Origin of the sequence: Citrobacter sp. Cpo103 (assembly GCF_030332605.1) — a bacterium.
Lineage (GTDB): Bacteria > Pseudomonadota > Gammaproteobacteria > Enterobacterales > Enterobacteriaceae > Citrobacter > Citrobacter portucalensis.
This window is the reverse complement of record NZ_JAOWHO010000029.1, coordinates 343,232-400,902: the sequence shown is the minus strand read 5'-3', so window position 1 is coordinate 400,902 and position 57,671 is coordinate 343,232. Positions and strand designations below refer to the sequence as shown.

The window sequence follows — 57,671 nt, the reverse complement described above, 5'->3', positions numbered from 1 at the left end:
TCAGAAAGTCTCCAGATAAATATATTGACTCAACCGGATCATTAGTTCGCGCCGGTATTAAATGGTACGAAAAACGAGTTGGCAAACATCATCTTCTGGCGCAATAACAGCCATTACCAGATTAATAAAGCATTAAACAACCACTTATTTTAATAACAAATTATTCTCTGGCGGAGGCCATTATGGTTTGGTTAGAAATTATCGTCGTGTTGGGTGCAATATTTTTTGGTATCCGCCTCGGCGGAATAGGTATCGGTTTATGCGGTGGTCTGGGGCTGGCTATTTTAACGTTGGGATTTGATCTGCAAATTGGCTCGCCACCCGTTGACGTTATCCTTATTATTATGACAGTTGTCGTGGCAGCATCGGCGCTACAGGCCGCAGGAGGTATGGATTATCTGGTTCGTGTTGCCGGTAATTTCATGCGGCGTAACCCTAAATATATCAATATTATTGCACCGATTATCACCTGGTCGATGACCATAATGGCCGGAACAGGGTTCATTGTATTTTCTACCCTGCCAGTGATTGCCGAAGTCGCCAAAGAGTCCGGTATCCGCCCTTCTCGTACGCTCGCCGGATCCGTAGTCGCCTCCCAGGTGGCGATATCCGGTTCGCCGATCAGTGCCGCAATGGCGGCGATGCTGACCATTATGGAGGGCAACGGTATCACCTTTATTCAGGTCATGGCGGTATGTCTACCAGCTTCGTTTGTCGCCGCGATGGTTGCCGCTTTTATCGCCTCACGTCAGGGATGCGAGCTTCAGGATGATGAAGTCTATCTGGAACGCCTGCAAAAAGGATTAGTGCGTAAATATGAAGGGCAAAACAGCACCACGCCGGGTGCCAAACTCTCGGTCGCCCTGTTTATGCTGGCAACGGTCGTCATCGTTATTCTTGCCGCCTGCCCGCAGCTACGCCCTGGATTCGATGCAGGCAACCCAATGAATACCCGGGATATCATCATTATCTGTATGTTGGCTGCCGCTTGCCTGATGGTGGTGTTATGCAAAACATCAACCGATGCTATTGTCCTGACATCCACGTTTAGATCAGGGATGAGTTCACTGGCGGTCATTCTCGGGATTGTTACACTGGGAACGACCTTCATTGATGCCCACTTAGCGGAGATTAAGGATATCGCAGGCGATATTCTACGGGCTTATCCCATGCTGTTGGCACTGGTGCTGTTTGGTACCTGTGCGCTTCTCTACTCGCAAGGCGCCACCACGCCGCTGATCATCCCTCTGGCCGTTGCGCTCGGCGTGCCTACATGGGCAATTCTGGCCTCCTATGTGGCGGTAACCGGGGTGTTTGTTCTACCAACATACCCGACTTCGCTGGCGGCAATGGAGTTCGACACCACAGGGACAACGCGCGTGGGCAAGTATGTCTTAAACCATCCGTTTATGCTGCCAGGACTGGGTGGGATCATTGCTGGCGTTGCCTTTGGTTTTATCATCGCGCCAATGATTACCTGACCCGTTTTATTAAGGCTGGATGGATTATTGTGGCGATGCTGCAACGGTATAGGTAAAAGCATAAAAAAGGGGCAGAGAATTCTCTGCCCCTGGTATTGACGTTAAATCAGGCCGCCTTTGCCACAACCTCAGCTTCCGGGCGCTTCAGCACCGCGTAGGAGAGACCGGCTACCAGCGTACCGGCAATAATTGCCAGCAGGTATCCCAACACCGGCGTGATTGCGCCTGGGATTAACAGGACAAACAGCCCGCCGTGTGGCGCCATCAGCTTCGCACCCACCGCCATCGAGATAGCCCCGGTAATCGCACCACCAACGATACAGCAAGGCAGAACGCGCATTGGGTCACGGGCAGCGAACGGGATTGCCCCTTCGGTGATAAAGCACAGGCCCAGTACCAGCGCAGCTTTTCCGCCTTCCTGCTGCGCTTTGTCGAACTTACGACGCGCAACCAGCGTTGCCAGACCCAGAGCCAGCGGAGGTACCATACCCGCAGCCATGATGGCCGCCATCGGCGCATAAGTTTGTGTACTCAGCAGACCCACACCGAAAGCATACGCCGCCTTGTTAACCGGACCACCCATGTCGGTACACATCATGCCGCCAAGAATCGCGCCAAGCAGCACCGCATTGGCCGTACCCATGGTTTGCAGCCAGTGAGTCAAACCTTCCAGAATACCCGCCACCGGTTTGCCGATCAGGTAAATCATGGCCAGACCAACCACCAGGCTTGAGAACAGCGGAATGATCAGGATCGGTTTCAGCGCTTCCATACTCTGTGGGAGTTTCAGCTTCGTGCTGATAAGCTTCGCCACATAACCGGCAAGGAAACCAGCAATAATCCCGCCAATAAAGCCGGAACCGGTGCTTACCGCCAGCATACCGCCGATAAGACCCGGCGTCAGACCCGGACGATCAGCGATGGAAAACGCGATATAACCTGCCAGTACCGGCACCATCAGCGCGAAGGCTGAACCACCGCCAATCTGCATCAGCGCCGCCGCCAGCGTCCCCTGCTCTTTAAACGCTTCGATACCAAAAGCGAACGAGAGTGCAATACACAGACCGCCAGCAACCACCATCGGCAGCATGTAAGAGACGCCCGTCAGCAGGTGACGATACGCCCCCGCGCTCTCTTTCTTACTTTCGGTTGCTGAAGTCTGCGCTTTACCGGTTGGCTGGTACGGTGTTGCTTCTTCCAGCGCTTTGTCCAGCTCCTGCTTGGTTTTCTTCAACGCAAGACCGGTAGAGGTGCGGTACATCGGTTTGCCGGCAAACTTCGCCAGATCAACTTCAATGTCAGCTGCCACAATCACCAGATCAGCCTGAGCCACTTCTTCCGGCGTAATGGCATTACCTGCACCAACAGAACCTCGGGTTTCAACCTTCACCCACCAGCCACGTTTTTTCGCTTCTGTTTCAATCGCTTCAGCGGCCATAAACGTATGAGCAACACCGGTCGGACACGCCGTCACCGCCACCACGCGTTTTGGACCACTGCTGGCCACAGGTGCTGTTGCAACCGGGGCGCTGTAGGGTTTTGCATGGCCTTTAGCTTCGCTGAGGAAGAGTTCAGGATGCGCAACCGCACGACCAATGTCGCCCAGCCAGACTTTTTTGCCGTTCAGCGAACTGTCGGCAGGAAGCGTATCGCCCAGAACAATTGCCAGTTCGGCATCATTCGGATTATCAATAATTTCCAGATGTGCTTTCTGTGCCGCCGCTCCAAGCAGGGTTTTCGCCATGTAAGCGCGAGCCTGGCCGAGATTAGCGTCAATAATCAGCAGCGTTTTCATTATGCCTCTCCTGCTGTCAGTTAAACGGTTTTAAGTCGACACGCGCCATCATTGCGGCCAACTGAGGACGATCGGTAATGCCTACATTACTTTGGCTTACCGCCAGGGCGGCAACAGCCGTCGCCAGACGCAGGGTATGTTCGCTGGACTCACGCATCAGCAGACCGTAAATCAGACCGCCAACCATTGAATCACCCGCGCCGACGGTGCTGACCACCTCAACTGACGGCGGTTTAGCAATCCACTCACCTGAGGCGTTAACCCACAGCGCACCTTCCGCGCCGAGTGAAATCACCACATGAGCGATCCCCTGTTCACGCAGCGCATGCGCCGCTTCAATCACATCTTTCATTTCCGGCAGCTTACGACCGGCCCAGATTTCCAGCTCACGACGGTTTGGCTTCACCAGCCATGGTGCCGCTTTCAGACCTGCTACCAACGCTTCACGACTACTATCAAAGATAATGCAAGGACACTGACTACGCAGGCGCGTCATCCAGTCGGTGAAGGCTTCCGGGCTCACGCCGGTTGGCAAACTGCCGCTGACGCACACCATGTCGAACTGGCCCAGCCAGCTCAGCGAATCATTTACAAAGCGTTCCCAGTCAGCCGGGGTGACTTCAAAACCAGAGAAATTGAAGTCAGATACTTCACCGTCTTTTTCGGTCAGCTTGACGTTAATACGGGTACGGCCCTGCACGACCTGAAAACGGTTGGCAATGCCCAGCTCGCTGAACAACTGCTGAAAACCATCCTGGTTGTCTTTACCCAGGAAGCCGCCCACAGTGACATCGATACCTAAATCCTTCAAAACCTTAGCGACGTTGATCCCTTTCCCTGCCGCATGCAGACCGGTGGTTTTAACCAGGTTCACTTCACCGCGTTCAATTTCTGGGCAGAAACCCACCAGGTCGTAGGCCGGGTTAAGGGTGATAGTAGCAACACGTCTGCTCATTACGCGCCCTCCCCAAGACCTGCCGCGATGGCTTCGCCAATCGCCTTCAGCGCCTGTTCAGCATCTTCACCCTGTGCAGTAAAGCGCAGGTGATGTCCTTTCTTCACGCCTAACGCCACAACTTTCATCAGACTGCGTCCATTCGCCGGCTTGCCGGTTCCATCAAGATTTGTCACGGTAATTTCACTGTTAAATTGTTTAATCGTATTCACCAGCATGGTGCCCGGGCGGGCATGTAAACCATGCTCATTGCGCACAATAAATTCGGCGCTCAGTACATCATCAGTTAAGGCGTCATCGCTGGTCAGCAGCGCCAGCACCGTTGCCGCATCAGCTTTCAACAAACGGTCAGCTTTATTATTCAGCAGCAGATCGCCAAGGCGCTTCAGCACAGCAACCGGTTGATCGTCATTCATGGCGACGGTCACCAACAGGGCGGCAACTTCACCTTGTACATCGAACGCTGTTGCTGCACGGCTGACCGCAACGGCGCTACGCACGTTACCTTCAGCACAGTCATTCAGCCAGATCCCCTGACCGAGATTCATCGGTTGCTCATTGATTGCTCTGGCCACAAAGGTGGCGTCAACCGCACCGACTTCTTTCAGCCGTGCCGCGTTGAGTGCCTGCAGCGTCACCAGCGAGTTGGCCACGACATCCAGCGACAGCGTTTCGTTATCAAGCTTCAGCTGTTCACTTTGCTTTTCACCCATCAGCAGCGCACGCAGTTCTTCCGCCGTGGTCGCAGATTTCAGCTGTTCAGCGACGGAGTCATCGCTCAGCACGTGTGTCAGCTGACGCAGTAAACCGAGGTGTTCATCAGAACTTGCGGCGATGCCGATTGCCACATAAGCAACCTGCCCTTCTCCCCAGGTCACGCCTTGCGGAAACTGAAATACCTGCACACCGGTTTTCAGTACCTGATCGCGCGTGTCCGTCGTACCGTGAGGAATCGCAATACCGTTGCCGAGGAACGTGGACGTCTGTTGTTCGCGCGCCAGCATGCCATCGACGTAGCCTTCCGCGACGTTACCCGCCTGCACTAAGGCAGCGGCAACCTGGCGAATAGCCTCTTCTTTATTCCCGGCCTGTTCGCCCGGGTGAATATCCTGAACAGATAACTGGAACATGATTCTCCTCTCCCGCTGAATTGAAACGATTCAGCCAACATGAGAAAAAAGGCGTCACCCGACTCCATCAGTTAAGGCAAGATGACGCTGAAACGTTTCAAGAAGTCTTGCTCTTTTTTCTTCAGCACACAAGTAAAGTTGACAAATTACTTGCTGAATTTAGAGATAACGCACATTTTCTCTGCGAAGAAGAAAAAAATGCTGACGCAAAAACGCCGTCAGCTTGTCAGATTCAGCAACGTCAGCAACGTCAGCAAGCAGCATTCTTTGACTGAAATGCTATTTTGATTTTTGATGCCGATTTTGATTTGGCTCCCTGTTTATTTTCTGACAAGCGGCGTAAACTCCGCGTCTCTTCACATCATTGATATCAAAACATGCATAACACCCCCGTAGCCGCCACACCCAAGGCGTTTGATTTAACGTCTTCGGCGTTCCTGCTTGTCGCATTTCTGACGGGTATCGCCGGTGCGTTGCAGACGCCAACGCTCAGCCTTTTTCTGACGGATGAAGTCCACGCCCGTCCCGGCATGGTCGGGTTCTTTTTTACCGGTAGCGCTGTGATCGGTATTCTGGTAAGTCAGTTTCTGGCCGGACGTTCAGATAGAAAAGGCGATCGCAAGAACCTGATTGTGTTTTGCTGCGTGCTGGGGATGCTGGCCTGCGTGCTGTTTGCCTGGAATCGTAATTATTTTATCTTGCTGTTTGTCGGGGTATTCCTCAGCAGCTTTGGATCGACCGCCAACCCGCAAATGTTTGCTCTCGCCCGTGAACACGCCGACCGCACAGGTCGGGAAGCCGTCATGTTCAGCTCAATATTACGTGCACAGGTTTCGCTAGCCTGGGTAATTGGCCCGCCGCTGGCCTACGCGCTGGCCATGGGATTCAGCTTTACAGTGATGTATCTCAGCGCGGCGGTGGCGTTTGTTGTCTGCGGCGTAATGGTCTGGCTGTTTTTACCCTCAATGAGTAAAAACGTGCCTCTCGCGACAGGCGCAGTTGAGGCCCCGCGCCGCAATCGACGCGACACGTTGCTGCTGTTTGTTATCTGCACATTAATGTGGGGAACCAATAGTCTCTATATCATTAATATGCCGCTGTTTATCATCAACGAACTGCATCTGCCGGAAAAACTGGCTGGCATCATGATGGGCACCGCAGCCGGTCTGGAAATCCCGACCATGTTGATTGCTGGCTATTTTGCAAAGCGTCTGGGTAAACGTCTGTTGATGAGAATTGCCGTCGTTGCCGGATTCTTCTTTTATGCCGGTATGCTGCTGGCTCACTCTCCGGCGATATTGCTTGGCTTACAGCTGCTGAACGCGATTTACATCGGTATTCTCGGCGGGATTGGTATGCTCTATTTCCAGGACCTGATGCCGGGACAGGCGGGTTCAGCCACCACCCTCTATACGAATACCATTCGCGTGGGCTGGATTATTGCCGGATCGCTGACGGGAATTGCCGCTGAAATTTGGAACTATCACGCGGTGTTCTGGTTTGCGCTGGTGATGATCGTCGCCACCGTCGCGTGCCTGGCGCGCATCAAGGACGTTTAAGGCGCGGTTAGCGCTTCAAGCTCGATGAGATAAACCATGGCCTGGTGCGTCGTCCGCCCGCACATTTCCGCACTGGGCTGTAAACCGGCGCACACCTTTGGTCGTAGCGGCGACGCAAAAATTTTGCAACGCAGGGATTCATCCAACTGAACGCAGGGCGTATTAGCGGGCTTGCCATCAGGCATACCGGGGATGGGACTGGAGATTGAAGGCGCGGTGCAGCATGCACCACAATCCGGACGGCATTCCATACAGTACTCTCTTTATCGTAAACCATCGGATTGTGCGGGAAGGGCACAGTACCACCTTTTTTGCACCAGCAAAAGCATGAATTCCGCTTGCCTGAATGCCCCGGCGCGAGTAGTTTTACGCGATATTTTAGACACTCCTCACTACAGGATTTTTTCGATGCCAAGAGCGAACGAAATTAAAAAAGGTATGGTACTGAACTACAACGGCAAACTGCTGATTGTAAAAGATATCGATATTCAATCACCGTCCGCACGTGGTGCTGCCACGCTGTACAAAATGCGTTTTTCTGATGTGCGTACCGGTCTGAAAGTTGAAGAGCGCTTCAAAGGCGACGATATCGTGGATACCGTCACTCTGAGCCGTCGTGGCGTTGATTTCTCCTACGTCGATGGCAACGAATACATCTTTATGGATAAAGAAGACTATACCCCGTATACCTTCACCAAAGACCAGATTGAAGAAGAGCTGCTGTTCATGCCGGAAGGCGGTATGCCGGACATGCAGGTACTGACCTGGGACGGCCAACTGCTGGCGCTTGAACTGCCGCAGACTGTAGACCTGGAAATCGTTGAAACCTCACCGGGTATTAAAGGCGCTTCAGCGAGCGCGCGCAACAAGCCAGCAACCCTGAGCACCGGTCTGGTGATCCAGGTTCCTGAGTACCTAAGTGCGGGTGAAAAAATCCGTATTCATATCGAAGAACGTCGCTATATGGGCCGTGCAGATTAATTTTCTGCTGCGCAGTGACGGCAAGGGACAGCGCAGGCTGTCCCTTTTTTCATTTTCAGCGCTGGCTGCTGAGATAAAAATCATCCATCAACAATGACTCCAGATACTGTTCATCCTCTTGCATAAAACGCACTATCAGATTAACCGCCTGAGGATAAAACCCCTCGTTATCCCGCACCAGACAAGCGTCGCGAAATAACGGTGCCCAGCACAGAATATGATGATGCAAAAAGTAGTATTGCGCCGATAGCCTCTCCTCTTTAGCAACCATCCTCGCCATTAATGCCAACTGCACGGCAATATGATCGGAGGGCTCATTCTCTCTCGCTGCCAGACCTTGCTCAATCAGCAACACATTCATTTGCCGACGTTCTTCTGCCGCTGTCGTGTGTGGATAGTGCCCTGCATAGGGAGAAACACTAGCCGGCGGGGCCAGCAGAAACAGCGAGGCAAAATCTGCTGCCAGCTCCAGCTGTCGGGAGTCGCGCCGCAAAACCCGGCCCAGGCTACGCTCAAAACGTTTAACCTCGGCAGACACTCCAGGAACCGCCGCCAGTGAGGCAATCCAAGCCTGGCTATCGCCGTTTTCCAGACTGGCGAGCTGTTTTTCATCCAGCTCACGAAATAACAGTTGCGAAAACCACTGGTACACAGCCGCCCGCTGCTGATGAATTTGCTTATGCTGCACTGGTCCCCTCCTCTTTCACAATCTGCGGACCACCGAAAGCCGTCACTTGCGGGGCTTTCTGCTGATAACGCTCGACCTCCACCAGCACGGTATGCGCTGAAGGCCCCTGGGCCAATTGTGAAGTACCTATATCCGCGCTCAGCACGTTCGGGTCGCCATAGGTGCATAATGTCCCGGCTTTCCCCCCTTCCTGCGGGGAATACCACGCGCCTTCATGAATACGAATCACGCCAGGGGAAAAATCCGGACTGACAACCACGCCAGCCAGTACCTGACCACGAGCGTTATAAACGCGGGCGATATCACCGGCTTTTAAGCCACGAGCGGTGGCATCCTGTTCACTGATATAAAGCGGCTCTCTTCCGGCAACCGCATAGGTGTTGCGAAACGCCTCGCTAGAGCACAGTTGGGAATGCAGACGTTTATCCGGATGGCAGGATTGCAGATGCAGCGGGTATTTATCTTTTTTGCCACTATGGGTACGCTCAAAGGGTTCCATCCACACCGGATGCCCTGGACAATCCTCATAGGCAAAGCCCGCGATGGTTTTGCTGTAGATTTCAATCAGACCTGACGGCGTTCCCAGCGGATTCAGGTCTGGCTGGTCGCGAAACTCACCGTGCCGTACCCACGGCTGACCCGGCGGATATTCAATATATCCGTCACCCTGCCAGAACGTTGTGAAATCCGGTAATGAGACACCGAGCGACGCTCCCATCTTCACGCCTTCATCATAAAGCACCTGTATCCACTGCATTTCATCACGGTTTTCACGGTACACCGCTTCCTTGTCAAAGCGCTTACACAGCCCGGCAAACACATCAAAATCATGTCGCGCTTCATATTGCGGTTTGACGATCTGATGCAACGCCATCAACCCTTTATTCGAATGCGTACCGAACTGCTCAATATCGTTACGTTCAAAGCGGGTGGTAACGGGCAGGACGATATCGGCGAATCGGCACGACGCGGTCCATTGATGATCCAACACCACCACGGTTTCCAGCTTCTTCCACGCGTCGATCATGCGATTCCTGTCCTGCTGCGCATGAAATGGATTTGCCGCACTGTAGATCGCCATTTTGATGTCAGGCCATGTTAACGTCTCGCCGTTAAAGGCAATTTTTTTGCCCGGCTCAAGCAGGCAGTCAACGATACGTGAAGTGGGGATATGCTCCGATGCGCCGCGAAAATCCGCGTTGTACTTTGCCTGCGGGGGATTCGTGATCCCTCCCAGTCCAGAGAGCACAGGCCCGGCGGATGTTACCGTACCTCCACCGTTGTAGTGCCAGCCAAATCCTACCCCGCCGCCGGGCAAACCAATTTGACCGACCATGCTGGCCAGCACCACCAGCATCCACGGATACTGCTCACCATGGTGCATGCGTTGTACGCACCAACCGCCCATAAACTGTGTCCTGCCTTTCACCAACAGGCGGGCGAAGTCTCGAATCTGCTCTGCCGTCAGGCCGCAGATTTCTGCCGCCCATTCGGCATTTTTCGGCTGTTTATCGGCTTCGCCCAGCAGATACGGCAAAAACTGCTCAAAGCCGACGGTGTAATCGGTAATAAACGCCGTGTCGTACAATTTTTCTTCGTACAAGGTATGCGCCAGCGCCAACATTAACGCCACATCGGTTTGTGGCCGCAACGCCAACTGCTCGCAGCCAAGAAAGTTTTGCGACTTGCTACGCACCGGATCGACACTGATAACGCGCATCTTACCCTGCGCTACCGCCTCTTTAATCTGCTGCCAGTAGCCAAACGCATCGTGATCGGGAACCAAAAACTCGATCTGCAGGTTCTTGATCGGATCGCAGCCCCACAGCACGATGGTATTGCTGTTTTCAATCACCAGCGGAAGCGACGTCTGCTGCTCATAAACTTCCAGCGAACCAATCACATGCGGTAAAATGACTTGTGCCGCTGCCGCAGAATAGTCGCCGACGGTTGTCACATAGCTACCATGCAGGCCAAGTCCCCGGTCCATCGCCCCGCCCGCTTTATGGTATTTGCCCACCATCTGCCAATCGGCAAGCCCGGTAAATACGCCTGATGAGCCATAGGTTTTTTGCACCCGCTCCAGCTCTTCGTAAAACAAATCCAGCGCCTGATCCCAACTAACCCGCACAAAACGGTTATCTCCGCGCTGGCTGCGATCCGACTTCTCACGCTTACGCAACCAGTCCAGACGCACCATTGGGTAGCGCACCCGCGACGGGTTGTAAACCACTTCACGCACCGCGTTCAGCATATCGCAGGGGTATTTGTCATGTTTGAACGGACGGGTTTCGGTCCACTCACCGTTGACCACTTTGGCTTCAAAAGCGCCATAGTGCGAACCAGATTGGATCCACTGTTCGGGATTTTCCCCCGCCGCCCACACTTTTGATATCAGCGGATTAGGCGCCAGTGCGCTGGCAGCCCCCACCGCCAGCATTCCGTTGAGAAAACGGCGGCGGGACGGATTAAAGTCATGAATATCCATACATTATCCTTACTTTTTGTTGGTTTCAGACACATCGCTGGCGTGGGTCTGGAGGTATTTCAACAACGTACGTTCCTCCACCGGATTAAGCCGGTAATAGGTCGACATGGCTTTCAGTCCGGCGATCCAGCCGTTAGCGGTATATCGGGTTGTAGGAGGAGTGCTATGACAGGCGCTACAGGTGGATTGCAGCATTTGATCTGAGTACTCCCAGATTGGCGCGAGCGTGTTGATAAAGTCCTGATCGGTGGTCCAGGCGGTAACGCTCACCTGCTGCCATTCCTGATGTGAGTCAGGATCGACCTGAGTTTGTAGCACTTTTACGTTCACCATCAGGGGCTCATCGAGAACGGCGGAGAAAACGCGTTTCCCCATATACTGGGTGATCACCCGTCCGCGTCCTTTGCTTTCACGCCAGCCCGTGATTTCGAGCTGCACGTTACGGCCTTCTTTTTTCAGCACCTTGACCTCGGTGGCGGGAAATAACAGCGCCTTCCCGGCCGGACTCCCTGCCGTTGCCGCCAGTGATTTTTCGCTTAATGAGAACAACGTGGTCGCATCCGTTGGCGTATCTCCCTGACGCTGTAGTTGCTTATAGCGATCGCGAAAACCGCTGCTCATATCGGGTTTGTGATGGGCTATTCCTTTGTGACAATCGATACAGTTACTGTCTTTTGCTGCCGCTGCGGTCATTTGCGCCGCTGCATTTGCCGATTGCTTGCCATGATCCATTGCCTCATAGCTATGGCAGGATTTACACGCCGCTGAATTATTCGCGCTCATGCGCGCCCACTCCCGCTGGGCCAGCTCCGGGCGTTTGGCAGCAAACTTTTCAGGAGTATCGATAGAAGGAGAAATAAAGGTGTGATAGAGGTCGTTTAAGGCTTCAGTTTTACGAATAAGCGTTGGAATAACGCCCGGTGGAATATGACAATCCTTACACTCAGCCCGCACGCCAGATGCGTTGCGAAAATGCACGCTGGTTTTATATTCCTCTCCAGCCGTGCGCATCGAGTGACACGATAAACAAAATTCGGTGGTACTGGTGTAATGAACGCCTTGCCACGTTCCCCAAATAGCCAGGGCCATTGCCACCGCCCCAGCCAATACGCACCACAATGCGTTCTTTCTTATCCACGACATGCTTGCCTCCATTTTTTTAATAGCGACACGCTAAGGGATAATAAAAACCAAAAATAGAGACAGCGATAGCAAGTTATAGGAACAGCCACTACTCCATGAGGTGTATCAAATAGTAAAAACGAGAAATTCGTAATATAGTGGCCATATATTAATAAGGAATTCCTCATGCTTACATTAACGCTCAATAGAGAACTCCGCACTCCGCTGCAATTGCAAATTTTTCAATTTTATTTCCAGGCTATTCAGCGGGGAGATTTGCTTTGTGGCGATAAGCTTCCCTCTATTCGCGAGCAGGCTCAGGTATTGAACGTAGCCAAAATAACGGTAGTGATGGCCTATGATAAGCTTATGGCTGCAGGGTTAATCAAGAGCCGACACGGCATTGGCTATGAAGTGATATTCACAACGCCTGTACGTATAACACCAACGCTTGTGCCCGTTACCCAGGGTTCTCCGCCCACAAAACCTAAAGCTGCCGGGGTCTCTACCGATGTTTACGCCGAGCCTGGACGAGAGTGCTACTGCCGGATGGGCGTCCCCGATCCCAACGCTTTTCCCTGGTCAAGCTGGCGGAAATGGAATAATGCTCCAAGCATACTTAAAGAACAATTATTTACCCGATATCATTCACCAAATGGATTATTTTCATTGCGTGAGCAATTGGTCAGATACCTTAATTTATCCCGCGGAATTAATACCCGAGCAGAGAACATCATCATTACCAACGGGATTCAGGAGGGATTATCACTGCTCAGCCAAATATTTATTATTCATCATGCTGTCAGTCAGCAAAAAAAGTGCCATATTGTGACCGAATCCCCTTGTTATTCTGGCGCATGGCATCTTTTTAATTATTACGGTGCAGACATTACGTCAATCGCCGTAGATAACCACGGGCTGCAAACAGATAATTTACCCGAGTATGAAACCCAGCTTTGTTATGTTACTCCAGCGCATCAGTATCCGATGGGAAGTGTACTTTCGCTGGAGCGCCGTCAGTCATTATTAACGTGGGCGCAACGCGTCGGCGCTTACATCATTGAAGACGATTACGATGCCGTTTTTACCTATGGGGAAAATCCCCTTCCCGCGCTGAAAGCCATGGATTATCACAACCGGGTTATCTACATGGGGACATTTTCTAAAACGCTGGGGCCAGGCGCACGGCTTGGCTATCTTATTTGCCCTGATGAACTGCTTCCGGCGGTACAGAATATGAAAGCGCTCAATAACAACGGCAGTCAGTGGTTGTTGCAGCAATTTTTAGCCGAACTGATGCAAAATCAGGTGTTTTATACGCATCTCAGCAAGCTGGCCTGCAGCTATGCGACGCGCCTCGCCCTGTTACGCGATGGCCTTTCCACTCTGTTTCCCGAAGGGAAAATCGCTGGCGCAACGGCAGGTCTGCACCTCTCGTTACGCATTGCCAGACATACCGAATTCATCGCCAGGCTCCAACAAAGCTGCCTGTTGGCCGGGATCCGTTTCGACACTCTGCCGGATATAGAAAATGGATCAGAAGCCACATGGCGCAAAGAGAACAGCGATGCTGTTATGTTTTTTGGATTTGGTGGATTGCAGATACAGCAGATCAATAAAGTGCTGACAGTGCTGGAGCAGGCGCTTGCGCAGCCTTGATGAATAACAGGGATCGCGCCTGTCGCGCAATCCCTGCGGTTAGACTTACAGCAGGTCGCGGAACTGCGTTTGTTTCAGCGCCAGCTCAACGCCGCGGACTTCTGCCAGGCCTTTCAGGCGACCAATCGCAGAGTAGCCCGGATTAGTTTTCTTGTGCAGATCGTCAAGCATCTGGTGTCCATGATCCGGGCGCATCGGGATAGGACGCAGGTCGCCCGCCTTTTTACGCCGCTGCTCTTCGCTCAAAATGGCAGCCACCACCGATACCATATCCACATCGCCCTGCAGGTGCGCACCTTCATGGAAGGTTTTCGGGTTATCTTCACGACAGGTTGAGCGCAAGTGTGTGAAGTGGATTCGATCGCCAAAGGTTTCGATCATTTTCACCAGATCGTTATCAGCGCGCACGCCGTAAGAACCGGTGCACATGGTAAAACCGTTATTAATGCTATCGACCGTTTCTTTCAGCCACTGCATATCTTCGATAGTCGAAACGATACGTGGCAGGCCGAGGATCGGGCGCGGCGGATCGTCAGGATGCACGGCCAGACGCACGCCGACTTCTTCTGCCACTGGCACAATCGCCCGCAGGAATACCGCCATATTATCGCGCAGATCGTCCTTGCTGATGCCGTCATATTCAGCGAGACGCGCACGGAACTGATCCAGCGTATAGCCCTCTTCTGCACCTGGCAGCCCAGCAATGATATTGCGGGTCAGCTTTTCAATTTCTGCATCACTCATGGCATTGAAGTAGTCCAGCGCCTGGCGTTGTTCTTCGGCGGTATAATCCGCTTCAGCTCCCGGGCGTTGCAGAATGTGAAGTTCGAAGGCCGCAAAAGCAATCTGGTCAAAACGCAGCGCTTTGGAACCATCCGGCAGCTGATATTCGAGGTCGGTACGCGTCCAGTCGAGGATCGGCATGAAGTTATAGCACACCGTATCGATACCACAGGTCGCCAGATTACGGATACTCTGCTGATAGTTGGCAATCCACGTTTGAAATTGACCTGAACGCGTTTTGATATCTTCGTGGACAGGGATACTTTCCACCACCGACCAGGTCAGCCCTTTTTCAGCCAGAATGGCCTGACGCTGTTGAATTTCTTCTACCGGCCACACTTCACCGTTAGGAATATGGTGCAAGGCGGTCACAACACCCGTTGCGCCAGCCTGACGCACATCATCAAGCGATACCGGATCGTTAGGTCCGTACCAACGCCAGGTTTGTTCCATTGTTTCACCTCACAAGTTGTTATACCAAATTAAATCATCTTAATGACGACTACCATACAGGCATCCGTCAACCGATCAACACATTGCCGATGATTGGTTGATCAAGCTCACATTCCCCGGATAAATGAGGCACACCAATTCAATTTGTTGTCATATAACTTTATACTGCCATTGTTAATTTATGGTTAATCAGGTGTATTAAATGAAAACTATTGCCTCAGCGCCACTGGCGGAAAATGTCATGATTCCGCAATACGACCGCCAGCAATTAAAAACGCGGATTGTGCATTTTGGTTTCGGTGCTTTTCACCGCGCCCATCAGGCGTTACTAACCGACAGGGTGCTGAATGCGCAGGGTGGAGACTGGGGTATTTGTGAGATCAGTCTGTTCAGCGGCGATCGACTGATGAGCCAACTGCGCGAACAGGATCATTTATTTACCGTGCTGGAAAAAGGGGCCAACGGCAACCAGCCAATTGTTATCGGCGCCGTCAACGAATGTCTCAACGCCAGGCTGGATTCGCTGGCGGCCATTATCGAAAAATTCTGCGAACCTCAGGTGGCTATTGTCTCGCTAACCATCACAGAAAAAGGCTACTGCATCGATCCGGCGACAGGCTCGTTAGACCTCAGTAATCCACGTATTGCTCACGATCTGCAAACACCGACTGAACCGCACTCTGCCCCCGGAATTATTGTTGAAGCCCTACACCGCCGACGTGAACGCGGGCTACAGCCGTTTACCGTCCTCTCTTGCGATAACATCCCGGACAATGGTCATGTGGTAAAAAACGCCGTCCTTGGAATGGCGGAGAAACGTTCACCAGAACTGGCAACCTGGATTCAGGAACATGTCAGTTTCCCAGGCACCATGGTCGACCGCATTGTCCCTGCCGCCACTGAAGAGTCACTGGCCGAAATTGCCCGCGAGCTGGGGGTTGCCGATCCTTGCGCAATCAGCTGCGAACCGTTTATCCAGTGGGTGATTGAAGATAATTTTGTGTGTGGCCGCCCACAATGGGAAACGGCGGGCGTCCAGATGGTCGAAAATGTGTTGCCGTGGGAACAAATGAAACTGCGGATGCTGAACGGCAGTCATTCGTTTCTTGCTTATCTCGGCTATCTGGCCGGGTTTCAGCACATCAGCGACTGTATGCAGGACAGCGCTTTTCGTGAAGCCGCTTACCGCCTGATGCTCAACGAACAGGCACCTACGCTGCAAATTACCGATGTGGATTTAGACCAGTATGCCCTAAGCCTGTTGGAGCGTTTTGCCAACCCAGCGTTGAAACATAAAACCTGGCAAATCGCGATGGACGGTAGCCAGAAATTACCCCAGCGCATGTTGGAAGGGATCCGCGTACATTTAGCCCGCCAAAGTGAGTGGCCACTGCTGGCGCTCGGCGTCGCAGGCTGGATGCGTTATGTGAGCGGCGTGGATGATTCAGGCACCGCTATTGATGTTCGTGACCCGTTGAGTGAGAAAATTGCCGCTCTGGTTAAACAGAGCACAGAGTCAGAACGCGTCAACGCCCTGCTTTCGCTGCGCGAGATTTTCGCCACCGATCTCGTACAGAATCCGCAGTTTGTCGCGGCCATTCAGCAGGCCTGGCAACGCATTGCCCAATACGGTGCGCATCAGGCTGTCATTGAGACGTTAAAAAGTTAACGATTTCTGCCATTAAGCAGGACGAAGCGCCTCTTCGTCCTCTCCCCCCTTCTCTTTTTCCCCGTTTTTCGCCAGGATTGTTAAATGCCATTACGGTAATTTATGATTCTGGAGTAAATGTGACTAAAACCAATCTCATCACCGGTTTTCTCGGCAGTGGCAAAACCACCTCTATTCTTCATTTATTGGCAAACAAAGATCCTGCTGAGAAGTGGGCCGTGCTGGTTAATGAGTTTGGCGAAGTTGGCATTGATGGCGCGTTGCTGGCCGACAGCGGTGCGCTGCTAAAAGAGATCCCCGGCGGCTGTATGTGCTGTGTTAACGGCCTGCCAATGCAGGTTGGCCTCAATACGCTGCTGCGTCAGGGAAAACCCGACCGTCTGCTGATTGAACCCACTGGCCTCGGGCATCCCAAACAGATTCTGGATTTACTCACTGCACCGGTTTATGAGCCGTGGATCGATCTGCGCGCAACCCTCTGTATCCTTGATCCTCGCCTGTTACTGGATGAGAAAAGCGTCGCCAATGACAATTTCCGCGATCAGCTGGCCGCCGCTGATATCATTGTTGCCAACAAAACCGACCGTGCCACGACGGAAAGCGAAAACGCCCTGCAAAGCTGGTGGCAACACTACGGCGGTAATCGCCAGTTAGTTCATGCCGACCATGGGCAAATTGACGGACAGCTACTGGATTTGCCCCGACTAAACCTGGCGGAGCTTCCTGCAAGCGCGGAGCACGCCCATAGCCATGCCAACAAAAAGGGGCTGGCAGCGTTGAGCTTACCCGCACAGCAGCGCTGGCGTCGTAGCCTGAACAGCGGTCAGGGCCATCAGGCCTGCGGTTGGATTTTTGACGCCGATACAGTGTTCGATACCATCGGTCTGCTGGAATGGTCGCGTCTTGCTCCTGTTGGACGCGTGAAGGGGGTAATGCGTATTAAAGAAGGACTGGTACGCATTAACCGCCAGGGAGACGACTGGCATATAGAGACGCAAAACGTCGCACCACCCGATAGCCGTATTGAACTCATCGCCGATACCGAGACCGACTGGAATGCGTTACAGAGCGCGTTGTTGAGACTTCGTTTAGACGCTAGCGCGTAAGGTTGCCTTCGTTTTTAGCAATGGTAAACGACGATGAAAACCCGATACCCTTCAATCCTCCTGCTAAATATTGCGGGCCTGGCACTGTTTATGTCCTGGTATATTCCAGTCGGGCATGGGTTATGGTCTTCACTGGATACGGGCGTTTTCCGCTTCTTTAATCATAAACTGGTGGAAAGCCCACTGTTCTTATGGGTTGTTGCTATTACCAATAATCGGGCATTTGATGGCTGCTCATTGCTGGCTATGGGCGCATTGATGCTGCACTTTTGGCTCAAAGAGACGTCGGAAGGTCGCCGACGTATTGTGGCTATCGGTTTGGTTATGCTGCTCACCGCAGTGGTATTAAATCAGCTGGGCCAGGCGCTTATTCCCGTTAAACGCGCCAGCCCGACCCTGATGCTGGATAATATTTATCGCGTCAGCGAACTGCTGCATATTCCGACCAAAGATGCGTCGAGAGACAGTTTTCCTGGCGATCACGGCATGATGCTGCTTATTTTTTCCGCATTTATGCTGCGTTATTTCGGAAAAGTCGCAGGAATAATCGGCCTTATTATTGTTGTGGTTTTTGCCTTTCCACGCGTAATGATTGGCGCTCACTGGCTCACTGATATCGTGGTTGGTTCCATGACGGTGGTCTTGATTGGCCTTCCCTGGTGGCTAATGACGCCATTAAGTGACCGATTAGTCACTCTGTTCGTGAATTATCTCCCCGGCAAAAACAAACAATTTTTAAACAAATAACGCAGAGTAATTAACATCATCAGGGATACTTCTGATTCCCTGATGATGCCGGGCAATATTTCATCATTCTGATTGTCATTCCCTTGTCATCTTATTCATGTTTAAAATGAGTAGGTTGCGTATTTTTTACCCTGATTGTTCTTAATTTAGACAATGCCGTTTATTCACTTTCTGTATCAATTTTTCTTATAAGAAATCACGTAAAATCACTCGCATTGGCCGGAACGATCGGGTAATCTCGAACTCGTTTTGCCTCGCGGGATAATTATTCCCTTTCAGAATAAATTTGTGCGTTCTGCCACAGATTTGACCTTAAGGAATTGTCTCATCGTGCGATGGTAATTAGTCTCGTCACGTTTGGCATTTTTTATAACGATATTTATCGTTAAGGACTTCAAGGGAAAACAAACAAAATGGTCAAATCTCAACCGATTTTGAGATATATCTTGCGGGGCATACCCGCGATAGCAGTTGCGGTTCTGCTTTCTGCATGTAGCACAACGAACACCGCCAAGAATATGCATTCTGAGACGCATGCTGTGGGCAATGGAGATAACTCTTCACTGCAAGCCTCTCAGGATGAATTTGAAAATATGGTACGTAATATCGATGTTAAATCACGTATTATGGACCAGTATGCTGACTGGAAAGGCGTGCGTTACCGCCTTGGCGGCAGCACCAAAAAAGGTATTGATTGCTCAAGCTTCGTGCAGCGTACATTCCGCGAGCAATTTGGTTTAGAGCTTCCGCGCTCAACCTATGAACAGCAGGAAACGGGAAAATCCGTTTCGCGCACTAATCTGCGCACAGGCGATCTGGTTCTGTTCCGTGCTGGCTCTACCGGCCGTCACGTCGGTATTTATATCGGTAACAACCAGTTTGTACATGCCTCGACCAGCAGTGGCGTTATCATTTCCAGCATGAACGAGCCTTACTGGAAAAAACGCTACAACGAAGCTCGCCGGGTTCTGAGCCGCAGTTAGTTTCGTTTGGCAGCTATCCCTTGGCTATCCTGATGAGACATTCCAAAAGCACTGCTTCGGCGGTGCTTTTTTGTTTCCCCCTGCGACTAAGAAAAATCTCACAACATGAGTCATTTCAGGTTATATTCATACAGAGTAAGCGGTTAAATCAGGTAAAATAAGGATCTATGTTCAGACGCTCTTCTTCATCCGGTCGGAAAATCCTGCTTTCCTGTATGTTAACGGGGCTTATCGTCGCAATACTCGTGAGTACCCTGCAGTTTTTCGTCACCTGGCATAAACGAGAAGTTAAGTACGACACGCTCCTTGCCGATATCCAGAATTACGTCAGCAGCTACTTCACCGACCTCAAAACCACCACCGATGCCCTTCAGCCGCTGGTTGCCAACAGTTGCCAACAAGTCAGCGCTAAACTGACCTCCAGTGCAGCCTTTAGCCTGAACGTTCGCGCTTTCTTACTGGTAAAAGACGGCATCGCTTTCTGCTCTTCCGCAACAGGTTCCATGTTCACTCCGATTTTAGATTTGATCCCGAACCTCGATATCAGCAGAGATATTGATGTGGAATTACTTCCCGGTACGCCCATGATGCCGGACAAACCAGCGATCATGATTTGGCACCGAAACGCGTCGTTCAATGATAGCGGCGTATTTACCTCACTGAATATCAATCTGGCGCCTTACCTACTCTATACCGCCCGGCAGGATGATTTTGACGGTATTGCTATTATCGTCGGTAATACCGCAATTTCGACATTCTCATCGCGAATCATCGATGTCTCCGCTCTTCCTCATACCTCCTGGCGGCAGGCCACTCTTGAAGGGATCCCGCTTAAAATTCGCTTATACGCACAAGAGTGGAACTATACCGACGTCTGGTATTCTATTTTGTTGGGATGTATGGCCGGGATTATTGCCTCCCTTCTCCTCTGGTACTACATCTACAGCATCCGTTTACGCCCAGGCAAAGATATCCTCAACGCCATCAAACATAACCAGTTTTATGTGGTGTACCAGCCCGTCGTAGAGATGCAAACGCTGGAAGTGAAAGGCGTCGAGGTCCTGTTACGTTGGAATCACCCAACAACGGGCGAGATCCCACCGGATGCCTTTATTCATTACGCTGAATCACAGAAAATGATCGTCCCACTGACTCAGCATCTCTTTAGGTTGATCGCCCAGGATGCCCCGACACTGCAAAAAGTGTTACCCGCTGGGGCAAAATTAGGGATCAATATCGCGCCATCACATCTGCATGGCGAGACGTTTAAAGACGACATTCGCCACCTACAGGCCTCGCTTCCCGCAAACTATTTTCAGATAGTACTGGAAATCACAGAACGAGATATGCTCAATCAGCACGAGGCCACAAAGCTATTTGAATGGCTGCATTCCGCAGGTTTTGAAATTGCGATTGATGATTTTGGCACCGGCCATAGCGCGCTTATTTATCTGGAACGCTTTACCGTTGACTACCTGAAAATCGATCGCGGATTTATTAACGCCATTGGGACGGAAACACTGACTTCTCCGGTACTGGACGCCGTGTTGACACTTTCTAAACGTCTTAATATGCTGACGGTTGCGGAAGGGGTAGAAACTCCTGAGCAAGCCCGTTGGCTGCGCGATCGTGGGGTGCATTTTTTCCAGGGGTACTGGATTAGCCGACCATTACAGCTTGCTGATTTTGTGCGTTGGATGGCACAGCCCAATAAGCCGACGTGGTGATCGCAGTATGCGATTCATATACTCTCACTCGCCGCTACATCCCTTATCTTTCAGGCATGATGCCCGTCGGGTTGTGGCAGGAAAAGGAAATCACTTTTATATGATCCCTCGCGTACTGCTACTGTTTATTACCCTCATCGGGTTTAGCGCCCAGGCGCAATCCATCAAAGAAAGCTATGCTTTTGCCGTACTGGGTGAGCCGAAGTACGCATTTAACTTTAATCACTTCGATTATGTTAATCCCGCAGCCCCTAAAGGTGGTCAAATCACCCTGTCCGCCATTGGCACATTTGACAACTTCAACCGCTATGCAATGCGCGGTAACCCCGGCGCACGTACCGAAACGCTTTACGATACGCTGTTTACCACCTCTGACGATGAACCTGGTAGCTATTACCCGCTCATTGCCGACAGCGCACGCTATGCTGACGACTATTCCTGGGTAGAAATTGCCATTAATCCACGCGCGCGTTTTCACGATGGCTCACCCATTACCGCCCGCGACGTCGCATTCACCTTCCACAAATTTATGACTGAAGGCGTGCCGCAGTTTCGTCTGGTCTACAAGGGAACAACGGTAAAAGCCATCGCGCCATTAACCGTACGCATTGAATTAGCCAAACCGGGTAAAGAGGACATGCTCAGCCTGTTTTCATTACCCGTGATGCCAGAGAAGTACTGGAAAGATCATAAGCTCAGCGATCCCTTATCATCGCCACCGCTCGCCAGCGGCCCTTATCGCATTACCAAATGGAAGATGGGCCAGTATATTGTCTATTCGCGCGTCAAAGATTATTGGGCCGCTAATCTGCCCGTCAATCGTGGACGCTGGAACTTTGATACCATCCGCTACGACTACTATCTGGATGATAACGTCGCCTTTGAAGCGTTTAAGGCCGGTGCGTTTGATCTGCGTCTTGAAAATGATGCCAAAAACTGGGCGACGCGTTATACCGGGAAAAATTTCGCGAATCATTACATCATCAAAGATGAGCAAAAAAACGAGTCCGCGCAGGATACCCGCTGGCTGGCATTTAATATTCAGCGTCCGGTATTCAGCGACCGACGGGTGCGGGAAGCCATCACGCTGGCCTTTGATTTTGAATGGATGAATAAAGCGCTGTTCTATAATGCCTGGAGCCGGACCAACAGCTATTTTCAGAATACCGAATATGCCGCGACAAAATACCCCGACGCGGATGAGTTGGTGATACTCGCGCCCTTGAAAAAGGATCTCCCCCCTGAGGTCTTTAGCCAAATCTATCAGCCGCCAAAATCAAAAGGCGATGGCTACGACCGCGACAACCTGTTGAAAGCCGATGCCTTACTGGAACAGGCCGGATGGGTACTAAAGGGTCAGCAGCGCGTAAACAGCGCCAGCGGTAAACCTCTGAGCTTTGAACTGTTGCTCCCTGCGGGCAGCAACAGTCAGTGGGTGCTGCCGTTCCAGCACAACCTGCAACGCTTAGGTATTACCATGAATATCCGCCAGGTGGATAACTCACAAATCACGAACCGCCTGCGCAGTCGCGACTATGACATGATGCCGAGGTTGTATCGTGCGATGCCGTGGCCGAGTTCGGACCTGCAAATTCTGTGGGCCTCTCAATATATTGATTCCAGCTACAACGCCCCCGGCGTACAAAGCCCGGTGATTGATAAACTGATCGACCAAATCATCGCGGCGCAAGGCGATAAAGCCAAATTGATCCCACTGGGCCGGGTGCTGGACAGGGTATTAACCTGGAACTACTACATGTTGCCTATGTGGTTTATGGCAGAGGATCGCATTGCATGGTGGGATAAATTTTCACATCCTGCTATTCGCCCAATTTATACTATTGGCCTCGACAACTGGTGGTATGACGTCAACAAAGCGGCGAAGCTGCCCGCAGCCAGGCGGCAGGGAGAATAAATGGGCGCTTATCTGATTCGACGTCTGCTGCTGGTGATCCCAACGCTTTGGGCCATCATCACCATCAACTTTTTTATCGTGCAGATAGCCCCCGGCGGTCCAGTTGAACAGGCCGTCGCCGCCATTGAGTTCGGGCAAAGCGGGGCATTACCCGGCGCGGGTAGCGAAGGCGTTCGTGCCAGCCACGCGCAAACCGGCGTGGGTAACATCAGCGACAGTAATTATCGAGGCGGCCGGGGTCTGGACCCGGAAGTGATCGCCGAAATCACTCGCCGCTATGGGTTCGATAAGCCCATTCATGAGCGTTACTTCAAAATGCTCTGGGATTACATTCGTTTCGATTTCGGTGACAGCCTGTTTCGTAGCGCCTCGGTGCTGACGCTTATCAAAGACAGCCTGCCTGTTTCCGTCACGCTGGGGCTGTGGAGTACGCTCATCATCTACCTGGTGTCGATACCGCTTGGGATCCGCAAAGCGGTGCATAACGGCAGCCGGTTTGATGTCTGGAGCAGCGCATTTATTATTATCGGCTATGCCATACCGGCCTTTCTGTTTGCCATTTTGCTGATCGTCTTTTTTGCCGGGGGAAGCTACTACGACCTGTTCCCGCTTCGCGGGCTGGTATCCGCCAATTTTGACTCCCTGCCCTGGTATCAGAAAGTAACCGACTACCTTTGGCATATTACCCTGCCGGTGCTGGCGACGGTGGTTGGTGGGTTTGCCGCGCTGACTATGTTGACCAAGAACTCATTTCTGGATGAGGTGCGCAAACAATATGTCGTCACCGCACGCGCTAAAGGGGTCAGCGAGAAAAATATTCTGTGGAAACATGTGTTTCGCAATGCCATGTTGCTGGTGATCGCCGGCTTCCCGGCAACGTTTATCAGCATGTTTTTTACCGGCTCACTGCTGATTGAAGTGATGTTCTCACTTAACGGCCTGGGATTGCTGGGTTATGAATCTACCGTATCACGCGACTACCCGGTAATGTTTGGCACGCTTTATATCTTCACCCTGATCGGTCTGCTGCTGAATATCCTCAGCGACATCAGCTATACGCTGGTCGATCCTCGTATTGATTTTGAGGGACGCTAATGTCGCGATTAAGCCCCGTCAATCAGGCCCGCTGGGCGCGCTTTCGCCACAACCGTCGCGGCTACTGGTCGCTGTGGATTTTTCTGGTGCTGTTCGGCCTTAGCCTGTGTTCAGAACTGATTGCCAATGATAAGCCGCTACTGGTGCGCTACGACAATAGCTGGTATTTCCCCCTGTTCAAAAACTACAGTGAAAGCGACTTCGGCGGACCGCTGGCGACTCAGGCTGATTTTCAGGACCCGTGGCTACAACAGCGCCTAGAAAACCAGGGCTGGATCCTGTGGGCACCAATACGCTTTGGGGCCACCAGCATTAACTTTGCCACCGATAAGCCCTTCCCTTCCCCGCCTTCCGCACAAAACTGGCTGGGAACAGACGCTAACGGCGGTGATGTACTGGCACGCATCCTCTACGGCACACGTATTTCTGTCTTGTTTGGTCTAATGCTCACCCTCTGTTCGAGCGTGATGGGCATTATGGCTGGCGCAATTCAGGGCTATTATGGCGGCAAGGTGGATCTGTGGGGGCAACGATTCATTGAAGTTTGGTCAGGAATGCCAACGCTGTTTCTCATCATTCTATTGTCGAGTGTGGTCCAGCCTAACTTCTGGTGGCTGCTGGGCATTACCGTATTGTTTGGATGGATGAGCCTGGTTGGCGTGGTGCGCGCGGAATTTTTACGTACCCGAAACTTTGATTACATTCGAGCCGCTCAAGCGCTAGGCGTAAGCGATCGCAGTATTATTCTGCGTCATATGCTGCCCAACGCGATGGTCGCGGCCCTGACTTTTTTACCGTTTATTTTATGCGCCTCGATAACTACTCTGACCTCACTGGATTTTCTTGGGTTCGGTTTACCGCTTGGCTCGCCATCACTGGGAGAACTCCTGTTGCAGGGTAAAAACAACCTGCAGGCACCGTGGCTTGGCATCACCGCGTTCATCTCCGTTGCCCTGCTACTATCGCTACTGATCTTTATTGGTGAAGCGGTACGCGATGCGTTTGATCCCAACAAGGCGATTTAAAATGACACAACCTCTGTTAGCCATTGAGAATTTATCGGTAGGTTTTCGTCAACAAGAGACCGTGCGCACCGTAGTCAATGCCCTCTCACTACGGGTTGATGCCGGACAAACGCTGGCGCTGGTGGGTGAATCTGGCTCGGGTAAAAGCGTGACCGCGCTTTCTATCCTACGGTTGTTACCGTCTCCTCCGGTAGTTTACCCTTCCGGGGACATCCGTTTTCATGGTGAATCATTACTTCACGCCAACGAGCAGACGCTTCGCGGCGTACGGGGGAATAAAATCGCCATGATTTTCCAGGAGCCGATGGTGTCACTGAACCCGCTCCACAATCTGGAAAAACAGCTTTATGAAGTGCTGTCGCTGCATAGGGGAATGCGTCGGGAGGCGGCGCGGGCAGAAATCCTGACCTGCCTGGATCGCGTTGGCATCCGTCAGGCAGCCAAACGTCTCGCAGATTACCCGCACCAGCTGTCCGGCGGTGAACGCCAGCGCGTGATGATCGCCATGGCGTTGCTAACACGACCGGAGTTGCTTATTGCCGATGAACCGACCACCGCGCTGGACGTTTCCGTCCAGGCACAGATCCTGCAACTGCTGAGAGAACTACAGCGCGAGCTGAACATGGGATTACTGTTCATCACCCACAACCTGAGCATTGTGAAAAAGCTGGCCGATACCGTGGCGGTCATGCAAAACGGCCAGTGCGTTGAGCAAAATCGAGCAGCACAGCTGTTGGCTGCTACAACGCATCCCTACACGCAGAAATTGTTAAACAGCGAACCTTCCGGCGATCCGGTGCCTGTACCTGCTGGGCAAGCTCCGCTGCTGGAGGTAGAAAAACTCCGCGTCGCCTTTCCTATCCGCAAAGGTATCCTGAAACGCGTGGTGGACCATAACGTCGTCGTTAACGACGTCAGTTTTTCCCTCCGGCCCGGTGAAACGCTGGGGCTGGTTGGAGAGTCAGGCTCCGGAAAAAGCACTACCGGACTGGCGCTTCTGCGGCTAATCACCTCGCAGGGAAGCATTGTGTTCGATGGTCTGGCATTGCATACCTTAAATCGACGCCAGCTGTTGCCGGTCCGTCACCGTATTCAGGTGGTATTTCAGGATCCCAACTCCTCGCTAAACCCACGCCTGAGCGTGCTACAGATTATCGAGGAGGGGTTGCGCGTTCATCAGCCTACCCTGTCAGCCGAACAACGCGAGGCACAGGTGAAAGCGGTGATGGCGGAAGTGGGATTGGATAGCGAAACGCGACATCGTTATCCTGCGGAGTTTTCTGGTGGGCAACGCCAACGCATTGCTATTGCCAGAGCATTGATTCTCAAACCTTCCCTGATCATTCTGGATGAACCAACATCGTCGCTCGACAGGACCGTACAGGCGCAAATCCTGACGTTGTTAAAGTCCTTACAGGAAAAGCATCGGCTAGCTTATATTTTTATCAGCCATGATTTGCACGTAGTACGCGCGTTATGCCATCAGGTTATTGTGCTACGTCAGGGAGAGGTCGTGGAGCAAGGGCAATGCGAGCACGTATTTAACGCGCCACAGCAAGCCTATACGCGTCAGCTGCTCGCGCTAAGCTGACGCTCAAAAAGGATTGTTGTTTGAAAACGGTTCTGCGATAGCCACGCCGAAGTTTTTCAGTCTGCAGGTCGCGGCAAATTCGTCCTGGCGATTCACAAACAGGCACGGCTCCCCTTCACATTCCAGTACGGAACAAGGAACCTCGATATCACTGAGGGCCTGGCTGAGCTTATGCATGACTGACCACGCGCTGTCACCATCAGGGCTGAGCAATTTGAGTGCCACCAGGCTGTTCTCATTACTCTGACCGTTTTGCGGAATCGGTTCAACTTTCGAACCTGCGAAACCCACCGACCAACGATAGCTCTGCGGCAGACGATGAACGATTGAGAGTTGTAATGTCATCACTTTCTTTCCCTGGAAGCACAATCACTTCACAATTATTTTACATCAATATTAACACATCATTGACAATACGTCTTTAGACAGTTGGTAAACGTTTACATCCAGTACTTATGCTGCTTACAGAACCCAGTAATTAAATTTATTCAACGGTTCTGGCATATTTCCGGGCTATATGTACTCGTTTCTGCGATCTAACTCAACCTTTTTAACTACAATGATGTGACTTTTTACATAAATTGATTTTACATAAAATAAACATAAGCAGGGGAAATGATAGATTTGCGGTTGATGTACATCAACTCTGGAGACCTTATGGCCCCCAGGTTGTGTAATAGATCACCGTTTTTGAGCGCGACTGGCGTAAAGATAGAAGAGAATTGAGCAGGTAGCGCAAAATGCGATCGACCATATCATTGGCCAGGCCGAGTTAAAGGTCGCCAGAGACAACAGGGCCCCGACAATGGCGCCAATACCAAAGCGGAATGTCCCAGCCAGCGATGACGCCGTTCCCGCCATATGCGGAAATTCATCCAGAATAACCGCCATGGCGTTTGATGACACCATCGATACACAGCCAACAAACGCCGCAACGCCAACGACCAGAGCCCAGAACCCCAGCCCAAACAGTGCGCTAAAGACCATCCATCCCGCCATCACGAACTGGATCCACAGACCGGTACGGAACATATTCAATGCCCCAACCCGACGCACAAAGCGACTGTTGATGATAGTCATCACGAACAGGAATACGATGTTCAGTGCGAAGTAATAACCGAAATGCTGCGGTGAAACGTGGTTGATCTCAATGTAAACAAAGGGTCCGGCGCTCAGAAACGAGAACATCCCGGCAAAGCTGAACCCGCTGGCCAGCATATAGCTCAGCACTCGTTTATGACGAAACAGCGAGGCAAAGTTGCCAATAGTGGTACGCAGGCGAAACGGCTGGCGACGCTCTACAGGCAGGGTCTCTTTGATTAGCGTAAAGATCATCACCGACGCCAGAACAGCCGCCATGGCGAGGATCCAAAAGATATAGTGCCAGCTCAGCCATACCAGCACCCAACCACCCACGATAGGTGCCAACAAGGGCGCAATTGTGGTCACCAGCATGACGAATGACATCATGCGCGAGAACTCTTCCTTCGGATAGATATCGCGCATCAGGGCGTTGATAACCACGCTCGCCGCCGCGGCAGCCAGACCGTGGAAGAAACGCATCACGATCAGTTGATCGATAGTTTGCGCCAGGGCGCAGGCCACTGCCGCCGCCGCAAACACCAGCGTTCCGCCCAGAATCACCGGCTTGCGCCCAATGCTGTCAGCCATTGGGCCATAGAGCAACTGCCCCACTGCAAACCCCAGAATATAGGTACTGAGGGTCATCTGCGCGCTACCCGCAGGCACACCAAACTGTTCTGAGATAACAGGTAGCGCCGGAAGATACATATCAATCGACAACGGCATCAGCATGGCTAACAAGCCAAGGATAAAGACTATGGCAATTGACGAGTTCTGCCGGGTGGTCACATTTAGCTCCTGAAATTAACGCGGGGTTAAGTTAACGCTGGCGATTTCTTCTTCGGTCAATGGACGGTATTCACCCGGCTCCAGATCGTCATCAAGCCTGATGTCACCAATTCGTTCACGGTGCAGTTCCACAACGTGGTTACCCACCGCGGCAAACATACGTTTTACCTGATGATAGCGCCCTTCGCTGATGGTCAATCGCACCTGAGTTGGCGTAATGACCTCCAGAACAGCCGGTTTGGTCAGGTCTTTTTCATTATGCAACTGTACGCCACGGGCAAACTGCTCGGCGGTATCGTCTGCCACTGGCGACTCCAGCGTCACCAGATAGGTTTTCTCACAATGGTGACGAGGAGAGGTGATACGATGCGACCACTGTCCGTCATCGGTCATCAGTACCAGTCCGGTGGTGTCGATATCCAGACGCCCTGCCGCATGCAGTTTGTAGGCAACCGGTTCATCAAGGAAATAGAGCACCGTCGGATGATCCGGGTCATCCGTTGAGCAAACATAACCCTGAGGCTTATTCAGCATAAAATAGCGCGGGCCATTTTGTTGAACCAGGGAATTACCGTCATATTCGACGTCGTGTTCTGGTAGCAGCTTAAAGGCACTGTTTTTAACGATTTCACCGTCAACGGTAACGCGGTTAGCACGGATCTCACGCCCGGCAATAGCGCGGCTGACGCCGAGTTGCTGAGCGATAAATTTATCAAGTCGCATGAGTGTGATTTTTGCCTGTAAAAATACGAGAAGCGGGTTTACGCCCGAAAAGTGGGACTGTTATCCGCCCAGTATAGCGGTGTTACACCATCCCTCAAGGGAAATGATTCATGGCATACTATACATTGTTGCTGTTTACCTTAATGAGCTCATGATTTTTACTCTTCGCCCGTACCAAAAAGAAGCCGTGGACGCCACGCTCAACCATTTTCGCCACCACCGCACGCCAGCGGTTATCGTCCTGCCAACCGGCGCGGGCAAAAGTCTGGTGATTGCAGAACTGGCCCGCGTGGCACGTGGTCGCGTACTGGTACTGGCGCACGTCAAAGAACTGGTCGCACAAAACCATGCCAAATATTGTGCGCTGGGGCTGGAAGCCGATATTTTTGCCGCAGGCCTGAAGCGTAAAGAGAGCCACGGGAAAGTAGTCTTTGGCAGCGTACAGTCGGTAGCGCGTAATCTGGACGCCTTTCAGGGTGAATTCTCCCTGCTGATCGTCGATGAATGTCATCGTATTGGCGATGATGAAGAGAGTCAGTATCAGCAAATCCTCACTCATCTGACTAAAGTAAATCCCCACTTACGTCTGCTCGGGCTTACCGCCACACCTTTTCGTTTGGGTAAGGGCTGGATATATCATTTTCATTATCATGGAATGGTGCGCGGCGATGAAAAAGCGCTGTTTCGCGACTGCATTTATGAATTACCGCTGCGCTACATGATTAAACACGGCTACCTGACGCCGCCAGAACGCCTCGACATGCCGGTCGTGCAGTATGACTTTAGCCGCCTGCAGGCACAGAGTAACGGCCTGTTTAGCGAAGCGGATCTGAATCAGGAGCTGAAAAAGCAGCAGCGAATAACGCCGCATATCATCAGCCAGATTATCGAGTTTGCCCAAACCCGCAAAGGGGTGATGATTTTCGCCGCCACCGTTGAGCACGCCAAAGAAATTCTGGGCCTGCTGCCCGCTGACGACGCCGCGCTAATCACTGGAGATACGCCAGGCGCTGAGCGCGACGTGCTGATTGAAGAGTTCAAAGCCCAGCGCTTTCGCTATCTGGTGAATGTGTCGGTCCTGACCACCGGCTTCGATGCCCCGCACGTCGACCTTATCGCTATTCTGCGCCCAACAGAGTCAGTTAGCCTTTACCAACAAATTGTCGGTCGTGGGTTGCGCCTTGCACCGGGTAAAACCGACTGCCTGATCCTCGATTATGCCGGCAACCCGCACGATTTGTACGCACCGGAAGTGGGTGCTCCGAAAGGAAAAAGCGACAACGTTCCGGTACAGGTGTTCTGTCCTGCCTGCGGATTTGCAAACACCTTCTGGGGCAAAACCACGGCAGACGGCACGCTGATTGAACATTTTGGCCGCCGCTGCCAGGGATGGTTTGAAGATGATGACGGCCATCGCGAACAGTGCGATTTTCGTTTCCGTTTTAAAAACTGCCCACAGTGCAACGCGGAAAATGACATCGCCGCCCGCCGTTGTCGGGAGTGCGACGCGGTGCTGGTTGACCCGGATGACATGCTGAAAGCCGCGCTCAGGCTCAAAGATGCGCTGGTCCTGCGCTGTAGCGGTATGGTGTTACAAAACGGGCAGGATGATAAAGGCGAATGGCTGAAAATCACCTATTACGATGAAGATGGCGCTGACGTCAGCGAACGCTTTCGCCTGCACACTCCCGCGCAGCGTACGGCCTTCGAACAACTGTTTATTCGCCCGCACACCCGAACACCCGGTATACCCTTACGCTGGATAACCGCCGCCGATATCCTCAATCAGCAGGCGTTGTTACGGCATCCTGATTTCGTGGTGGCGCGTATGAAAGGTCAGTACTGGCAGGTCCGTGAAAAGGCCTTCGATTATGAAGGACGCTTTCGTCGGGCACATGAATTACGCGGTTAATCGTACTTTTGATTGATGTACCAGCCGTTTGAGTATAGAATCTCGCCCGCTTTTGCATACGCAAAGCAGATCACTTACCTGTTGCTGGGTCGCCTGTAGCAGGAATTATTAAAGAGAGATTTAAATGTTTACTATCAACGCTGAAGTACGTAAAGAGCAGGGTAAGGGTGCGAGCCGCCGCCTGCGTGCCGCTAACAAGTTCCCGGCAATCATCTACGGTGGCGCAGAAGCCCCGATTGCTATCGAACTGGATCACGATGCAGTTATGAACATGCAAGCTAAAGCTGAATTCTACAGCGAAGTTCTGACCATCGTTGTTGACGGTAAAGAAGTTAAAGTTAAAGCTCAGGCTGTACAGCGTCACCCGTTCAAGCCGAAGCTGTCTCACATCGACTTCGTTCGCGCGTAATCGCCAACAAGTTGAAGAAAAACCCCGCCTTGGCGGGGTTTTTTTATGGGATTTTGTTGGCGGTAAAGATGAAGCACGCTTGCCGGATAAGGCGTTTCCGCTCCATCCAGCAAACGGTTTTATTTCCCGCCCGACGTGCGGCGCTGCAGCTGGTCGCGCAGGTTCGGCGGCGTACCTTTGATGGTCAACGTATCTGTAGCCGGATCCCAGAAAATACGCTCACCCAATAACATAGCGTCGAAGTTAATGGTTAACCCACCGCCGCTGCCGGCAAATTTGGTTAACTGACGCAGCGTACTGCGATCCGCAGGGAAGCTCTCTTCCAGCTCGTAACCTTTATCAGCGGTAAATTCGCTGAAGCTAACTTCACTGACGCCGGAAAGCTCTTTAGACAGCGACTCCAGTTCGATCTCTTCACCAGCCTGCAGCTGCTCGTTACAGTAGCTATACACCTGCTGACGCACGTTCTGGCGTTCGGCTTTATCGAGTTGCGCCTCGGCAGTAAAGTCATCGACCGCCTGCAGCAGGCCACGGTTTTGCGCTTTGGCATTCAGACCTTCGCTGGCACCGAGGAAGTCCATAAAGAAATCGGCGACTTTGCGCCCTACCCGCCCTTTCAGGAACGTCAGATAGCGCGTGGACTCCGGGTTGGTTTCCCACTCGGTTAAATCAATGCGCGCCACGATGTCCGCATGATTGATATCCAGATAGTGCGTCGGATTGATATCCAGATTTTCATTGACGCGCATGCTGCTTAAATTGTTCAGCACGGCGACCAGCAGATACTCTACCGCCAGATAGCGATAATGGCAGAACAGAACAATACCACCGTCGGCAAAAGGATATTTCGCCAGTTCGTCCCGCAAGCGTCCGGTCGCGGCACGACTAAATGCCAGAAAATCCTCTTCACCCTGACGCTGTAAACGCAGCGTTTGCGCCAGTTCACTCTCTTCGCTAAACAGGCCATAGGCTTTATTCTTGGCGCTATACACCCGATGCAACTCAGCCATCATATCGACAACCGTCGCTGTCGGTTCCAGTAATGAATCGCGCAAGACCAGCTCAAGGTTCTGCTCGTCACGTTTGATAAGCTGGTGCAGGGCAATCTGGTTGATATCCAGACTCATGATAAACTCTCCTTTTAGACCGGGCGGTATTCAACCACCTGCCGGGCAGTGACGCAATAGAAGATAAAAAAGCAGAAAAAAAACTGTCTGTACGGTAATATGTTGCCCTTTCATGAACAGACTGATTTCGATTTATGCCACAAATTTCCCGCTATAGTGACGAACACGTTGAACAACTGCTGAATGAGATGCTCAACGTACTGGAAAAACATAAGGCGCCGACCGACCTTTCCCTGATGGTACTGGGAAATATGGTGACTAACCTTATCAATACAAGCATCGCACCGGCCCAGCGCCAGGCGATTGCCAACTCTTTTGCCCGCGCATTGCAGTCTTCGGTAAACGACGACCAAGCGCATTAAGAGCCTGCTCCGGGGAAACGAACAACAGTTTATGGTAACTCATCGTCAGCGCTACCGTGAGAAAGTCTCCCAGATGGTTAGCTGGGGGCACTGGTTTGCCTTGTTCAACATTCTGTTGGCCATGGTTCTCGGTAGCCGTTACCTGTTTGTCGCCGACTGGCCGACAACCCTTGCAGGTCGTGTATATTCCTACCTGAGCGTTGTCGGGCATTTTAGCTTTCTGGTGTTTGCCACCTATCTGCTGATCCTGTTTCCCCTGACGTTTATCGTCATGTCCCAGAGGCTGATGCGATTCTTATCGGCTATTCTGGCGACGGCTGGCATGACGCTGTTGTTAATCGACAGCGAGGTTTTCACCCGCTTCCACCTGCACCTCAACCCGATCGTCTGGGAACTGGTCATTAACCCTGATCAGAACGAAGCGGCGCGTGACTGGCAACTGTTGTTTATCAGCGTGCCGGTTATCCTGTTAATAGAAATGTTGTTTGCGACCTGGAGCTGGCAAAAGCTGCGCAGCCTGACGCGTCGTCGCCATTTCGCCAAACCGTTAGCGGCATTCTTTTTCGTTTCTTTTATCGCCTCGCATGTGGTGTATATCTGGGCTGATGCCAATTTCTATCGCCCGATTACCATGCAGCGCGCAAACCTGCCACTCTCTTACCCGATGACGGCGCGTAAGTTTCTGGAAAAACATGGCCTGCTGGATGCGCAAGAGTATCAGCGTCGCCTGATCGAACAGGGCAATCCGGAAGCGGTTTCCGTGCAGTACCCGCTCAGCGAACTGCACTATCGCGATATGGGCACCGGCCAGAACGTTCTGCTGATCACCGTAGACGGCCTGAACTACTCACGCTTTGAAAAGCAGATGCCTGCGCTGGCTGAGTTCGCCGGGCAGAATATCTCCTTTACGCGTCACATGAGCTCAGGCAACACCACGGATAACGGAATCTTTGGCCTGTTCTACGGCGTTTCGCCAAGCTACATGGACGGCATTTTATCGACCCGAACGCCTGCGGCGCTGATCTCTGCACTGAACCAGCAGGGTTATCAGTTAGGGCTATTCTCCTCGGATGGCTTTACCAGCCCGCTTTATCGTCAGGCGCTGCTGTCAGATTTCTCCATGCCGAGCGTGCAAACGCAATCAGACGAACAAACCGCAAGCCAATGGATTAACTGGCTGGGACGCTACGCGCAGGAAGATAATCGCTGGTTCTCCTGGGTCTCCTTTAACGGGACAAACCTTGATGACAGTAACCAGAAGAACTTTGCCAAACGCTACGCCAGCGCCGCTCAGGATGTGGATGCCAATATTAACCGTGTTCTTAGCGCCCTGCGCGACTCGGGTAAACTGGACAACACGGTGGTGATTATTACCGCTGGTAGAGGCGTGCCGCTGACGCAGGAAGAGAACAACTTTGCCTGGTCGCGCGGTCATCTGCAGGTTCCTCTGGTTATTCACTGGCCGGGAACACCTGCCCAGCGCATCAATAGCCTGACCGATCATACAGACCTGATGACGACGCTGATGCAGCGCCTGCTGCATGTCAGCACGCCGGCTAACGAATACTCGCAGGGGCAGGATTTGTTCAATGCTACACGCCGCCATTACTGGGTGACCGCCGCTGACGGCAGCACGATGGCAGTGACCACACCAGAGATGACGCTGGTACTGAACAACAACGGTAATTACCAGACCTATGATTTACGTGGCGAGAAAATTAAAGATCAGAAACCGCAGCTCAGCCTGCTGCTACAGGTTCTGACGGATGAGAAACGATTTATTGCTAACTGATTAATTATAAATCAGTTAGTGAGGCATCCTCTTGCATTCGTAGCGGAAAGCAGTAGTATTAGCAGCCATAGCGTCGGCACGTAGCGCAGCCTGGTAGCGCACCGTCATGGGGTGTCGGGGGTCGGAGGTTCAAATCCTCTCGTGCCGACCAAAAATCCCAGAAAAAACCAACCCTTGTGGTTGGTTTTTTTATGCCTGCGATTCCGCATTCCTGAGTTTTACATCAGCCTTCAGCACAGGTTTTACTACTTACCCATGCATAAATTGGGGTAAAATTTATCTTCTCATCAGCGCGATGAATCTGGACGATTGATGCGCTGAAAACAATAATGATACTAATAAAAGCTCAGGAGAATAGTATGCCTGAAGTAACGCCTTTTCGGGTGCTGATTGTCGACGACCACCCGCTCATGCGGCGGGGAATTAGTCAATTATTGCAACTGGATCCCGCATTTGACGTAGTCGCTGAAGCTGGCGACGGCGCAAGTGCTATCGATCTGGCAAACCGTCTGGACCTTGATGTGATCCTGCTGGATCTCAATATGAAAGGTATGAGCGGGCTGGACACCCTGAATGCGCTGCGTCGGGACGGCGTCACCGCGCAAATTATTATTCTTACCGTATCGGATGCCGCCAGCGATGTGTACGCCTTAATTGATGCCGGCGCGGATGGTTATTTACTGAAAGATAGCGATCCTGAAGTCTTGCTGGAAGCCATTCGTAACGGCGCCAAGGGGGGTAAAGCGTTTAGCGCTCGCGTTAGCGAATATCTGCGCGAACGTGACCTGTTTGGCGCACAAGAAGATCCGTTCAGCATTCTCACCGAACGCGAGCTGGATGTATTGCATGAACTTGCTCAGGGGCTGTCGAACAAACAGATTGCATCAGTGCTGAATATTTCTGAACAGACGGTGAAGGTGCATATTCGCAACCTGCTGCGCAAACTCAATGTGCGTTCTCGCGTTGCTGCCACCATCCTGTTTTTGCAAACGCGCGGCATGCAGTAATCAATGAGATGCCGGATGACGACGCAGCAGCGTCATATCCGGCCTACAAAGCTCGCACAGGCCCGAAAGCAGCACGCCTTCGGGTAATCTGGACTCTTACTTCTCCTGCGGCGTTAGCTGCTCCATCGCCTGCTTAATGCTGCGTTCTATCACCGCCCGACGGGTATCATTGGCCGGTAATAATTTCAGCATCATCTCCCACGCCGCAACCGCCTCACCAAAGCGCTGCTGTTCAAAAGCGTTAAACGCGTACATGCTGAGAACCCGCACGTTGGCATGCTCGCCGCGCACCAGCTGGCGTAACAGCTCCCCGCCCCTGCGATTATCGTCAGGATCGGATGAACGGGTCAGTGCTTCCGCATAACCCAGCGCCGCATCGCTGTTTTTAGGATCCAGTCGATATGCATTGGCATAGGCTTCAGTGGCCGTACTGGCATTACCGAGTACCATGCCAATACGGCCAAGCATGATCCAACCTTCAACGTTTGTAGGATCGGCTTGTAAACGCGTGCGCAGCCCCAGCGCCAGACGTGTCATATCCTCTTCATTGAGCGGGTCAGCTTTCGGATCCAACGCACGTTCAAGCAGCGCCGGAGCCTGAGCAGTGGCCTGATGCCAGACCTGAACCTGCTTATAGCTGCCGGTTTCATAATAGCTCACCGCGCCAACGATCAGCGCCACCACGATGCCGGGCACAAACAACCCAAATCCACCGCGCTTGCCATCCGGGATAACGTCATCAGGAAACTCTTCCAGCTTCACCCGGACGCGTCGGCGAGTACGGGCAAAAATAATCCAGCCGCCCAAACCAATCGCTACTACCGGCATCACCCACAAAAGCACTGTAAGCGGCGTCAACGGCGGATCGTAGGTGACGAAGTTGCCGTAGCGCGCCACCATATAATCAACAATTTCTTTCTGGCTTTTCCCTTCCTGCATCAGTTCGTACACTTTCTGGCGCAGGTCGGTGGCAATCATCGAGTTAGAATCGGCGATACTGTTGTTCTGACATTTAGGACAGCGCAGCTGCTCGGTAAGCTGACGGAATTGCTGCTCCTGCGCTTCATCCTTAAACTGCATCACATCGATGGTCGCCAGCGCAGATCCCGAGATAACCAGCATCAGCAGGCCCAGTAAAAATCTCATTGCGCAGCCTCCTTACTGTACTTATCCCACAACGGTTTGATCTCGCTCTCCCACACTCTGGCATTTAAATCACCGGCATGGCGATAGCGAATAATACCTTTACCGTCGATCAGGAACGTCTCCGGCGCGCCGTACACGCCAAGATCCAGACCGAGCATACCGTCACCGTCAAACAGGCTTAATGAGTAAGGATTGCCCAGCTCTTTCAGCCAGACAATGGCTTTCTGACGATCGTCTTTATAGTTCAGACCCACCACCCGCACGCCTTGTGCAGACAGCTGGTTCAGATACTGATGTTCGGCGCGACAGGTCGGACACCAGGTCGCCCAGACGTTCAGCAATACCGGTTTGCCCTGGGTCAGCACATCGGCCTGATAATGCTGACCTGGATTCTCCAGCGACTCCAGGCGGAATGTCGGAACTGGTTTGCCGATCAACGCCGATTCCAGATTCGTGGGATCGTCCCCCTGAGCGTTACGCGCCAGCTGCCACAGCAGCGCTGCCGCAATGATCAGAAAAATAATAAACGGAATTAACAGTGCGTTGCGCTTCATACAGCCTCCGACGCATTTTTTTGCACCGCGGCGCGAGGACGCGCGCGCTGACGATAGCGTGGATCAAACAGGCAGAACAATCCGCCCAGCGCCATCAGCAATCCTCCGGCCCAAATCCAGCGAATAAACGGTTTGTAGTACAGACGCACAGCCCATGCGCCGTTATCCAGTTCTTCACCCAGCGCGGCATACAGATCGCGCGTGAACCCGCCGTCAATTGCCGCTTCGGTCATCATCGAACTGGTGCTGTTATAGAAGCGTTTTTCCGCATGCAGCGTGGCTTCCGGTTTACCATCTCTGGTAACACCAATAATGGCGACACCGCCCCGGTAGTTAGGTCCGGTAATATCTTTCACTTCGCGGAACGTGAACTGATAGTTATGGATACTGACGCTATCACCCGCTTTCATGCGGACATCGCGTTCAACGCTGTAGTTCTGGCTGAAGGCAATACCGACAATAGTAATCGCCAGCCCAACGTGGCCCGACACCATACCCCAATAGCTTGGTGTTAACTTCGTTCCGCGGGAAACACGCAGGAATGCTTCGGACATCGCCAGCACGAATATCCAGCATGCCATCGCCAGCCCTACCACCGTCATAGCGGCAATGCGATCCTCAAACAACCACGGCAGCAGCAGCGACAGAACAAGCGTGGTGACAAACGCGATAATCAGTAACGTTTTCAGTTTACGTGGTCGGTCACGGCCCCAGCGCACTAATGGCCCAATTCCCAGCAACAGCGCGAACGGCGCCATCAGCCAGGTAAACATGGTGTTGAAGAACGGTTCGCCAATCGAAATACTGCCCAGACCCAGTTGTTTGTGCACCAGCGGCAGCAGCGTGCCCAAGAGCACCACCAGCATGGCGGCAATCAGCAGAACGTTGTTGCCCAACAGCAGAGATTCACGCGACCACAGCGCGTTGTTTACCCGTGAACGGACCTTGTGACCGCGCACCGCAAACAGCAGCAGGGAGCCGCCAATCACCAATACCATAAAGGCCAGAATAAACATCCCGCGCGACGGATCGGAGGCGAAAGCATGCACCGATACCAACACGCCGGAGCGCACCAGGAAAGTACCTAACAGGCAAAGCGAGAATGCGCAGATTGAAAGCAGCAGCGTCCAGGCTTTAAAGCTGGCACGCTGTTCGGTTACCGACAGCGAGTGCATCAGCGCCGTTCCCACCAGCCATGGCATAAACGAGGCGTTCTCAACCGGATCCCAGAACCACCAACCGCCCCAGCCCAGCTCGTAATAGGCCCATGCCGAACCGAGCACAATACCCAGCGTCAGGAACACCCACGCCGCCAGCGTCCACGGACGCGAAAAACGGGCGAAAGTACTGTCCAGTCGTCCGCTCATCAGCGCGGCAATCGCAAACGCGAAGGCTACCGAGAAACCGACATACCCCATGTACAGCAACGGCGGATGGAAAATCAGCCCCGGATCCTGCAACAGCGGGTTCAGGTCGCGCCCTTCAATAGGGAAGTTGGGCAACGTACGGGCAAACGGGTTGGAGGTAAAAAGAATAAACAGCAGAAAGCCAACGCTTACCATCCCCATCACCGCCAGCACGCGGGCAACGATGTCCAGCGGCATACGCTGGCTGAATGCCGCAACGGCGAACGTCCAGCCGCTCATCAGCAGCACCCAAAGCAACAGCGAGCCTTCATGAGCCCCCCAGGTTGCTGCCACCCGATACCAGACCGGAAGCTGGGTATTGGAGTTACTGGCTACATAGGTGACGGTAAAGTCATTAACCACGAAGGCGTTGACCAGAATCAGGAACGCCCCCATCACGCAGATAAACAGAACCCAGGCAAAAGGCCGCGCGGAGGCCATCATTCGCACGTCGCCGCGCGCTACGCCCCACAGCGGATAGACCGACAGTAGTAACGCCACGCCTAGCGCAAGGCATAACAGCGCATTGCCAATTTCAGGCATCATGACGTTTTATCCTTATAAACACTTTCCGGGCGACGATGGTTTTCCTGCATCGCTTTTTCGACTTCCGGCGGGGTGTAATTCTCATCATGTTTGGCAAGAACCTCTTTGGCCTGCACATGATTTCCCTCGTCCAGTTCGCCCTGAACAACAACACCCTGCCCTTCGCGGAACAGATCCGGCAGAATGCCTTCGTAGGTGACATCAACCACACCTTCGGCGTCATAGATACTGAAATTCACCTTCAACGACTGCGGATCACGCTTTACGCTACCGGGCATCACCATTCCGCCCACGCGCAGGCGCTGACCGACTTCGGGCATCTGCTGCGTTTCGCGCTTACCGTAGAGTATCTCTCCCGGCGTATAGAACAGGTCAATATTAGAACGCAGCGCATAAAGCACCAGCGTAATGGTCAACGCCAGACCCGCCAGTACCGCACAGGCTATCCATAACCGATTTTTACGTCGAATATTCACGCCGCCTCCCGTTGCACTTGCGCCGCACGCATACGCGCTTCTCTCGCCCGCTGCTGCGCCACACCGCGTAAAATTGCGCGATGTTGTAACGCGGAATGCAGTACCAGCACCACCAGCGGGATAATGCTCATCGCTACGGCAAGCCAGACATACAAGGCGTAGCCGCCCATCGCGAAAAAATCACTCCATGATGCAAATGCAGGGGTCATTGGCGGCCTCTTTTTAAGATCAGTTCGCTCACCCACGGGCGGCGTTTTTCCATCATCAAAATCAGGTTACGCATGCGCATCAGCGCCAGCGTGACAAACAGTAACAGGTAGCCGACGATCGCCAGACGCAGCGGCGTACGCATCGCCGGATCGATGCTTTGCTGCATGCGGGTAGACCCCTGATGCAGCGTATTCCACCACTCAACCGAGTAGTGGATAATCGGTAAGTTGACCACGCCAATCAGCACCAGAATACCGGCGGCACGACCTGCCAGACGGCGGTCGTCAAAGGCATGCCACAGCGCAATGGCGCCCACGTAGAGAAACAGCAGCACCAGTTCAGAGGTGAGTCGGGCATCCCAGACCCACCAGGTTCCCCACATCGGTTTGCCCCATGCGGAGCCGGTCACCAGCGCAATAAAGGTAAACACTGCACCAATCGGCGCCATCGCAGCCAGCGCCAGATTGGCCATTTTCATCTGCCAGACCAGGCCGATAAACGCGGCAACAGCCATCGAGGCATAAATGCCCATCGACCAGATTGCCGCCGGAACGTGCAGATAAATAATGCGATAGCTCTGCCCCTGCTGATAATCCGCAGGCGCAAAACCAAAGCCCCAGACCCATCCCGTTATCAGTACCACCGCGCTGGCAATCGCCAGCCACGGGATAAACCAGCCACAGATCTGATAGAGCCGAGGGGGCATCGCCAATTGATGAAGTGTTTTCCACATAGTTCAGTCACCAGACTCCATAAATTAAAATCCGTTGTGCCAGAGCGCCTTGCCCGGCCTACACATCTAATTCTCGTTACTGCACGCTTATCCGTAACGCAGCGGCTGTGGCAAACGGGCTTAACGTGGCGCTGCCGACCAGCAACGCACCCAGAATTGCCATGTACCCTTCAACCGGTAAGTGCATAGAAGCCGCATCCATCGCGGCGGTTGCAAAAATCAGTAAGGGTATGGTGAGCGGGAGCACCAGCACGCTTAACAACACGCCGCCGCGCTTTAAGCCCACCGTCAACCCCACACCCGGCGCACCGAGGAAGCCCAGCGTCGGCGTGCCGAGTAACAACGTCAGCGCCATAATTTTCCAGCCGTACATATCCATGCCCAGCAGCAGCGCCACCAACGGCGAGAGGATCAACAGCGGCAGGCCGGTCACGACCCAGTGCGCCATCACTTTCGCCAGCACCACGGCCGGTAGCGGTAACGGCAGCAGCATCAGTTGCTCAAGGCTGCCGTCCTGCAGATCATCACGAAACAGGCGTTCCAGCGCCAGCAATGATGCCAGCAGCGCCGCAACCCAAATGATGCCCGGCGCAATGCGCGCCAGTAGCTGCGGCTCCGGCCCAATGCTCAGGGGGAACAGCGTAATAACAATCAGGAAGAACCATAAAGGATTGGCGATTTCCGCACTATGACGAAACGCAACTCGCAGTTCTAAACGGAAGATTCGCCACATCATTGCGTTACCCTCTCGCTGGTCAGCGCAATACGTCGCACTTTATCGGTTTCGACATTGAGCGGTTGGTGGGTGGTGAGAATAACAATACCACCCTGCTCTGTATGCTGCGCCATACGCTGAGTCAGTCGCTCAACGCCGTTCACATCAATGGCGGTAAAGGGTTCATCGAGGATCCACAGCCGGGCGCGGGTCAGCCACAAACGGGCCAGCGCCACACGCCGCTGTTGTCCGGCGGAGAGCTGGTTCACCGGGATATCTTCATATCCGGCAAGTCCCGCCTGCGCCAGCGCAGCCAGACACTGTGCAATGTCGCCGTCATGATGGAAGAAACGCAGGTTCTCCAACGCCGAAAGCCGGGTTTTTATCCCCGGCTGATGTCCGATCCACAGCAGTTGCTGATGGTAGTTGTCCCGCACGTGATGCAGCGGCTGCTCTTGCCAGCAAACCTCCCCTGCATCGGGACGCGCCAGCCCGGTAAGCAACCGCAGCAGAGTAGTTTTCCCTGCGCCGTTGCTGCCGGTAATTTGTACCCATTCCCCTGCGTTGACGCGAAATGACAGATTGCTGAACAGTATTCTGTCATCCCGCTCGCAAAGTAATTCTCTGGCTTCAAGCATACCTGGTTATCTACATCCTGTTAAAAGCCCGGTTTGACTTCGCGCATATCAGGCAGTTTGTGCGCTATCCCTTTATGACAGTCAATACAGGTTTGCCCGTCTTTCACGGCCTGGTCGTGCATTTTGGCCGCAACGCCTTTCTGGGCAGTTAAATCCATAAACTCGAAGTTGTGACAGTTTCGGCACTCTTGCGAATTATTATCTTTCATACGCCGCCACTCATTTTGCGCCATCGTCAGACGATGATCTTCAAATTTCTGCGGTGTATCTATCAGCCCCAGTGCTTTCGCGTACAGCTCTTTACTGGCCTTGATCTTACGAATCATTTTCGGGCCCCACTCATGCGGGACGTGGCAATCAGGGCAAGTCGCTCGCACACCACTGCGGTTGTTGTAGTGTACGGTTTCCATGTATTCCTGGTATACCGTATTGCGCATTTCGTGACAGCTAATGCAGAACTCTTCTGTATTGGCCTTTTCCATACCGGTATTAAAGCCGCCCCAGAAAATAATGCCGCCCACAAAGCCGATTAACAACAGCGTGCCGAGCGCCAGACGGCTGGGGCGACGCCACCATTGCCAGACGCGCTTAATCCAGCCTGGTTTACGGTTAGAATTTTCCATAATGACCTCTTATTTCCCGTAACCTTTCGAGGGGGTGAAGGTATTTTCAACAATCGGCGCGGCGTCAGCCTGCGGAACGTGACATTGCAGGCAGAAATAACGACGCGGCGCAACTTCAGCCAATACCTTACCGTCGCTGTCCATAAAGTGCGTCGGACTGATTCGCGGCGCACCGGTGGTGCGATAGCTTTCCACACCGTGGCATTGCAGGCAGCGGTTAGTGTTAGTCGTCACCTGATACCCTTCAACGCTATGCGGAACCATCGGCGGCTGATTCACATAGTTCAGCGGCATGCGCTCTTGCTCTTTCGGCATGCGAATCGCCCCTTCCTGTGTTCCTGAGACTTCCGGTGACTGGCTCAGATCCACTCCATTTGCAGCCCAAACGGCCCCACTGACGACCAGGGCAAGCAGGGCCGTCCATTGACACAGCGTCTTAATCAGGTCATGGCTTTTCATGATTTCGCTCCCGAACTCCATCGTGTTGTTATTGTAAAAACATCCTCAGAACAGACATCCACGCAACGACCGCAGGCCATGCAATCGCGGCTGGTTACCTGCACCGGACTTTGCTCATCCAGCACCGGCGCACGTAGCACATGCGGTTCCGGGCAAACATGAAAACAATCCATACAGCGGTTACATCTGTTACGTTCTTTTGCCGAAACGGTTAATGCCCCTTTGCTTCCCACCACGCTATACAGCGCACCCAGTGGGCAAAGATGCCCGCACCAGCCATGCTCAACGACCAGTAAATCAAATAAAAACAGCGCGAGGATCAGCAGCGCTCCGCTACCGAATCCCATTACCAGGCTCCGTCCAAGCAGAGAGACTGGATTTATCCACTCCCACAACAGCGTACCGGTCAGGGCGGAACCGACCAGGATAACCACCAGCAGGACGTACCGTATATGGCGCGGCAGGGTTGCGGACTGATTCAGGTCAAACCTTCTGCGCAACCAACTGGCTAAATCGGTAACCGGGTTCATGGGACAAACCCAACTGCAAAACAGTCGCTTACCGGCCAGGGCATACAGCACCGTGATGATAGCCGCCCCCGTTAACGCCACCGTCGCCGGCAGATGCCCGCTGGCCAGGCTTTGCAGAGTAATCAGCGGATCGGTGAACGGGATAGCGTCCAGCAACAGGCTGCTACTGTAGTTGCCATGCAGGATCCACACGCCAAGACATGGGCCGCTGAGGAACATCGCCAGTATCAGAAATTGACTCAAACGACGCAGCAGCAGCCAGCGATGACTCTTCCACCATCCTTTTTTTGCCTGCGCTTCACGCCCGGCATCACGTTTACGATTTGCCATTGTTCCCCTCCAGCCAACCGAAGCGGTAATGGTGTCCTAACTCCCCTTTCGCCAGCGACAGCGGCAGCACTTTTATTGCTGGCTGTTCCAGTACGCAGACTTTTTCGCATTTCCCACAGCCGGTACAGGCATCGCTGTGCACGGTCGGAATAAACCGCGCATGCTTGCCGGTACGCATATTGCGGTCCAGCTCCAGGGTGATCGCCTCATCAATTTTCGGGCACTCGCGATAGCAAACGTCGCAGCGTAATCCCTGATAGTTGAGGCAGTTTTCGTGATCCAGCAGTACCGCCAGCCCCATACGCGAATCGTCAATGGATTCAATTTCCCTGTCCAACGCGCCGCTCGGGCAGACTTTGGCGCACGGAATGTCCTCACACATTTCGCAGGGAATATCACGGGCGACAAAATACGGCGTACCGGCCGCCAGCCCGGAGGCCAACGTTGCCAGTTTCAGCGTGTCATACGGACACGCCTGAACGCACTGACCGCAACGTACGCAGGCGCTGGCGAATGCCTCCTCGCTCAGTGCACCTGGCGGGCGCAACCGCACGCCGGTTGCGCGTGCGGTTTGTTGTTGCAACCCCAGCGCCACGCCAACGACGGCCAGCCCGCCCGCTGCGCGAACCATATCGCGCAGAAAGCGGCGGCGGCCATTTTGGGGTTTTGCTGACCGGGACATAACGCGTTACACCTTCGCCAGTTTCACGGCGCACTTCTTGAAATCCGTCTCTTTGGAGAGCGGATCCGTCGCATCCAGCGTCAGGTTGTTCACCAGCTGTGCGGCGTCGAAGAACGGCATGTACACCAGCCCCTGCGGCGGACGGTTACGACCGCGTGTTTCAACAATCGAAATCACTTCGCCACGACGGGAAATCACTTTGACCTTATCGCCACGGCGCAGATCGCGTGCTTTTGCATCCAGCGGGTGGATAAACAGCACGGCTTCCGGGAAAGCACGGTGTAGTTCAGGCACACGACGCGTCATACTGCCGGTATGCCAGTGTTCCAGCACACGTCCGGTAGACAGCCACAGGTCATATTCTTTATCCGGCGCTTCAGCAGCAGGCTCAAATGGCAGCGCGAAGATAACCGCTTTACCGTCCGGTTTACCGTAGAACTTGTAGTTTTCACCTGCTTTCACGTAAGGGTCGTTGCCTTCGCTGTAGCGCCACTGGGTCTCTTTACCCTCAACGACCGGCCAGCGTAAACCGCGCGCTTTGTGGTAATCGTCAAATGGCGCAAGGTCGTGCCCGTGGCCGCGGCCAAACCAGGCGTACTCTTCGAACAACCCTTTTTGCAGGTAAAAGCCCAGCTCACGGGATTCATCGTTCAGTTGATCTTCAGCCAGTTCAGTAACTGGGAATTTCGTTACTGCTGGCGTAGCAAACAGCACGTCATACAGCGTTTTGCCACGCAGTTCCGGTTTTTGTGCCAGCAGCTCTTCCGGCCACACTTCTTCTGTTTTGAAGCGACGAGAAAATTGCACCAGTTGCCACAGATCCGATTTCGATTCGCCCGGCGCTTTAATTTGCTGACGCCAGAACTGCGTACGGCGTTCCGCGTTCCCGTAGGCGCCTTCTTTCTCTACCCACATCGCGGTCGGCAGGATCAGGTCAGCCGACAGGGCGCTGATCGTCGGGTACGGATCGGAGACGATGATGAAGTTGCGCGGATCGCGCCAGCCCGGCATACGCTCTTCGTTGATGTTCGGACCAGCTTGCATGTTGTTGGTACACATCGCCCAGTAGACATTGAGCTTGCCATCTTTCAGCGCGCGGTCTTGCGCCACGGCGTGCAGACCAACTTTTGCCGGAATGGTCCCTGACGGAATGTTCCAGTGCTTCTCGCAGATATCGCGGTGTTTTTCGTTCGTCACCACCATGTCCGCAGGCAGACGGTGAGAGAACGTACCGACTTCACGCGCAGTGCCGCACGCGGAAGGCTGGCCGGTCAGAGAGAACGGGCCGCAGCCTGGCTGGGAGATTTTGCCAGTCAGCAGGTGCAGGTTATAGACCAGGTTGTTGGCCCACACGCCGCGGGTGTGCTGGTTAAAGCCCATCGTCCAGTAGGAGATAACTTTTTTCTTCGGATCGGCATACAGCTGCGCCAGCTGTTCCAGCTGATCTTTCGGTACGCCGGTCATTTCGGCCGTTTTATCCAGCGTGTACTCAGCAACGAAGGCTTTGTAATCCTCAAAACTCATCGGTTCAGAGGCATCGGATCCCGGGTTTTTCGCCGCTTTTTCCAGCGGATGGGTTGGACGCAGACCGTAGCCGATGTCCGTCACGCCTTTACGCAGGTTAACGTGCTTGCTAAAGAAATCCTGGTTAATCGCATTGTTTTGAATGATGTAGTTCGCGATGTAGTTGAGGATCACCAGATCGGTTTGCGGTGTGAAGACCATACCGTTATCCGCCAGCTCAAAGCTGCGGTGCTGGAAGGTGGAGAGAACCGCGACGTTAACATTAGGATCGGACAGACGACGGTTGGTGATGCGCGACCACAGGATCGGGTGCATCTCCGCCATATTCGCGCCCCACAAGACGAAGGCATCCGCATGTTCGATATCGTCATAGCAGCCCATCGGTTCATCCATGCCGAAGGTACGCATAAAGCCGACTACCGCTGACGCCATGCAGTGACGTGCGTTCGGGTCGATGTTATTGGAACGGAAACCCGCTTTAAACAATTTGGCAGCGGCATAACCTTCCCAAATCGTCCACTGACCAGAGCCGAACATACCGATAGACTCCGGGCCTTTCTCTTTCATCGACGTTTTGAATTTCTCTTCCATCACGTCAAAGGCCTGGTCCCAGCTAATCGGGGTGAACTCGCCTTCTTTGTGATATTTGCCGTCTTTCATGCGCAGCATCGGCTGCGTTAAACGGTCTTTTCCGTACATGATTTTCGGCAGGAAGTAACCTTTGATGCAGTTAAGCCCACGGTTAACCGGCGCATCCGGATCGCCCTGGCATGCCACAACACGCCCTTGCTGCGTTCCGACCAATACGCCACAGCCCGTCCCGCAAAAACGGCACGGGGCTTTGTCCCATTTGATGGCTTCTTGCTGACCGACTACCGCGCGGGCAACGCCCGGCACGCTTAACCCGGCAGCCGCCGCAGCGGCCGCAACGGCGTTAGCTTTCATAAAGCTACGACGACTGAGTTTCATGGTGTTTCCTCACCTTGCTCATCCTGCTGGTGATAAACCAGCGACACCGCCAGTACGCCCGCAACGTTGCGTACTGACTCAATTGTTTTCATTAGCGTTTCACTTTGCTCAGCTTCTACCACCACAATCAACTGACCACTTTCCACATCACTGAGTGCAACTTCGCAACCGGGAAAGGAACGCAACTGCGTGGCGATATCGCTGATATGCTGGCTTTTGGCCTGAACGACCAGGCTGCAGACCTGCCAGTTATTGTCCATGGTTGTACTCCGCGTTAATGGCTGATACCGGGCAGATAGCGACACAGGCGCCACATCCGTTACAGTCCTGATTGTCGAGCTGCGGCTGATAAATGCCGGACAGCGTGGGACGAAAGGTTATTGCCATGGGCTCACAGCTATCCTGACAGCGGTGACATTCAACTGACTGATGTGCGAGACAGTTTTCCCCAATCGTAAAATTCAGATCCCATGCCCTGGTGTGGCGCGGAAGAAAAAGTGATTCGGGACAGGCTTCTGCGCAGGCATAGCAAAAGCTGCACTCGCCGTGTTTGAAATTTACGCTCGGGTAACCACCCTGGCCTCGCTGCAGGATGTCGGTTTCGCACGCCTGGATGCAGACGTCACAACGGAGGCAATGAGCCAGAAAGTGAGAGTCTTCCTTGCTCCACGGCGGACGGATCCCTGCGCTGGCGTTTCGCCAACTGCCTGTCAACATGCCTCGACGGGATAAATCAACCATGACATTGTCCTTCCATAATGACGCCCTCCCTCGGCGGGTTGAACGACATAAAAAACTGCACTATTTATGAGTAGTTATTTTTAGCCGTAAGATATTTCAGGATGTGTTAGAGGTGCATACCCCAATTGGGGTAAATGCTGTTGCCGGATCAAAAGAGTGTTGAGTTGGCGGGAAAAAATGCGCTTTTGCTCACATTTCAATGAGTTATATAACAATGTATATAACGATTTATTTAAAAAGACAAAGATCTCAATATTAGGATAATTCCTGGAATATATCGCTACCTTGATAGTAAACCTCTATCCAATACACTTTAAATATAAGTAAATCCAGATTAATAGATTATCCAAATATGTTAACCTGCTACAGACTCGTTCATAAGACAGAAGAAAGGAAACACTGTGAACAATAAGATGAAGACAATTGTCCCTGCCGTACTTTTCGCCGCCTTTGCCAGCACCTCTGCATGGGCTGCCAGTAACGAAACCGCCGCTCAGCCGCTGGAAAAAGTCGCCCCTTATCCTAAGGCGGAAAAGGGTATGAAGCGCCAGGTTATCCAGCTTACCCCTGAGAAAGATGAATCTACTCTGAAAGTAGAACTGCTGATCGGACAAACGCTGGAAGTTGACTGTAACCAACACCGCCTGGGCGGAGAACTGGACAGCAAAACGCTGGAAGGTTGGGGATATGACTACTATGTCTTTGACAAAGTTACGTCTCCGGTTTCAACCATGATGGCCTGCCCGGACGGTAAGAAAGAGAAGAAATTCATTACTGCGCATCTGGGTGATGACGGTATGCTGCGTTATAACAGCAAGTTGCCGATTGTGGTCTATACCCCGGAAAACGTGGACGTTAAATACCGTATCTGGAAAGCGGAAGACAAAATTCAGGACGCAGTCGCGCGCTAAGTGAGAATGTGCCGGATGGCGGCATACCGCCTTATCCGGCCTACAGACGCATGAACCATGCCGGATAAGCGCAGCAGCGCCATCCGGCATTTTATTTTACAGCGCGATATCCGCGACGGCTTTCTGTTCAGGCTGCGGTTGTGCCTGAGGTTTCAGCTGTGGTTTCGGCGCTTCATCAGCAACCTGCGGCTTGTCATATTTCAGACCCAGAACCTCACTGGTGTACTGCAGCTCTTGTTCCGTAGCCTCAACGTTACCGTTCAGCTTAGTACCATAAGACGGAATAATGGTTTTCAGCTTCGCCTGCCACTCGGGGCTGGCTACTTTATCTTTAAACACTTTTTCCATCAGATGCAGCATAATCGGTGCCGCGGTTGATGCGCCCGGAGAAGCTCCCAGCAGCGCAGCAATCGTGCCTTCTTTATCGCTGACGACTTCAGTGCCCAGACGCAGCACGCCGCCCTTCTCCGCATCGCTTTTGATGATCTGCACACGCTGGCCGGCCTGCCATAAACGCCAGTCTTCTTTTTTCGCCTGCGGATAGTACTCTTGCAGCGCAGCAAAACGGTCGTCGTCGCTGAGCATCACCTGGCTCACCAGATATTTCACCAGATCGAAGTTATCCAGACCCACGTTGACCATCGGCATAAAGTTTGAGGTGGTGGTCGAGCTGAGCAGATCCCACAATGAACCGTTTTTCAGGAACTTGGTGGAGAATGTCGCGAATGGCCCAAACAGCACAACGCGCTTGCCATCAAGGATACGGGTATCGATATGCGGTACAGACATCGGCGGCGCGCCAACGGAGGCCTGGCCGTACACTTTTGCCAGGTGGCGATTGACCACATCCGGGTTTTCTGCAACCAGGAACTGCCCGCCAACCGGGAATCCAGCATAGCCTTTCGCTTCCGGAATATCGGTTTCCTGCAACAGCTTCAGCGCAGCGCCACCGGCACCGATAAAGACAAACTTCGCCTTGATATCATGTTCCGCTTCGTTATTTTTCAGATCGGCGACTGTGACAGTCCAGCTATTGTCGGCATTACGCTTAAAGCCACGCACTTCAGTGCTCAACTGCAGTGCAAAGTTGGGCTTTTTCTGCAATGAGGTAATCAGTTGGCGAGTGATTTCGCCGTAGTTCACGTCAGTACCAATCTCGGTACGCGTTGCTGCGACTTTCTGCTGCGGATCGCGACCTTCCATGACCAGCGGCGCCCACTCTTTGATCTGCGCGTGGTCTTCGGAATAGCGCATACCACGGAACAGCGTGCTCTGCTGCAGTGCGGTGTAACGGGCACGCAGGAAGTTCACGTTCTCGTCACCCCAGACAAAACTCATGTGCGGAACGGTGGTGATAAACGAGCGTGGTTCATGCATTACGCCATTATTGACCTGATAGGCCCAAAACTGGCGGGAAATCTGGAAGGCTTCGTTAATTTCGACTGCCTTTTCAATGCTGATGCTACCGTCGGCCTTTTTAGGCGTGTAGTTCAGCTCCATCAGTGCGGAGTGGCCGGTTCCGGCGTTATTCCAGCCGTTTGAGCTTTCCTGCGCTACACCATCCAGTCGCTCAACCATGGTCATTGACCATTGCGGCTCCAGCTCCTGTAAATAGGTTCCCAGCGTGGCGCTCATGATGCCGCCGCCAATCAACAGTACATCCGTTTCCTGCTCTTCCGCCGCTTTCGCTTTTGCCGCCATCGAGACAACATTCAGCCCAACGGCTATGGTGAAGAGCATGGCAGTCACTTTTTTCATAATGTTAATGCCTTACTTTTAGTATCGCTTTTTTGCTTTTAATGCAGGTGAAAATCGAGCGGCACCAACGGTAACACTTAAGTAAAAATAATTAAATAAAGTTTATAAATTATATTTAATTTTTAAAAATGTTATTAATACGTTGATAGTTTATGCGGTTATTGACAATCATTTCTGGAAACCGGTCCATCTGACGGGTACTATGCTGCGCTTTGCTATTCACCGCACGGATGCCTGTCGGTCTGCTGTATCAGGCCATTTTTGACCTGAGTGTAACTATGTCTGCAACTCAACATTCTTCTGCCGCAGTCGCTGAACACGCGACCCGTGCCGTGCTCCGCCAACCCCGTCTGCTGGTTCGCGAAACGCTGGCCGGTGTGGTAACCGCCCTGGCGCTGATCCCGGAAGTGATCTCGTTTTCCGTGATCGCAGGCGTTGATCCTAAAGTCAGTCTGATCGCCTCCGTCGTACTGTGCCTGGCGATGTCTTTTTTAGGCGGTCGTCCCGCAATGGTTACCGCCGCTGCAGGATCGGTCGCGCTGGTGATTGGTCCGATGGTGCATCAACACGGCGTGCAATACATCCTGCCTGCAGTGGTGCTGGCCGGGATGATTCAGATCCTGTTTGGTGTATTGGGAATGGCACGTCTGATGCGATTCATCCCTACGGCCGTGATGACCGGCTTTGTTAACGCGCTGGGTATATTGATTTTCTTTGCCCAGGTCCCGCATTTCTGGGGCAAAAGCCCGCTCATCTGGGGGCTGTTTGTCCTGACGCTGCTGATTGTGCTGTGGGTTCCGCGGTTTATTAAAGCAATTCCCGCACCGCTTATCGCCATCGTGCTGCTAACCGTGTTCACTGTCACCAGCGGGCAACTGTTACCGACCGTCGGTGATGAAGGTTCAATGAGCGGCGGCCTGCCGGGTTTCACCGAGTTGTTGGTTCCGCTCAACCTGCAAACGCTGGCGAGTATCTGGCCCTGCGCGCTGAGTATCGCTTTTGTTGGTTTGATGGAGTCGCTGTTAACCGCCCGTCTGGTGGATGACCTGACGATGACGCCGTCGAATAAGAATCGCGAGAGTGCCGGGCTGGGGATAGCCAATATTCTGGCCGGATTTTATGGCGGCATCGCCGGGTGCGCGATGATTGGTCAAACCATCGTTAACGTCGAGATGGGCAAAGGACGCAGCCGCGTCTCGACGGTTGCCGCCGGACTGGTATTGCTCCTGTTAGTCACTGGGTTAAGCGAAGTGATGGCAGAAATACCCATGTCGGTGCTGGCAGGTATTATGGTGATTGTGGCGGTAAAAACCTTCAGTTGGCACAGCATCCAGCCCGCTACGCTGAGGAATCTCCCCGTCACTGAAACGCTGGTGATGCTGGTGACCGTCGCTGCCACGGTCTCAACCGGCAACCTGGCGATTGGCGTGGTTGCCGGGGTGATGACGATGCTCATTCTGCCGCGTATCGTCAGACGCAAACGGGCGACTACATCAGAAACAGCGTTGCCAGACCGAGAAAAATAAAGAAACCACCAGTATCAGTGATAGCGGTTATCATGACGCTCGAGCCGACCGCCGGGTCGCGCCCGAGCTTCACCATCGTCATCGGAATGATAACCCCCATCAACGCCGCCATCAGTAGATTGAGCATCATCGCCAGAGTCATCACACCACCGAGCGCCATATCATCGTACAGCCACCAGGTAATGCCGCCCATAATCCCGCCCCACACGAGGCCATTGATTAGCGCCACGCCCATCTCGCGCAGGATGAGAAACGTCAGGTTCCCCGGCTGAATATTTTGCAGCGCCAGCGCGCGGACGATCATAGTGATAGTTTGATTCCCGGTATTGCCGCCGATACCCGCCACAATCGGCATCAACGAGGCCAGCGCCACCAGTTGCGAAATCGTATGTTCAAAACCGTCGATCACCCGCGAGGCGATAAAGGCGGTACAGAGGTTAACGGCCAACCACGCCCAGCGGGTTTTTACCGCTTTGGTAACAGGCGCAAAAACGTCCTCTTCGGCGCTTAAGCCCCCCATTCGACGCAGATCGGTGTCGGTTTCTTCATAGACCACATCGACGATCTCATCGATGGTTAAACGGCCCATCAGTTTACCGGAAGGGTCAACCACCGCGGCACTAACCAGGTTGTCGCGTTCGAAGGTACGCGCAGCGTTTTCGGCGATATCTTCAGGAGAAAAGGTGAGCGGGTCATTTTCCATCACCTCGCTGACTTTTCGCTGCACATCATTGAGCAAAATGCAGGTTAGCGTCAGTTCGCCAACCAGCACTTTATTGCGATCGGTCACGAAAAGTTTATCGGTGTTCTCCGGCATTTTCCCCAGCCGCCGCAGGTAGCGTTGCACCACTTCCAGCGTCACGTCCGGACGCACGGTGATGACCTCGAACTCCATGATCGCGCCGACGCTATTCTTCTCATAGTGCAGCACCTGGCGGACGCGCGTCCTCTCCTCTGCCGGTAACGTCGCCAGCAGACGACCGGTAAGGTTACGAGGCAAATGTTGAACAAGGTAAATCTGTTCATCAATATCGAGATATTGCAGCGCATCCAGCAGCTCGCGGTCGCTCATCTCATCGATCAGGTCGTCCCAGACGTTTTCAGACGCCTCAAGCAAGACGTTACCGCGCTTTTCATTTTCGACCAGTCGCCACAGGGCGTGGCGCTCTTCTGAGGGCAAAGCTTCGAGGGTATCGGCAAGGTCAGGCGGTGGCAGGTGAGCCACCAGCGCCCCTACCTCAGCAATATCGTCGGCTAACGTACCGACGTCATATTGCTCAGCCAGGGTAAGCTTGCCCAACAGCGTTGAAATAATGGCTTTATCAGTGGTCAGCAGCCAGATGAGGCGCGCACGCTCTTCATCACGCAGTCTGGCGCTGTTTTTGTTTATTACGGACATTAATCATAAATCCATGATATGAAATATCATTAATCATGATGCCGATTTATGTAAATAACAATAAACAGTGCCGCCGGGTGGCTAAAAAACCGGCGGCACGAAGGTTCAGGCTGTGCGAGCCACCGCGTCGCGCGAGGCGGCGTCACGTTCATCGCCCAACAGTTCACTCAACTGTCCGTTACGCATTTCCAGCAGACGATCGGCGTGAATAAAATAGTGATCGTCGTGGCTGATGGCGAAAATGGTTTTCCCCATTTCCTGCATCAAAGGCAATAGCACCTGATAGAACTCCCGGCGGAAATGGGGATCCTGATCGGCGGCCCATTCGTCCAGCAGAATGATGTCGCGCTCCTCCGCCAGGGCCAGTAGCAGCGCCACGCGTTTCTTCTGCCCTTTCGACAGCTTCAGATTGAGGATACGACCATCGCTCAGCTCCAGCTTATGACCCATCTTCAGATGTTCCAGCCACTTCGCGACCAGCTGCGGATTAGCCTCTTTACCTTCCGGCCCCAGCAGTTTGTCGAACAGCCAGACGTCGGTAAACACGGCAGAGAATAGCTTGCGGTAGTCTTCCGGTTTTTCAACGGCAACGGCCTTACCATCAAGCAATATTTCGCCTGACTGCGGCTGGTATAGACCGGTCAGTAACATCGCCAGCGTAGATTTCCCGCTACCGTTGCCGCCAATCAAGAAGATCAGTTCACCGCGATGAATCGTCAGATTCACCGGCCCTACGGAAAACGCATTATCCTGATAGTGGAAAACCACGTTGCGCAGCTCCAGCGTTTGCCAGTTGGGAAACGCGGTTGGGCGCGGGAATTCGGCCTTAAAAGGTGCCAGTGCGAATTTATTCAGTTTGTTGAACGCCACCTGCGCGGTAAGCAGCGTCGGCAGCGCGCCAACGGCAGAGAGCAGCGGCGTTCGCAGGAATAACAGCGTCAGAGAATAGGTCGCTGCCACGGCGGTATCAGCCCATCCCAGACTGTTAGCCATCCAGAACACCAGGCCAATGGCACCCAGCATCATAATGTTCGACCAGTTAACCGCGCTCAGGTGGAAGGTATCGGCACGGATAATATGGTGGCGATACTCTTTGGCATCCGGGACGTACATCTGATTAAAGATATGCTCGGCGCGCTCGCGGTTAAGCGTCAGCTCTTTGCGCCCTTCCAGCACCGTCTGATAATCGTTGTACAACTTGTCTTCAGTTTCGCGCAAGGTGGCCATGTGTTTATACACCCGCGCCACCAGCACAAATCCGCCCCAGATGGTGATTGCCATCCAGATTGCCGTTACCAGCAGCATTTTGGTCGACAGCATCGCCAGATACGCCGCCGATCCGATGGTCAGGATAATCCCCTGTACCAGTTCAGGCAGACGAACAAAGGCGATGGTGATGTTGCGGATATCACTGGTTAAACCGGCCAGCAACGAGGCGCTGCCAAGCTGTTCAATACGCTCGACGTGAGTATCCAGAATTCGTTTGATAAATTCGCTACGCAGGCGGTAGACAAAGTGGTGACCCAGCGTGGTCAACGCCAGCTGAGAACCGAGGGTAACAACCATCAACAACAGCAGCAGGCCAAGAAACTCCGGTAGCACCATCAGCGTGGTGTCGACCGTTTCGATCAAGCGCTGGTTGATAAACGCAATCAGCCCAATCCCCAACGCGGCGCTGGCGAGGCTGAGCGCCATCACGCTGATAAATGGCCAGCGATACTGCCGCCAGACAAGAAGTAAAAGTTCCATGCACACAACCCGGACAAGTAATAACAGCCCGCAGTTTAAACATCTCTTCGCTGACAGCAATAATAATTCTTATTTTTATTCTTTTTTACCCGCCAGACGAAACGTCAGGTTGTAACGACAGTCTCCGGTTAATGGGTGATACCCTGTTTTAAGCGGCTGGATCCCATGATAAAACAGCCGCGAATTACCGCCCCACACCACGACATCGCCGTGTTCCAGCAGTAAACGCTTTAAAGGGTCATTACGGCGCAAGCCGCCAAATTGAAAGATGGCTGGTAGCCCCAGCGATACAGAGACAATCGGCGCCCGCAGGTCGGGCTCGTCTTTATCCTGATGTAAGGACAGTTTTGCCCCTGGCGTGTAGCGGTTAATCAGGCAGGCATCGGGTTGAAAATCAGCATAGCCCGCCGCCGTCGCCGCCTGTTGGCACAGATCAGCGAACGCATCCGGCAGTGGCGGCCAGTGCGTGCCGGTGAGTGGATCAAACGGAGAATAAAGATAGCCATGCTGATCCGTCGTCCAGCCCAGATGGCCGCAGTTGGTCATCGCCACCGACATTGTATAGCCGCCGGGCGTCACCATCTGGCGAAACGGCGACTGTCTGGCGACAGCCGCTATCGCCTGCAGTAAAGAGGGCGCAGAGTCAAAAGCGAAACGTCGCAGAATAACCGCACCTGACGCCAGCGGCTCCTGCCAGGGTTTCGCATCCGCAAAGAGATCGAGCATTATGTTTCCTCGCCAGTAGTTTCCCGTTGCAGTAACTGCGCCTTGCGCGCAATACCCCATCGGTAGCCCGAAAGTGCGCCATCGCCACGGATCACCCGGTGACACGGGATAACAATCGCCAGTTTGTTGGCCCCACAGGCACTGGCCACCGCGCGCACCGCCTTCGGTTTGCCGATGGCACTGGCCAGCTGTTGGTAGCTCACTGTTTCGCCGCACGGAATTGTGCGCAGCGCCTGCCACACCTGCTGCTGAAATGCGGTGCCCCGGATATCCAGGGGTAGCGATAGCGACGCGTCACGCGAATTGATCGCGACGATCACTTCGCGCACGCGCTGCTGAAAATTGGCCTCTGCAGGAACATCCTGCGCGGCGGGAAACAGCGCATGAAGATCCGCAACCAACGTAGCGTCATCATCGCCAAGCAAGATCGCGCAGATACCCCGCTCGCTTTCCGCCACCAGACAACGGCCCAGAGCGCAATCTGCGAGGGTATAGCGTACAGAAACGTTGTCGCCACCTTTACGAAATTGCTTTGCCGTCATGCCTAATGCTTGATCGGCTTTGCGGTAGTAGCTGCTGCTGTCGGGGAATCCGGCATTGAGAATCGCCTGTGTCACCGGAACACCTTTCGCCAGGGCATCACGCAGACGGCGAGCACGCCATGATTGTTGCCACACTTTCGGGGTCATGCCCGTCGTGGCTTTGAACAGACGATGCAAGTGATACGGGCTCATTGCCACCTGCTGTGCCAGCTCGTCCAACGTAAGAGGTGACTCTTGCTCCAACAACTGACAGGCGCGGGCAATTTTGTCCAGCCGATGTTGTTGCGCGCTGTCTTTATCCGGCTGGCAGCGCTTACAGGGGCGAAACCCGGCATCCTGTGCCTGGTGGGCATCGGCGAAAAAACGGACATTTTTGCGCAGCGCATGTTTTGCCCGACAGGACGGACGGCAGAAAATACCGGTAGTCTGGACGGCAAAAACAAACTGACCATCGGCGTCAACGTCGCGATCCACAACGGACTGCCAACGGTCATCGTCAGTGATGCGTAAACGATTTTTCATTTCGGACTCCTTTGTTAAGCATAGCGCTTAGCCTCAGTGTGTCCCCATCGTCGGGCATAAAAACCCGCAATCTTGCTTTTTAATTATTTTCGCTGACCAG

55 protein-coding genes and 1 tRNA gene (2 of these 56 running past the window's edge) are annotated in these 57,671 nt (G+C 53.1%); 23 read left to right on the top strand and 33 right to left on the bottom strand.

All coding sequences use genetic code 11. The annotated features are described in order from the left end of the window. Together cuyB and OGX89_RS10600 are read left to right on the top strand one after the other, a co-directional pair. Positions 1-107, top strand: partial view of a cysteate racemase gene (gene cuyB, locus OGX89_RS10605; RefSeq protein WP_125112605.1) — the 3' end only. Its footprint begins 613 nt before the window's first position; the window shows 107 of its 720 coding nt (coding positions 614-720); its start codon lies beyond the left edge, outside the window; it ends in the stop codon at positions 105-107. 75 nt (positions 108-182) lie between these two features. Then, complete coding sequence (locus tag OGX89_RS10600; RefSeq protein WP_063940523.1) at positions 183-1,481, top strand: anaerobic C4-dicarboxylate transporter; 1,299 nt, start codon at positions 183-185, stop codon at positions 1,479-1,481. A gap of 106 nt (positions 1,482-1,587) precedes the next feature. Here the strand turns inward: OGX89_RS10600 and fruA are convergent, their stop codons facing one another. From fruA to fruB, 3 genes are read right to left on the bottom strand one after another with little or no spacing between them, the layout of a single operon-like run. Continuing rightward, positions 1,588-3,276, bottom strand: a complete 1,689-nt coding sequence (gene fruA, locus OGX89_RS10595; RefSeq protein ID WP_048215908.1) for a PTS fructose transporter subunit IIBC — start codon at positions 3,274-3,276, stop codon at positions 1,588-1,590. 16 nt (positions 3,277-3,292) lie between these two features. Then, positions 3,293-4,231 (bottom strand): 1-phosphofructokinase, encoded by a 939-nt coding sequence (fruK, locus tag OGX89_RS10590; RefSeq protein ID WP_003834544.1) that lies wholly within the window; start codon positions 4,229-4,231, stop codon positions 3,293-3,295. After that, positions 4,231-5,361, bottom strand: a complete 1,131-nt coding sequence (fruB, locus tag OGX89_RS10585) for a fused PTS fructose transporter subunit IIA/HPr protein (RefSeq protein WP_125112606.1) — start codon at positions 5,359-5,361, stop codon at positions 4,231-4,233. The genes fruK and fruB overlap by 1 nt, the downstream gene beginning before the upstream one ends. Before the next feature lie 20 nt (positions 5,362-5,381). Here fruB and OGX89_RS10580 point away from each other — a divergent pair, with 20 nt between their 5' ends. Together OGX89_RS10580 and setB are read left to right on the top strand one after the other, a co-directional pair. Further along, the gene (locus OGX89_RS10580; protein ID WP_185879270.1) at positions 5,382-5,636 is read left to right on the top strand and encodes a hypothetical protein; all 255 of its coding nucleotides are present in this window, start codon (positions 5,382-5,384) and stop codon (positions 5,634-5,636) included. A gap of 102 nt (positions 5,637-5,738) precedes the next feature. Continuing rightward, entirely contained in the window at positions 5,739-6,920 is a 1,182-nt protein-coding gene (setB, locus tag OGX89_RS10575) for a sugar efflux transporter SetB (protein ID WP_286560387.1), read from the top strand. Here the strand turns inward: setB and OGX89_RS10570 are convergent. Further along, on the bottom strand, positions 6,917-7,171 hold the full coding sequence (locus OGX89_RS10570; protein WP_081364641.1) for a YkgJ family cysteine cluster protein: 255 nt from the start codon (positions 7,169-7,171) through the stop codon (positions 6,917-6,919). The two genes, setB and OGX89_RS10570, sit on opposite strands and share 4 nt — an antisense overlap. Before the next feature lie 157 nt (positions 7,172-7,328). Here OGX89_RS10570 and yeiP point away from each other — a divergent pair, with 157 nt between their 5' ends. After that, entirely contained in the window at positions 7,329-7,901 is a 573-nt protein-coding gene (gene yeiP, locus OGX89_RS10565; protein WP_003027452.1) for an elongation factor P-like protein YeiP, read from the top strand. Positions 7,902-7,956: 55 nt separating this feature from the next. Here the strand turns inward: yeiP and torD are convergent, their stop codons facing one another. Genes torD through torC form a run of 3 tightly spaced genes read right to left on the bottom strand, consistent with a single transcriptional unit; the run spans position 7,957 to position 12,220 of the window. Further along, positions 7,957-8,589 carry a molecular chaperone TorD gene (gene torD, locus OGX89_RS10560; RefSeq protein ID WP_063940528.1) on the bottom strand — a complete coding sequence of 211 codons (633 nt, stop codon included), beginning with the start codon at positions 8,587-8,589 and terminating at the stop codon, positions 7,957-7,959. Then, entirely contained in the window at positions 8,579-11,077 is a 2,499-nt protein-coding gene (gene torA / locus OGX89_RS10555) for a trimethylamine-N-oxide reductase TorA (RefSeq protein WP_279890775.1), read from the bottom strand. Before torA ends, torD begins: the two co-directional genes overlap by 11 nt. 9 nt (positions 11,078-11,086) lie before the next feature. Then, entirely contained in the window at positions 11,087-12,220 is a 1,134-nt protein-coding gene (gene torC, locus OGX89_RS10550) for a pentaheme c-type cytochrome TorC (protein ID WP_125112607.1), read from the bottom strand. A 165-nt stretch (positions 12,221-12,385) separates the two neighbouring features. Between torC and pdxR the strand changes: the two genes are divergently transcribed. Further along, a complete protein-coding gene (gene pdxR, locus OGX89_RS10545; RefSeq protein ID WP_003834556.1) occupies positions 12,386-13,858 on the top strand; it encodes a MocR-like pyridoxine biosynthesis transcription factor PdxR in 1,473 nt (490 codons plus the stop codon). Positions 13,859-13,903: 45 nt separating this feature from the next. Here pdxR and uxuA read toward each other — a convergent pair whose 3' ends face one another. After that, positions 13,904-15,094, bottom strand: a complete 1,191-nt coding sequence (gene uxuA / locus OGX89_RS10540; protein WP_063940532.1) for a mannonate dehydratase — start codon at positions 15,092-15,094, stop codon at positions 13,904-13,906. A 202-nt stretch (positions 15,095-15,296) separates the two neighbouring features. Between uxuA and OGX89_RS10535 the strand changes: the two genes are divergently transcribed. The 9 genes from OGX89_RS10535 (at position 15,297) to yejF (ending at position 26,952) form a co-directional block, all read left to right on the top strand. Next, on the top strand, positions 15,297-16,763 hold the full coding sequence (locus tag OGX89_RS10535; protein ID WP_003834561.1) for a mannitol dehydrogenase family protein: 1,467 nt from the start codon (positions 15,297-15,299) through the stop codon (positions 16,761-16,763). Positions 16,764-16,882: 119 nt separating this feature from the next. After that, positions 16,883-17,869: a CobW family GTP-binding protein gene (locus OGX89_RS10530; protein ID WP_003834563.1), complete on the top strand. Its 987-nt coding sequence runs from the start codon at positions 16,883-16,885 to the stop codon at positions 17,867-17,869. Between the two features lie 33 nt (positions 17,870-17,902). Next, the gene (locus OGX89_RS10525) at positions 17,903-18,616 is read left to right on the top strand and encodes a phosphatase PAP2 family protein (protein WP_125112608.1); all 714 of its coding nucleotides are present in this window, start codon (positions 17,903-17,905) and stop codon (positions 18,614-18,616) included. A gap of 413 nt (positions 18,617-19,029) precedes the next feature. Continuing rightward, positions 19,030-19,599: a bifunctional murein DD-endopeptidase/murein LD-carboxypeptidase gene (gene mepS / locus OGX89_RS10520; protein ID WP_003834567.1), complete on the top strand. Its 570-nt coding sequence runs from the start codon at positions 19,030-19,032 to the stop codon at positions 19,597-19,599. A gap of 167 nt (positions 19,600-19,766) precedes the next feature. Then, positions 19,767-21,326: a cyclic di-GMP phosphodiesterase gene (locus OGX89_RS10515; protein WP_125112609.1), complete on the top strand. Its 1,560-nt coding sequence runs from the start codon at positions 19,767-19,769 to the stop codon at positions 21,324-21,326. Positions 21,327-21,426: 100 nt separating this feature from the next. Next, positions 21,427-23,241: an extracellular solute-binding protein gene (locus tag OGX89_RS10510; RefSeq protein WP_003834571.1), complete on the top strand. Its 1,815-nt coding sequence runs from the start codon at positions 21,427-21,429 to the stop codon at positions 23,239-23,241. Further along, entirely contained in the window at positions 23,242-24,336 is a 1,095-nt protein-coding gene (locus OGX89_RS10505) for a microcin C ABC transporter permease YejB (RefSeq protein ID WP_003834575.1), read from the top strand. Continuing rightward, entirely contained in the window at positions 24,336-25,361 is a 1,026-nt protein-coding gene (locus OGX89_RS10500; RefSeq protein WP_125112610.1) for an ABC transporter permease, read from the top strand. Before OGX89_RS10505 ends, OGX89_RS10500 begins: the two co-directional genes overlap by 1 nt. 1 nt (position 25,362) lies before the next feature. Next, positions 25,363-26,952 (top strand): microcin C ABC transporter ATP-binding protein YejF, encoded by a 1,590-nt coding sequence (yejF, locus tag OGX89_RS10495; RefSeq protein ID WP_125112611.1) that lies wholly within the window; start codon positions 25,363-25,365, stop codon positions 26,950-26,952. Between the two features lie 3 nt (positions 26,953-26,955). Here the strand turns inward: yejF and OGX89_RS10490 are convergent, their stop codons facing one another. The 3 genes from OGX89_RS10490 to rsuA form a co-directional block, all read right to left on the bottom strand. Beyond that, the gene (locus OGX89_RS10490) at positions 26,956-27,300 is read right to left on the bottom strand and encodes a YejG family protein (protein WP_085951589.1); all 345 of its coding nucleotides are present in this window, start codon (positions 27,298-27,300) and stop codon (positions 26,956-26,958) included. Between the two features lie 333 nt (positions 27,301-27,633). Beyond that, positions 27,634-28,824, bottom strand: coding sequence for a Bcr/CflA family multidrug efflux MFS transporter (locus OGX89_RS10485; protein WP_003834584.1), 1,191 nt, complete (start codon positions 28,822-28,824; stop codon positions 27,634-27,636). Between the two features lie 15 nt (positions 28,825-28,839). After that, positions 28,840-29,547, bottom strand: coding sequence for a 16S rRNA pseudouridine(516) synthase RsuA (gene rsuA, locus OGX89_RS10480; protein ID WP_003834586.1), 708 nt, complete (start codon positions 29,545-29,547; stop codon positions 28,840-28,842). Positions 29,548-29,698: 151 nt separating this feature from the next. Between rsuA and radD the strand changes: the two genes are divergently transcribed. Together radD and rplY are read left to right on the top strand one after the other, a co-directional pair. Continuing rightward, positions 29,699-31,459, top strand: coding sequence for a DNA repair helicase RadD (gene radD, locus OGX89_RS10475; RefSeq protein ID WP_125112612.1), 1,761 nt, complete (start codon positions 29,699-29,701; stop codon positions 31,457-31,459). A gap of 124 nt (positions 31,460-31,583) precedes the next feature. Continuing rightward, positions 31,584-31,868, top strand: a complete 285-nt coding sequence (rplY, locus tag OGX89_RS10470) for a 50S ribosomal protein L25 (RefSeq protein ID WP_003027502.1) — start codon at positions 31,584-31,586, stop codon at positions 31,866-31,868. A 119-nt stretch (positions 31,869-31,987) separates the two neighbouring features. Here the strand turns inward: rplY and yejK are convergent, their stop codons facing one another. Beyond that, a complete protein-coding gene (gene yejK / locus OGX89_RS10465) occupies positions 31,988-32,995 on the bottom strand; it encodes a nucleoid-associated protein YejK (RefSeq protein ID WP_003027504.1) in 1,008 nt (335 codons plus the stop codon). A 134-nt stretch (positions 32,996-33,129) separates the two neighbouring features. On the opposite strand from yejK, the gene OGX89_RS10460 reads away from it, so the two are divergent. The 4 genes from OGX89_RS10460 (at position 33,130) to narP (ending at position 36,156) form a co-directional block, all read left to right on the top strand. Next, positions 33,130-33,357 (top strand): YejL family protein, encoded by a 228-nt coding sequence (locus OGX89_RS10460; RefSeq protein WP_003027506.1) that lies wholly within the window; start codon positions 33,130-33,132, stop codon positions 33,355-33,357. Between the two features lie 31 nt (positions 33,358-33,388). Next, positions 33,389-35,149: an LPS biosynthesis-modulating metalloenzyme YejM gene (gene yejM / locus OGX89_RS10455; RefSeq protein ID WP_003834595.1), complete on the top strand. Its 1,761-nt coding sequence runs from the start codon at positions 33,389-33,391 to the stop codon at positions 35,147-35,149. A gap of 74 nt (positions 35,150-35,223) precedes the next feature. Next, positions 35,224-35,300, top strand: a tRNA-Pro gene (locus tag OGX89_RS10450). 208 nt (positions 35,301-35,508) lie between these two features. Further along, positions 35,509-36,156: a nitrate/nitrite response regulator protein NarP gene (gene narP, locus OGX89_RS10445; protein ID WP_003834605.1), complete on the top strand. Its 648-nt coding sequence runs from the start codon at positions 35,509-35,511 to the stop codon at positions 36,154-36,156. Between the two features lie 96 nt (positions 36,157-36,252). Here the strand turns inward: narP and OGX89_RS10440 are convergent, their stop codons facing one another. The 15 genes from OGX89_RS10440 to napF form a co-directional block, all read right to left on the bottom strand. Next, positions 36,253-37,302, bottom strand: a complete 1,050-nt coding sequence (locus OGX89_RS10440; protein WP_125112613.1) for a cytochrome c-type biogenesis protein CcmH — start codon at positions 37,300-37,302, stop codon at positions 36,253-36,255. Further along, entirely contained in the window at positions 37,299-37,856 is a 558-nt protein-coding gene (gene dsbE, locus OGX89_RS10435; RefSeq protein ID WP_003834613.1) for a thiol:disulfide interchange protein DsbE, read from the bottom strand. Before dsbE ends, OGX89_RS10440 begins: the two co-directional genes overlap by 4 nt. Continuing rightward, on the bottom strand, positions 37,853-39,808 hold the full coding sequence (locus tag OGX89_RS10430) for a heme lyase CcmF/NrfE family subunit (RefSeq protein ID WP_008785295.1): 1,956 nt from the start codon (positions 39,806-39,808) through the stop codon (positions 37,853-37,855). Before OGX89_RS10430 ends, dsbE begins: the two co-directional genes overlap by 4 nt. After that, a complete protein-coding gene (ccmE, locus tag OGX89_RS10425; protein ID WP_003834619.1) occupies positions 39,805-40,284 on the bottom strand; it encodes a cytochrome c maturation protein CcmE in 480 nt (159 codons plus the stop codon). The genes OGX89_RS10430 and ccmE overlap by 4 nt, the downstream gene beginning before the upstream one ends. Next, complete coding sequence (gene ccmD, locus OGX89_RS10420; RefSeq protein ID WP_003834621.1) at positions 40,281-40,493, bottom strand: heme exporter protein CcmD; 213 nt, start codon at positions 40,491-40,493, stop codon at positions 40,281-40,283. Before ccmD ends, ccmE begins: the two co-directional genes overlap by 4 nt. Next, positions 40,490-41,227 carry a heme ABC transporter permease gene (locus OGX89_RS10415; protein WP_003027538.1) on the bottom strand — a complete coding sequence of 246 codons (738 nt, stop codon included), beginning with the start codon at positions 41,225-41,227 and terminating at the stop codon, positions 40,490-40,492. The genes ccmD and OGX89_RS10415 overlap by 4 nt, the downstream gene beginning before the upstream one ends. A 76-nt stretch (positions 41,228-41,303) precedes the next feature. Next, positions 41,304-41,963 (bottom strand): heme exporter protein CcmB, encoded by a 660-nt coding sequence (gene ccmB / locus OGX89_RS10410; protein WP_003027542.1) that lies wholly within the window; start codon positions 41,961-41,963, stop codon positions 41,304-41,306. Continuing rightward, complete coding sequence (gene ccmA / locus OGX89_RS10405; RefSeq protein ID WP_003834625.1) at positions 41,960-42,580, bottom strand: cytochrome c biogenesis heme-transporting ATPase CcmA; 621 nt, start codon at positions 42,578-42,580, stop codon at positions 41,960-41,962. The genes ccmB and ccmA overlap by 4 nt, the downstream gene beginning before the upstream one ends. Before the next feature lie 20 nt (positions 42,581-42,600). Next, positions 42,601-43,203: a cytochrome c-type protein NapC gene (gene napC / locus OGX89_RS10400; RefSeq protein WP_003027548.1), complete on the bottom strand. Its 603-nt coding sequence runs from the start codon at positions 43,201-43,203 to the stop codon at positions 42,601-42,603. A 9-nt stretch (positions 43,204-43,212) separates the two neighbouring features. Then, a complete protein-coding gene (gene napB, locus OGX89_RS10395; protein WP_003834627.1) occupies positions 43,213-43,662 on the bottom strand; it encodes a nitrate reductase cytochrome c-type subunit in 450 nt (149 codons plus the stop codon). Then, positions 43,659-44,522, bottom strand: a complete 864-nt coding sequence (gene napH, locus OGX89_RS10390; protein ID WP_125112614.1) for a quinol dehydrogenase ferredoxin subunit NapH — start codon at positions 44,520-44,522, stop codon at positions 43,659-43,661. Before napH ends, napB begins: the two co-directional genes overlap by 4 nt. Then, positions 44,509-45,204 carry a ferredoxin-type protein NapG gene (napG, locus tag OGX89_RS10385; protein ID WP_003834629.1) on the bottom strand — a complete coding sequence of 232 codons (696 nt, stop codon included), beginning with the start codon at positions 45,202-45,204 and terminating at the stop codon, positions 44,509-44,511. The genes napH and napG overlap by 14 nt, the downstream gene beginning before the upstream one ends. A 6-nt stretch (positions 45,205-45,210) precedes the next feature. Then, entirely contained in the window at positions 45,211-47,697 is a 2,487-nt protein-coding gene (gene napA / locus OGX89_RS10380) for a nitrate reductase catalytic subunit NapA (protein ID WP_125112615.1), read from the bottom strand. Further along, positions 47,694-47,957 (bottom strand): chaperone NapD, encoded by a 264-nt coding sequence (napD, locus tag OGX89_RS10375; RefSeq protein WP_003834633.1) that lies wholly within the window; start codon positions 47,955-47,957, stop codon positions 47,694-47,696. Before napD ends, napA begins: the two co-directional genes overlap by 4 nt. Further along, the gene (gene napF / locus OGX89_RS10370; RefSeq protein WP_003834634.1) at positions 47,947-48,438 is read right to left on the bottom strand and encodes a ferredoxin-type protein NapF; all 492 of its coding nucleotides are present in this window, start codon (positions 48,436-48,438) and stop codon (positions 47,947-47,949) included. Before napF ends, napD begins: the two co-directional genes overlap by 11 nt. Positions 48,439-48,851: 413 nt before the next feature. On the opposite strand from napF, the gene eco reads away from it, so the two are divergent. Next, positions 48,852-49,349, top strand: a complete 498-nt coding sequence (gene eco / locus OGX89_RS10365) for a serine protease inhibitor ecotin (protein ID WP_032934607.1) — start codon at positions 48,852-48,854, stop codon at positions 49,347-49,349. Between the two features lie 96 nt (positions 49,350-49,445). Here eco and mqo read toward each other — a convergent pair whose 3' ends face one another. After that, the gene (gene mqo / locus OGX89_RS10360) at positions 49,446-51,107 is read right to left on the bottom strand and encodes a malate dehydrogenase (quinone) (RefSeq protein WP_125112616.1); all 1,662 of its coding nucleotides are present in this window, start codon (positions 51,105-51,107) and stop codon (positions 49,446-49,448) included. Between the two features lie 278 nt (positions 51,108-51,385). Between mqo and OGX89_RS10355 the strand changes: the two genes are divergently transcribed. Continuing rightward, positions 51,386-52,633 (top strand): SulP family inorganic anion transporter, encoded by a 1,248-nt coding sequence (locus OGX89_RS10355; protein WP_125112617.1) that lies wholly within the window; start codon positions 51,386-51,388, stop codon positions 52,631-52,633. On the opposite strand, the gene mgtE is transcribed toward OGX89_RS10355, so the two are convergent. The 5 genes from mgtE to apbE form a co-directional block, all read right to left on the bottom strand. Further along, positions 52,596-54,032: a magnesium transporter gene (mgtE, locus tag OGX89_RS10350; protein ID WP_125112618.1), complete on the bottom strand. Its 1,437-nt coding sequence runs from the start codon at positions 54,030-54,032 to the stop codon at positions 52,596-52,598. The genes OGX89_RS10355 and mgtE overlap by 38 nt on opposite strands. Positions 54,033-54,137: 105 nt before the next feature. Then, on the bottom strand, positions 54,138-55,781 hold the full coding sequence (locus OGX89_RS10345; RefSeq protein WP_003834645.1) for a multidrug ABC transporter permease/ATP-binding protein: 1,644 nt from the start codon (positions 55,779-55,781) through the stop codon (positions 54,138-54,140). A 75-nt stretch (positions 55,782-55,856) separates the two neighbouring features. Then, complete coding sequence (alkB, locus tag OGX89_RS10340; protein WP_003834647.1) at positions 55,857-56,507, bottom strand: DNA oxidative demethylase AlkB; 651 nt, start codon at positions 56,505-56,507, stop codon at positions 55,857-55,859. Next, complete coding sequence (ada, locus tag OGX89_RS10335) at positions 56,507-57,571, bottom strand: bifunctional DNA-binding transcriptional regulator/O6-methylguanine-DNA methyltransferase Ada (protein ID WP_125112619.1); 1,065 nt, start codon at positions 57,569-57,571, stop codon at positions 56,507-56,509. Before ada ends, alkB begins: the two co-directional genes overlap by 1 nt. Before the next feature lie 79 nt (positions 57,572-57,650). Beyond that, positions 57,651-57,671, bottom strand: the 3' portion of a protein-coding gene (gene apbE / locus OGX89_RS10330; RefSeq protein WP_286560374.1) for an FAD:protein FMN transferase ApbE. It continues 1,032 nt past the right edge of the window; only the last 21 of its 1,053 coding nucleotides appear in the window; its start codon lies beyond the right edge, outside the window; it ends in the stop codon at positions 57,651-57,653.

Bases quoted from the DNA above. Each gene is read 5' to 3' on its own strand.
- OGX89_RS10600 (WP_063940523.1), top strand. From the start codon at position 183: ATGGTTTGGTTAGAAATTATCGTCGTGTTGGGTGCAATATTTTTTGGT.
- fruA (WP_048215908.1), bottom strand. From the start codon at position 3,276: ATGAAAACGCTGCTGATTATTGACGCTAATCTCGGCCAGGCTCGCGCT.
- fruK (WP_003834544.1), bottom strand. From the start codon at position 4,231: ATGAGCAGACGTGTTGCTACTATCACCCTTAACCCGGCCTACGACCTG.
- fruB (WP_125112606.1), bottom strand. From the start codon at position 5,361: ATGTTCCAGTTATCTGTTCAGGATATTCACCCGGGCGAACAGGCCGGG.
- setB (WP_286560387.1), top strand. From the start codon at position 5,739: ATGCATAACACCCCCGTAGCCGCCACACCCAAGGCGTTTGATTTAACG.
- OGX89_RS10570 (WP_081364641.1), bottom strand. From the start codon at position 7,171: ATGGAATGCCGTCCGGATTGTGGTGCATGCTGCACCGCGCCTTCAATC.
- yeiP (WP_003027452.1), top strand. From the start codon at position 7,329: ATGCCAAGAGCGAACGAAATTAAAAAAGGTATGGTACTGAACTACAAC.
- torA (WP_279890775.1), bottom strand. From the start codon at position 11,077: ATGGATATTCATGACTTTAATCCGTCCCGCCGCCGTTTTCTCAACGGA.
- torC (WP_125112607.1), bottom strand. From the start codon at position 12,220: ATGTCGTGGATAAGAAAGAACGCATTGTGGTGCGTATTGGCTGGGGCG.
- pdxR (WP_003834556.1), top strand. From the start codon at position 12,386: ATGCTTACATTAACGCTCAATAGAGAACTCCGCACTCCGCTGCAATTG.
- uxuA (WP_063940532.1), bottom strand. From the start codon at position 15,094: ATGGAACAAACCTGGCGTTGGTACGGACCTAACGATCCGGTATCGCTT.
- OGX89_RS10535 (WP_003834561.1), top strand. From the start codon at position 15,297: ATGAAAACTATTGCCTCAGCGCCACTGGCGGAAAATGTCATGATTCCG.
- OGX89_RS10525 (WP_125112608.1), top strand. From the start codon at position 17,903: ATGAAAACCCGATACCCTTCAATCCTCCTGCTAAATATTGCGGGCCTG.
- mepS (WP_003834567.1), top strand. From the start codon at position 19,030: ATGGTCAAATCTCAACCGATTTTGAGATATATCTTGCGGGGCATACCC.
- OGX89_RS10515 (WP_125112609.1), top strand. From the start codon at position 19,767: ATGTTCAGACGCTCTTCTTCATCCGGTCGGAAAATCCTGCTTTCCTGT.
- OGX89_RS10510 (WP_003834571.1), top strand. From the start codon at position 21,427: ATGATCCCTCGCGTACTGCTACTGTTTATTACCCTCATCGGGTTTAGC.
- OGX89_RS10505 (WP_003834575.1), top strand. From the start codon at position 23,242: ATGGGCGCTTATCTGATTCGACGTCTGCTGCTGGTGATCCCAACGCTT.
- OGX89_RS10500 (WP_125112610.1), top strand. From the start codon at position 24,336: ATGTCGCGATTAAGCCCCGTCAATCAGGCCCGCTGGGCGCGCTTTCGC.
- yejF (WP_125112611.1), top strand. From the start codon at position 25,363: ATGACACAACCTCTGTTAGCCATTGAGAATTTATCGGTAGGTTTTCGT.
- rsuA (WP_003834586.1), bottom strand. From the start codon at position 29,547: ATGCGACTTGATAAATTTATCGCTCAGCAACTCGGCGTCAGCCGCGCT.
- radD (WP_125112612.1), top strand. From the start codon at position 29,699: ATGATTTTTACTCTTCGCCCGTACCAAAAAGAAGCCGTGGACGCCACG.
- rplY (WP_003027502.1), top strand. From the start codon at position 31,584: ATGTTTACTATCAACGCTGAAGTACGTAAAGAGCAGGGTAAGGGTGCG.
- yejK (WP_003027504.1), bottom strand. From the start codon at position 32,995: ATGAGTCTGGATATCAACCAGATTGCCCTGCACCAGCTTATCAAACGT.
- OGX89_RS10460 (WP_003027506.1), top strand. From the start codon at position 33,130: ATGCCACAAATTTCCCGCTATAGTGACGAACACGTTGAACAACTGCTG.
- yejM (WP_003834595.1), top strand. From the start codon at position 33,389: ATGGTAACTCATCGTCAGCGCTACCGTGAGAAAGTCTCCCAGATGGTT.
- narP (WP_003834605.1), top strand. From the start codon at position 35,509: ATGCCTGAAGTAACGCCTTTTCGGGTGCTGATTGTCGACGACCACCCG.
- OGX89_RS10440 (WP_125112613.1), bottom strand. From the start codon at position 37,302: ATGAGATTTTTACTGGGCCTGCTGATGCTGGTTATCTCGGGATCTGCG.
- dsbE (WP_003834613.1), bottom strand. From the start codon at position 37,856: ATGAAGCGCAACGCACTGTTAATTCCGTTTATTATTTTTCTGATCATT.
- OGX89_RS10430 (WP_008785295.1), bottom strand. From the start codon at position 39,808: ATGATGCCTGAAATTGGCAATGCGCTGTTATGCCTTGCGCTAGGCGTG.
- ccmD (WP_003834621.1), bottom strand. From the start codon at position 40,493: ATGACCCCTGCATTTGCATCATGGAGTGATTTTTTCGCGATGGGCGGC.
- OGX89_RS10415 (WP_003027538.1), bottom strand. From the start codon at position 41,227: ATGTGGAAAACACTTCATCAATTGGCGATGCCCCCTCGGCTCTATCAG.
- ccmB (WP_003027542.1), bottom strand. From the start codon at position 41,963: ATGATGTGGCGAATCTTCCGTTTAGAACTGCGAGTTGCGTTTCGTCAT.
- ccmA (WP_003834625.1), bottom strand. From the start codon at position 42,580: ATGCTTGAAGCCAGAGAATTACTTTGCGAGCGGGATGACAGAATACTG.
- napC (WP_003027548.1), bottom strand. From the start codon at position 43,203: ATGGAAAATTCTAACCGTAAACCAGGCTGGATTAAGCGCGTCTGGCAA.
- napB (WP_003834627.1), bottom strand. From the start codon at position 43,662: ATGAAAAGCCATGACCTGATTAAGACGCTGTGTCAATGGACGGCCCTG.
- napH (WP_125112614.1), bottom strand. From the start codon at position 44,522: ATGGCAAATCGTAAACGTGATGCCGGGCGTGAAGCGCAGGCAAAAAAA.
- napG (WP_003834629.1), bottom strand. From the start codon at position 45,204: ATGTCCCGGTCAGCAAAACCCCAAAATGGCCGCCGCCGCTTTCTGCGC.
- napA (WP_125112615.1), bottom strand. From the start codon at position 47,697: ATGAAACTCAGTCGTCGTAGCTTTATGAAAGCTAACGCCGTTGCGGCC.
- napD (WP_003834633.1), bottom strand. From the start codon at position 47,957: ATGGACAATAACTGGCAGGTCTGCAGCCTGGTCGTTCAGGCCAAAAGC.
- napF (WP_003834634.1), bottom strand. From the start codon at position 48,438: ATGGTTGATTTATCCCGTCGAGGCATGTTGACAGGCAGTTGGCGAAAC.
- eco (WP_032934607.1), top strand. From the start codon at position 48,852: ATGAAGACAATTGTCCCTGCCGTACTTTTCGCCGCCTTTGCCAGCACC.
- mqo (WP_125112616.1), bottom strand. From the start codon at position 51,107: ATGAAAAAAGTGACTGCCATGCTCTTCACCATAGCCGTTGGGCTGAAT.
- OGX89_RS10355 (WP_125112617.1), top strand. From the start codon at position 51,386: ATGTCTGCAACTCAACATTCTTCTGCCGCAGTCGCTGAACACGCGACC.
- mgtE (WP_125112618.1), bottom strand. From the start codon at position 54,032: ATGTCCGTAATAAACAAAAACAGCGCCAGACTGCGTGATGAAGAGCGT.
- OGX89_RS10345 (WP_003834645.1), bottom strand. From the start codon at position 55,781: ATGGAACTTTTACTTCTTGTCTGGCGGCAGTATCGCTGGCCATTTATC.
- alkB (WP_003834647.1), bottom strand. From the start codon at position 56,507: ATGCTCGATCTCTTTGCGGATGCGAAACCCTGGCAGGAGCCGCTGGCG.
- ada (WP_125112619.1), bottom strand. From the start codon at position 57,571: ATGAAAAATCGTTTACGCATCACTGACGATGACCGTTGGCAGTCCGTT.